Source organism: Dietzia sp. ANT_WB102, assembly GCF_008369165.1.
In the GTDB taxonomy this organism is placed as follows: domain Bacteria; phylum Actinomycetota; class Actinomycetes; order Mycobacteriales; family Mycobacteriaceae; genus Dietzia.
In genome coordinates this window covers 1140078-1196733 of sequence record NZ_VOBA01000001.1, presented here as the reverse complement: position 1 = coordinate 1196733, position 56656 = coordinate 1140078, and the positions used below count along the sequence as shown (strand labels likewise).

General features: G+C 68.4%; 53 protein-coding genes (2 of these 53 only partly in view). 17 read left to right on the top strand and 36 right to left on the bottom strand.

The window, feature by feature from the left end:
- The 4 genes from egtB to fgd all read right to left on the bottom strand — a co-directional run.
- A protein-coding gene (egtB, locus tag FQ137_RS05450) for an ergothioneine biosynthesis protein EgtB (protein WP_149291495.1) crosses the window boundary here: on the bottom strand, positions 1-569 show its start. The gene continues 724 nt to the left of window position 1, outside the view; the window shows 569 of its 1293 coding nt (coding positions 1-569); the start codon lies at positions 567-569; its stop codon lies beyond the left edge, outside the window.
- Between the two features lie 120 nt (positions 570-689).
- Positions 690-1298 (bottom strand): methylated-DNA--[protein]-cysteine S-methyltransferase, encoded by a 609-nt coding sequence (locus FQ137_RS05445; protein ID WP_149291494.1) that lies wholly within the window; start codon positions 1296-1298, stop codon positions 690-692.
- A complete protein-coding gene (locus tag FQ137_RS05440) occupies positions 1295-1933 on the bottom strand; it encodes a suppressor of fused domain protein (RefSeq protein ID WP_149291493.1) in 639 nt (212 codons plus the stop codon). Before FQ137_RS05440 ends, FQ137_RS05445 begins: the two co-directional genes overlap by 4 nt.
- Positions 1930-2949, bottom strand: coding sequence for a glucose-6-phosphate dehydrogenase (coenzyme-F420) (fgd, locus tag FQ137_RS05435; RefSeq protein ID WP_149291492.1), 1020 nt, complete (start codon positions 2947-2949; stop codon positions 1930-1932). The genes FQ137_RS05440 and fgd overlap by 4 nt, the downstream gene beginning before the upstream one ends.
- 392 nt (positions 2950-3341) lie before the next feature.
- On the opposite strand from fgd, the gene FQ137_RS05430 reads away from it, so the two are divergent.
- The 5 genes from FQ137_RS05430 to FQ137_RS05410 all read left to right on the top strand — a co-directional run bounded on the left by FQ137_RS05430 (position 3342) and on the right by FQ137_RS05410 (position 8714).
- A complete protein-coding gene (locus FQ137_RS05430; protein ID WP_149291491.1) occupies positions 3342-4031 on the top strand; it encodes a SipW-dependent-type signal peptide-containing protein in 690 nt (229 codons plus the stop codon).
- A gap of 80 nt (positions 4032-4111) precedes the next feature.
- Entirely contained in the window at positions 4112-4795 is a 684-nt protein-coding gene (locus FQ137_RS05425) for a SipW-dependent-type signal peptide-containing protein (RefSeq protein WP_149291490.1), read from the top strand.
- A 778-nt stretch (positions 4796-5573) separates the two neighbouring features.
- A complete protein-coding gene (locus FQ137_RS05420) occupies positions 5574-6125 on the top strand; it encodes a signal peptidase I (RefSeq protein WP_149291489.1) in 552 nt (183 codons plus the stop codon).
- Between the two features lie 1498 nt (positions 6126-7623).
- Entirely contained in the window at positions 7624-7899 is a 276-nt protein-coding gene (locus FQ137_RS05415) for a hypothetical protein (protein WP_149291488.1), read from the top strand.
- 185 nt (positions 7900-8084) lie between these two features.
- On the top strand, positions 8085-8714 hold the full coding sequence (locus tag FQ137_RS05410) for a hypothetical protein (RefSeq protein WP_149291487.1): 630 nt from the start codon (positions 8085-8087) through the stop codon (positions 8712-8714).
- A 24-nt stretch (positions 8715-8738) separates the two neighbouring features.
- On the opposite strand, the gene FQ137_RS05405 is transcribed toward FQ137_RS05410, so the two are convergent.
- From FQ137_RS05405 to FQ137_RS05395, 3 genes are read right to left on the bottom strand one after another with little or no spacing between them, the layout of a single operon-like run.
- Positions 8739-9890 (bottom strand): hypothetical protein, encoded by a 1152-nt coding sequence (locus FQ137_RS05405; protein WP_149291486.1) that lies wholly within the window; start codon positions 9888-9890, stop codon positions 8739-8741.
- A gap of 4 nt (positions 9891-9894) precedes the next feature.
- On the bottom strand, positions 9895-11145 hold the full coding sequence (locus tag FQ137_RS05400) for an O-succinylhomoserine sulfhydrylase (RefSeq protein ID WP_255584107.1): 1251 nt from the start codon (positions 11143-11145) through the stop codon (positions 9895-9897).
- On the bottom strand, positions 11142-11558 hold the full coding sequence (locus FQ137_RS05395) for a rhodanese-like domain-containing protein (RefSeq protein ID WP_149291485.1): 417 nt from the start codon (positions 11556-11558) through the stop codon (positions 11142-11144). The genes FQ137_RS05400 and FQ137_RS05395 overlap by 4 nt, the downstream gene beginning before the upstream one ends.
- A 79-nt stretch (positions 11559-11637) precedes the next feature.
- Between FQ137_RS05395 and FQ137_RS05390 the strand changes: the two genes are divergently transcribed.
- On the top strand, positions 11638-13110 hold the full coding sequence (locus FQ137_RS05390; protein ID WP_149291484.1) for an FAD-dependent oxidoreductase: 1473 nt from the start codon (positions 11638-11640) through the stop codon (positions 13108-13110).
- Between the two features lie 77 nt (positions 13111-13187).
- Here the strand turns inward: FQ137_RS05390 and FQ137_RS05385 are convergent, their stop codons facing one another.
- The 5 genes from FQ137_RS05385 to FQ137_RS05365 form a co-directional block, all read right to left on the bottom strand.
- Positions 13188-14600 (bottom strand): alpha/beta hydrolase, encoded by a 1413-nt coding sequence (locus tag FQ137_RS05385; RefSeq protein ID WP_255583655.1) that lies wholly within the window; start codon positions 14598-14600, stop codon positions 13188-13190.
- Entirely contained in the window at positions 14578-14979 is a 402-nt protein-coding gene (locus tag FQ137_RS05380; protein ID WP_149291482.1) for a hypothetical protein, read from the bottom strand. The genes FQ137_RS05385 and FQ137_RS05380 overlap by 23 nt, the downstream gene beginning before the upstream one ends.
- Before the next feature lie 125 nt (positions 14980-15104).
- On the bottom strand, positions 15105-15665 hold the full coding sequence (locus tag FQ137_RS05375; protein ID WP_149291481.1) for a DUF1648 domain-containing protein: 561 nt from the start codon (positions 15663-15665) through the stop codon (positions 15105-15107).
- A gap of 3 nt (positions 15666-15668) precedes the next feature.
- Positions 15669-16910, bottom strand: a complete 1242-nt coding sequence (gene purT, locus FQ137_RS05370; RefSeq protein WP_149291480.1) for a formate-dependent phosphoribosylglycinamide formyltransferase — start codon at positions 16908-16910, stop codon at positions 15669-15671.
- Positions 16911-17023: 113 nt separating this feature from the next.
- Positions 17024-17851 (bottom strand): hypothetical protein, encoded by an 828-nt coding sequence (locus FQ137_RS05365; protein ID WP_149291479.1) that lies wholly within the window; start codon positions 17849-17851, stop codon positions 17024-17026.
- A 258-nt stretch (positions 17852-18109) separates the two neighbouring features.
- Between FQ137_RS05365 and FQ137_RS05360 the strand changes: the two genes are divergently transcribed.
- Positions 18110-19207 (top strand): CaiB/BaiF CoA-transferase family protein, encoded by a 1098-nt coding sequence (locus FQ137_RS05360; RefSeq protein ID WP_149291478.1) that lies wholly within the window; start codon positions 18110-18112, stop codon positions 19205-19207.
- Between the two features lie 2 nt (positions 19208-19209).
- Positions 19210-19638 carry a GntR family transcriptional regulator gene (locus FQ137_RS05355; RefSeq protein WP_149291477.1) on the top strand — a complete coding sequence of 143 codons (429 nt, stop codon included), beginning with the start codon at positions 19210-19212 and terminating at the stop codon, positions 19636-19638.
- 133 nt (positions 19639-19771) lie between these two features.
- Here FQ137_RS05355 and FQ137_RS05350 read toward each other — a convergent pair whose 3' ends face one another.
- The 5 genes from FQ137_RS05350 to FQ137_RS05330 all read right to left on the bottom strand — a co-directional run bounded on the left by FQ137_RS05350 (position 19772) and on the right by FQ137_RS05330 (position 24432).
- Positions 19772-20371 (bottom strand): hypothetical protein, encoded by a 600-nt coding sequence (locus FQ137_RS05350; RefSeq protein WP_149291476.1) that lies wholly within the window; start codon positions 20369-20371, stop codon positions 19772-19774.
- 161 nt (positions 20372-20532) lie between these two features.
- Positions 20533-21819 carry an adenylosuccinate synthase gene (locus FQ137_RS05345; protein ID WP_149291475.1) on the bottom strand — a complete coding sequence of 429 codons (1287 nt, stop codon included), beginning with the start codon at positions 21817-21819 and terminating at the stop codon, positions 20533-20535.
- 107 nt (positions 21820-21926) lie between these two features.
- Complete coding sequence (locus FQ137_RS05340) at positions 21927-22787, bottom strand: biotin-dependent carboxyltransferase family protein (protein WP_370452319.1); 861 nt, start codon at positions 22785-22787, stop codon at positions 21927-21929.
- Between the two features lie 35 nt (positions 22788-22822).
- Positions 22823-23548: an allophanate hydrolase subunit 1 gene (locus tag FQ137_RS05335; RefSeq protein ID WP_149291473.1), complete on the bottom strand. Its 726-nt coding sequence runs from the start codon at positions 23546-23548 to the stop codon at positions 22823-22825.
- On the bottom strand, positions 23545-24432 hold the full coding sequence (locus FQ137_RS05330; RefSeq protein WP_149291472.1) for a LamB/YcsF family protein: 888 nt from the start codon (positions 24430-24432) through the stop codon (positions 23545-23547). Before FQ137_RS05330 ends, FQ137_RS05335 begins: the two co-directional genes overlap by 4 nt.
- Positions 24433-24488: 56 nt before the next feature.
- Here FQ137_RS05330 and FQ137_RS05325 point away from each other — a divergent pair, with 56 nt between their 5' ends.
- Positions 24489-25145, top strand: a complete 657-nt coding sequence (locus FQ137_RS05325; protein WP_149291471.1) for a hypothetical protein — start codon at positions 24489-24491, stop codon at positions 25143-25145.
- Here FQ137_RS05325 and FQ137_RS05320 read toward each other — a convergent pair.
- Positions 25090-26379, bottom strand: coding sequence for an aromatic acid exporter family protein (locus tag FQ137_RS05320; protein WP_149291470.1), 1290 nt, complete (start codon positions 26377-26379; stop codon positions 25090-25092). The two genes, FQ137_RS05325 and FQ137_RS05320, sit on opposite strands and share 56 nt — an antisense overlap.
- The gene (locus FQ137_RS05315) at positions 26336-26752 is read right to left on the bottom strand and encodes a DUF3151 domain-containing protein (protein ID WP_149291469.1); all 417 of its coding nucleotides are present in this window, start codon (positions 26750-26752) and stop codon (positions 26336-26338) included. Before FQ137_RS05315 ends, FQ137_RS05320 begins: the two co-directional genes overlap by 44 nt.
- 244 nt (positions 26753-26996) lie before the next feature.
- Between FQ137_RS05315 and FQ137_RS05310 the strand changes: the two genes are divergently transcribed.
- From FQ137_RS05310 to FQ137_RS05300, 3 genes are all read left to right on the top strand, one after another.
- Positions 26997-28418 carry an NAD(P)-binding domain-containing protein gene (locus FQ137_RS05310; RefSeq protein ID WP_149291468.1) on the top strand — a complete coding sequence of 474 codons (1422 nt, stop codon included), beginning with the start codon at positions 26997-26999 and terminating at the stop codon, positions 28416-28418.
- A gap of 63 nt (positions 28419-28481) precedes the next feature.
- The gene (locus FQ137_RS05305; protein WP_149291467.1) at positions 28482-30221 is read left to right on the top strand and encodes an alkaline phosphatase; all 1740 of its coding nucleotides are present in this window, start codon (positions 28482-28484) and stop codon (positions 30219-30221) included.
- Between the two features lie 117 nt (positions 30222-30338).
- A complete protein-coding gene (locus tag FQ137_RS05300) occupies positions 30339-30947 on the top strand; it encodes a hypothetical protein (RefSeq protein WP_255583653.1) in 609 nt (202 codons plus the stop codon).
- Positions 30948-31104: 157 nt separating this feature from the next.
- On the opposite strand, the gene fbaA is transcribed toward FQ137_RS05300, so the two are convergent.
- Both fbaA and FQ137_RS05290 read right to left on the bottom strand, forming a co-directional pair.
- The gene (gene fbaA / locus FQ137_RS05295; protein WP_149291466.1) at positions 31105-32148 is read right to left on the bottom strand and encodes a class II fructose-bisphosphate aldolase; all 1044 of its coding nucleotides are present in this window, start codon (positions 32146-32148) and stop codon (positions 31105-31107) included.
- 128 nt (positions 32149-32276) lie between these two features.
- Positions 32277-33245: an MsnO8 family LLM class oxidoreductase gene (locus FQ137_RS05290; RefSeq protein WP_188064957.1), complete on the bottom strand. Its 969-nt coding sequence runs from the start codon at positions 33243-33245 to the stop codon at positions 32277-32279.
- Between the two features lie 162 nt (positions 33246-33407).
- On the opposite strand from FQ137_RS05290, the gene FQ137_RS05285 reads away from it, so the two are divergent.
- The gene (locus FQ137_RS05285; protein WP_255584106.1) at positions 33408-34043 is read left to right on the top strand and encodes a DedA family protein; all 636 of its coding nucleotides are present in this window, start codon (positions 33408-33410) and stop codon (positions 34041-34043) included.
- 8 nt (positions 34044-34051) lie between these two features.
- Here FQ137_RS05285 and FQ137_RS05280 read toward each other — a convergent pair whose 3' ends face one another.
- The 7 genes from FQ137_RS05280 to FQ137_RS05250 all read right to left on the bottom strand — a co-directional run bounded on the left by FQ137_RS05280 (position 34052) and on the right by FQ137_RS05250 (position 39551).
- Positions 34052-34750 (bottom strand): RNA methyltransferase, encoded by a 699-nt coding sequence (locus tag FQ137_RS05280; protein WP_149291463.1) that lies wholly within the window; start codon positions 34748-34750, stop codon positions 34052-34054.
- The gene (locus FQ137_RS05275) at positions 34747-35562 is read right to left on the bottom strand and encodes an SDR family oxidoreductase (protein ID WP_149291462.1); all 816 of its coding nucleotides are present in this window, start codon (positions 35560-35562) and stop codon (positions 34747-34749) included. The genes FQ137_RS05280 and FQ137_RS05275 overlap by 4 nt, the downstream gene beginning before the upstream one ends.
- Entirely contained in the window at positions 35559-36317 is a 759-nt protein-coding gene (locus tag FQ137_RS05270; RefSeq protein ID WP_149291461.1) for a lysoplasmalogenase family protein, read from the bottom strand. The genes FQ137_RS05275 and FQ137_RS05270 overlap by 4 nt, the downstream gene beginning before the upstream one ends.
- A 5-nt stretch (positions 36318-36322) precedes the next feature.
- Positions 36323-36880, bottom strand: coding sequence for an orotate phosphoribosyltransferase (gene pyrE / locus FQ137_RS05265; RefSeq protein ID WP_149291460.1), 558 nt, complete (start codon positions 36878-36880; stop codon positions 36323-36325).
- 196 nt (positions 36881-37076) lie between these two features.
- The gene (locus FQ137_RS15330; protein ID WP_188064779.1) at positions 37077-37961 is read right to left on the bottom strand and encodes a hypothetical protein; all 885 of its coding nucleotides are present in this window, start codon (positions 37959-37961) and stop codon (positions 37077-37079) included.
- A gap of 31 nt (positions 37962-37992) precedes the next feature.
- Positions 37993-38736: a hypothetical protein gene (locus FQ137_RS05255; protein ID WP_149291458.1), complete on the bottom strand. Its 744-nt coding sequence runs from the start codon at positions 38734-38736 to the stop codon at positions 37993-37995.
- Between the two features lie 89 nt (positions 38737-38825).
- Positions 38826-39551: a hypothetical protein gene (locus FQ137_RS05250; RefSeq protein WP_149291457.1), complete on the bottom strand. Its 726-nt coding sequence runs from the start codon at positions 39549-39551 to the stop codon at positions 38826-38828.
- 458 nt (positions 39552-40009) lie between these two features.
- Here FQ137_RS05250 and FQ137_RS05245 point away from each other — a divergent pair, with 458 nt between their 5' ends.
- Entirely contained in the window at positions 40010-41203 is a 1194-nt protein-coding gene (locus FQ137_RS05245; protein ID WP_149291456.1) for a hypothetical protein, read from the top strand.
- A gap of 68 nt (positions 41204-41271) precedes the next feature.
- Here FQ137_RS05245 and FQ137_RS05240 read toward each other — a convergent pair whose 3' ends face one another.
- The 4 genes from FQ137_RS05240 to clpB form a co-directional block, all read right to left on the bottom strand.
- Positions 41272-43434 (bottom strand): hypothetical protein, encoded by a 2163-nt coding sequence (locus FQ137_RS05240; RefSeq protein WP_149291455.1) that lies wholly within the window; start codon positions 43432-43434, stop codon positions 41272-41274.
- A 102-nt stretch (positions 43435-43536) separates the two neighbouring features.
- Entirely contained in the window at positions 43537-44415 is an 879-nt protein-coding gene (locus FQ137_RS05235) for a sulfurtransferase (RefSeq protein ID WP_149291454.1), read from the bottom strand.
- Positions 44416-44546: 131 nt separating this feature from the next.
- Positions 44547-45485: a hypothetical protein gene (locus FQ137_RS05230; RefSeq protein ID WP_149291453.1), complete on the bottom strand. Its 939-nt coding sequence runs from the start codon at positions 45483-45485 to the stop codon at positions 44547-44549.
- A 719-nt stretch (positions 45486-46204) separates the two neighbouring features.
- A complete protein-coding gene (gene clpB / locus FQ137_RS05225; RefSeq protein ID WP_149291452.1) occupies positions 46205-48757 on the bottom strand; it encodes an ATP-dependent chaperone ClpB in 2553 nt (850 codons plus the stop codon).
- A 501-nt stretch (positions 48758-49258) separates the two neighbouring features.
- Here clpB and FQ137_RS05220 point away from each other — a divergent pair.
- A complete protein-coding gene (locus tag FQ137_RS05220; RefSeq protein ID WP_149291451.1) occupies positions 49259-50050 on the top strand; it encodes an ROK family protein in 792 nt (263 codons plus the stop codon).
- A 112-nt stretch (positions 50051-50162) separates the two neighbouring features.
- On the opposite strand, the gene FQ137_RS05215 is transcribed toward FQ137_RS05220, so the two are convergent.
- On the bottom strand, positions 50163-51215 hold the full coding sequence (locus tag FQ137_RS05215) for a DUF368 domain-containing protein (protein WP_149291450.1): 1053 nt from the start codon (positions 51213-51215) through the stop codon (positions 50163-50165).
- 131 nt (positions 51216-51346) lie between these two features.
- On the opposite strand from FQ137_RS05215, the gene FQ137_RS05210 reads away from it, so the two are divergent.
- Positions 51347-52030 carry a hypothetical protein gene (locus FQ137_RS05210; protein ID WP_149291449.1) on the top strand — a complete coding sequence of 228 codons (684 nt, stop codon included), beginning with the start codon at positions 51347-51349 and terminating at the stop codon, positions 52028-52030.
- Between the two features lie 90 nt (positions 52031-52120).
- Complete coding sequence (locus FQ137_RS05205; RefSeq protein WP_149291448.1) at positions 52121-53425, top strand: FAD-binding oxidoreductase; 1305 nt, start codon at positions 52121-52123, stop codon at positions 53423-53425.
- 212 nt (positions 53426-53637) lie between these two features.
- Here FQ137_RS05205 and FQ137_RS05200 read toward each other — a convergent pair whose 3' ends face one another.
- The 3 genes from FQ137_RS05200 to FQ137_RS05190 all read right to left on the bottom strand — a co-directional run.
- Positions 53638-54744, bottom strand: a complete 1107-nt coding sequence (locus FQ137_RS05200) for a hypothetical protein (protein ID WP_149291447.1) — start codon at positions 54742-54744, stop codon at positions 53638-53640.
- Positions 54741-55598, bottom strand: a complete 858-nt coding sequence (locus FQ137_RS05195) for a nitrilase-related carbon-nitrogen hydrolase (protein ID WP_149291446.1) — start codon at positions 55596-55598, stop codon at positions 54741-54743. Before FQ137_RS05195 ends, FQ137_RS05200 begins: the two co-directional genes overlap by 4 nt.
- 63 nt (positions 55599-55661) lie before the next feature.
- On the bottom strand, positions 55662-56656 hold the 3' portion of the coding sequence (locus FQ137_RS05190) for an AMP-binding protein (RefSeq protein ID WP_255584105.1). The gene runs 1612 nt beyond the window's last position; 995 of the gene's 2607 nt are visible here — the last part of the coding sequence; the start codon falls outside the window, past its right edge; its stop codon occupies positions 55662-55664.

Below are 56656 nucleotides of genomic sequence, written 5' to 3'. Positions count from 1 at the left end.
TCGACGACGGCGAGCCAGCCGGTCTCCCCCGGCACCGCCACGGCCGGGTCCGCGGACCTGTGGACGTACACCGGATCGGTGGGGTTATGCGAGAAGAGATGTTTGATGTCCGCGAGCAGCAGCTCCTGATGCTGCTGCTCGTGGTGGCAGCCCAGCTCCATCAGTTCCAGCCCGCGCTCGTCGACTCGCCCCGCCTCGAGCGCGTCGACCACGGACTCGTCCACGCGGGCGCGGAAGTCCCCGATCTCGGCCACCGACGGGCGAGTGATGAGCCCACGCTCTGGCCGGGGTTGCCGCGGGCCGACCGCCTCGTAGTACGAGTTGAACAGGAACCGGAATACCGGGTCGGGCGGGGTGTACCCCGGCAGCCGACCCAGGACGAACTCTTCGAAGAACCACGTCGTGTGCGCGCGATGCCATGCGGCGGGGCTGGCGGCGGTCATCGACTGCGGGATCTGGTCCTCGGGACTGAGCCGGGATGCGAGCAGGTCAGTGAGCCCGCGGACTCGCAGGAACTTCTCGACCACGCTCTCGGCGCGCGCGGTGGTGGAGACGGTTCCAGCTGTCATGGGTTCCCCCGTGGGTTGCGGTCGACGGCAGGTCGTGGGCGACGGCGGGCCTCTCGGCTGCCGAACGTTGTTCGCCACAGTAGCCACAGTGTGGCTCTCCGCCCACCGCAGGAAATTTCCCTACGCGAATGGAGCGGCCGGGCTCCCGATGCGAGCGGCTTCGAGGTTGCGGCGCTCATGATGGAGCAGTCGCAGTCGGTATTCGGGGCAGTTGCCCATGCCGCCGTCAGCGCGGATCACGCGGTGGACGGGGATGACGAACGGCACTGGGACGAGCGAGCAGAGTCTGCCCACTCGGCGGGCGTTGCGCGGCCGACCGGCGTCCATGCTGATCTGCCCGTACGTAGACGTCTCGCCGTAGGGGATGTGCTGGATCTCGCGATATACCTCGCGGGAGAATTCGTCGTGGACTCCCGCAGCGGCCCAGTCGAGCGGCACGTCGAACTCACGGGCTGTCCCTGCCAGGTAGTCCTCCAGCTGTTCCGCCAGGCGGACGAGATGCGCCTTCGCTCCGGCCGCCACGTCGTCGACGCCCACACCACGCCCAGCATCGTCGGGTTCGGCCGGGTCGAGCTCTGCGAGGTGGAGGTCGGCAGCGTGGAGATCTGCGGCATCGACCTGCTGGAGCCGTGCGATGCCCTCGTGTGTGGCCTCGACGATCATCAGCCCGGCCGCGGTCTCGAGCAATCGCGCCACGCCGCCGGGCGATCGCGGCGCGGGCGCGCTCACACGACGCTCGGGCGGTCCGGGTTGGTGACGTCGGCGTCGGCGCTGTCGAGCTTCTCGAACAGGGCATCGGGGCCCTCCCGGACGAGGAAGGACATCTCGGCGGTGGTGATGGGTACGGCCTGCAAACGTGTGAGCAGGGGTCCGGTGCCATCCTCGCCGCCGGACTCGTCGACGACCTCCAGGTCTGGCCACAGGAACGGTGGGGTCAGGACGAGGTGCTCACAGGTGCGCCCGGAGTCGACCAATCCCACCGCGTTGGGGATCACGGCACCGGGGGCCACGTGGATGGAGCCGGTCGCGACGGCGAGTGCGCACGCGTCGAGAACGTCTGCCATGGCCCGGTGGCCGGTGCGGCCGACGATCACGAATTCACTGCGGATCTGCCGCCCCTCGGGCGTGGTGACGTTGGTGGGGAGTCCCCGGGCACCCACGGTGGCGTAGGTCGAGAATCCGGCGGCGGGCACGTCGTCGACGATCACAATGTCGCAGTGCCACTCGGTGGTGTTGCCCTCTTCGTCGGCTTCGGTCTCGTGCGGATAGCGCAGGACGCGGACCGACTCCTTGTCGGCGAGAATGCCCTCGAGGCCGGCGAGGTCGGATTGGGCGGGGCCCGGTGGGGTGGTGGTGTCACTCATGCAAGTGCTCGCAGACGGGGTTCGAGGTCGGTCTTGAACAGGTCGAGGAAACGCTTTTGATCGTGGCCGGGTGCATGAAAGACCAGGTGGTTAAGGCCCGCGTCGACGTACTGCTTGACCTGCTCCACGGCCTCATCGGGGTCAGAGGCCACAATCCAGCGCTTGGCGACCTGCTCGATGGGCAACTCGTCGGCCAGACGCTCCATCTCGCGCGGGGAGTCCACGGAGTGCTTCTGCTCGGGGGTGAGCGAGAGCGGGGCCCAGAAGCGGCAATTCTCCAGCGCCTTGTCCGGGTCGGGGTCGTAGCTGATCTTGATCTCGATCATCCTGTCGATGGTCGTGGAGTCGCGCTCGTTGATGCCGGCACCCTCCTCGACTGCTGGGAGTAGCTTGTCGGTGTAGAGCTCCATGCCCTTGCCGGAGGTGCAGATGAATCCGTCGCCGACGCGGCCGGCGTACTTGGCCACAACCGGGCCACCGGCGGCGATGTAGACGGGGACGCCGCCGTCCGGAACGTCATAGAGGAATGCGTCCCTGGTGCTGTAGTAGTCGCCCTCAAAGTTGGTCGTCTCGCCCGTCCACAGCTCTCGCATCAGGCGGACGGACTCACGCAGACGAGCGAATCGCTCCTTGAACGCTGGCCACTCACCCTGGAAGCCGGTGGCGATCTCGTTGAGCGCCTCACCAGTGCCCACACCCAGGAAGACCCGCCCCGGGTACAGGCACGCCATGGTGGCAAACGCCTGGGCCAGTACCGCCGGGTTGTAGCGGAACGTCGGCGTGAGTACCGAGGTGCCCAACTGGAGGCGCTCGGTGCGCTCGCCCACTGCCGTCAACCACGCGAGAGAGAACGGGGCGTGGCCGCCATCGTGGCGCCATGGCTGGAAGTGGTCAGACACCGTGGCCGAATCCATCCCCGCCTGCTCCGCCAAGACCGCGTACTCGACCAAGTCGCGCGGGCCGAACTGCTCGGCTGATGCCTTGTATCCGAGCTTGAGGGAAGGGGTGTCTGGCATGGGGGTCTCCTAGAGGGGCATGTGAGCTAAATCATCGGCACGTACGCCAAGTGTTGTCCCGAGTATGCCAGCGGACCGATGCGCGCTGTCCCGGATATACACGTCGCGTAGCCCCGCTGCTCTGACCTCTAATAACGGTGGGTCGCGAATAACAGACTCCTTATACTGGACGGCGGAAAAAATGTTGCCGCATCTAGCACTACGGGCGGAAACAGTCGCTAGCCCCCGAAACTCGCAGGCTGGCCGCCCTTTGCAAATTACTAAGAATCTGTAACACTTATGTGAGTTCGGTAGATGAACTTGGTGTCGGCACGCGATCAACGGCGATCGGGATCTGGCATGACTTGTACCCCTCGGGCCGCTTCGGTGGCCCCCACCGGAAGGATCCACACATGACAGCCAATGACCCCATCGTCACCGACGTCCAACGGCAGCAGGACCGCAAGCGCAAGCGCAAGGCGATCCTCGCTGGCGGCGTCGTCCTCGGCCTCGGCGCTGCGATCACCCTGGCTGCCTGGTCGGATGACGTTTTCGCGAACGGTATCTTCAACACAGGTTCATTCGAGCTTCAGGGCAACCTGACGACCACCGCTGTCGAATCCGCCGAGGATGTACCTCAGTACGAGAACTACGACGACACGCCCGGCGGCACCCTCCGGTTCGACCAGGTACTGACGGCCGTCACCCTCCAGCCCGGTGAGGAGGTTTTCGCGCCGATCACGCTTCGCCTTTCACCGGAAACAACTGTGGACGGCACGTTTGTCCTATCCGGAGTCACTTTCGGAACCACTGCAGACCCAGATCTGGCTGACAAGCTCGACTACCGGGTTATTACGAACTCCACCGCTGCGCAGTGCGACGCGCAAACGCCTGCAGGATCCGACTGGTACACCGGCACCGTCGCCGACGATGCGCCTGGAGTCTCCAACTCGGGTGCATCTGCGCGTCCGCTGACCGCGGCCGCGGCTACGCAAGACCAGTTGTGCCTCGGCATCACCTTGAACGACAACTCGGAAGACGTTCAGGGTGCGACCGACACTCAGGTGATTTGGCAGTTCACCGCCACGGCCAATACCCCCTGATCGCGGCCAACTCGGCTTAACGAACACAGGTGGGCGGGGCCGTACGGCCCCGTCCACCCCTCCATATCCGGAAGTTGACTATGACCGACTCGATGAATCCCTCCGAGCTAGCGGATCGCAACCGCAAACGCAAAGCGCTACTTGCTGGCGGGGTTGTTCTCGGCCTCGGTGCTGTCGCCACCCTGGCGGCGTTCACCGATGACGTCTTCGCCACGGGCACTTTCAGTTCAGCGAAGTTCTCGATACAGGGGTCACAAGCTGCGGCATACCCGGCAGCCTCGGACGCCTCATTCAAGGATTATCCAGACCCGACCGGAGCGCCGGGCACCGGGCACGCTGCGTTGACCTTCGCATCCTCGATGGCCCCCGGCGACACCGTTTACGCCCCGTTTACGATTCGGACCGGGCCAGAATCCGGTGCAGGAACCGTAACCCTGGCGGGGGCATACTTCTCGACCGCCGGCACATTGGATCCGTATCTGACCTACACGGTCCTCAACGGAGGTACTACCTGCGCTGCTGGCGCGAGCACCACTAACGGAACCTCGTGGGCGACTGGCACACCGGGCGGGACTCAATCCAGCCCCACTGCTCCAACTGGGGCTCCCGCACGAGACCTTCTCGCCGATTCGGGAGACACTCAGAAGTTCTGCATCGCGGTTACGCTAGCGAATTCCCAGGCCGCGAAGGACGCCATCAATAACGCAAATCCGCTGACCTCGACTTCGATCACGTGGGATTTCCGAGGAACCGCAACAACGTAAAAGTGCGCACGGCCGCACGCCCCCAGACTCGATGCCGTGGCGCATTCGATATGCCACATAAGCACTTTTAAGATAGTTCAATGACCAGGTTGTGAGTCAGAGTGAAGAAGCCGACTAGGCGAGGCAAAATTGCGGCAATCGCAGCAGCAGTCGTTCTCGGAGCCGTCGCTGTGCAGACCACGCCCGGTGAAACCATTGCAGGCTTTGTCGATGACACATTCGCGACTGGAACCTTTTTTTCTTCCAAGTGGAACGTCCAGGGAAACGCGACCGCTGACATTGAGCCCGGGGCCGCTGGGTGGTCCGATCACCCAACTTCCGCAAACGCGGCCATCTTTCGACCCACATTGGGCACTATCATCCCTGGTGGAGAAATCCGATCGTATTCGCGTTTCGGACTCCGTATGGCACCAGGCGCCACGCTCGGGGCAAACGTCACGATCCCCGTCGGAGTGGAGGTCTCGAGCGGTAACCAGGCCAACCTGATCAGCATGCGCCTTATCCGTACAACATCCCCAACCTGCGATTCGAGCACCTTCTCGGACGTAAACGCTGTTTTTTTAATAGGGACCGCAAGCACTTACGGAAAGATGCTTGACCAACCCGGCACTGCTCTTCGGAAACTCACCCTGAACCCTAATGCGACGACATCGAACCCCGGCATCCCCGTCTATCTGTGCTATGAATTTAGTCTTCCCAACGCCACACCGCCGGCAGGGTTAACTAACGGTGCAGTAGTCACTGTCCAGTGGACATTCACAGCGGAGTCTGTGTAGCTATGACGATCGACGTGAGCGCTCCTGCGAATGAGGAACCCCAGCCAGTTGATGGGTTCATCCGCACTAAGTTCCTGTCACGGGTCACAGACGCCCTGTTGTCGGCGCTCGCGCTACTCGGCGTTGTCTGCATCATCGCGACGATTGCCGCCTTCGCTCTTAACATCAGCCTAATCATGTTCAAGACCGGTTCCATGTCGCCAACGATTCCGACTGGATCCCTCGCCATCGTCAGGCAGATCCCTGCCTCTGACATTCGCGTCGGCGATGTCACAACAGTTTCCCGCGGCGAGGGTCAACTACCGGTGACCCACCGCGTGGTGTCCGTTACCCCCGTAAACGGAGACACTTACTCCATTGCAATGAAAGGCGACGCCAACGACTCACCTGACGCTCAGCCTTACGAAGTGGCCGAGGTCAAAAAGGTGCTCTGGCACGCCCCCGGCCTCGCCTACGTGGTTGCGAAAGTAAGCCAACCGATCTATATGGCGGGAATAACGATTGCGGCCTCCCTCCTCGTCGTTTGGGCCTTTTGGCCCCGAAAGCAGCAGTGATATGAGCACCTCTCGCACGTCCAGCAGCCTCCGACACGTCGCAGCCTCCGCGGGTGCGCTGACGATCGCCGGGATGCTCGCACTGTCCGGCCTGGTTGGCGGGGGTGTAGAAGAGACGGAGGCAGCGTGGAATGACACCGAGGTGGCTCAAGCTTCGGTCAAAACTGCTTGGATGCAGGGCTATACCAGAGTCACCAACCCGGGCTGGAAGATGCGAAATGTCCGAGACACGAACCTACCTAGTTCTATCGGCCTGAGGGGCCCCGCCGAAAGGACTAGGAATTTTGGGCTCACCTACCCGAAACTGCCTGGCTACGCCCAGGCAACCGGCGCTGAGGATGCACGCAACAGCTTCGGCGCGAACGCCTCTGCCGATATCGTCCCGCCTAGAGAGTCCGGCGAGGACCTGTGGATGGGCAAATATACAACAGCTTCGAATGACACTGAGATAACCAGAGCGGGACATTGCATGGCATATCCATCACCGGCTAGCATCCCCGGGTCTGCCAGCACCTGCTTTGCCGCCTCGAACCCAAGTCCCCGGATGGCATCGCACCAGAATAATGAAGGATTTACTTTCTCTATAACGGCGTCGAACCTCGGAACTAAAGCTGCGCGCGTTAACGCTTCCGGATTCTCCTCAAAAGCACAGTGTTACGAAGATGGAAACTCCACCGCCTCAATCACTGAAAACAACAGAGTATTGCAATTAGCCCGCCAGGTTATTCCGAACACCAACAACGCAAGTTTTACGGACGCCCAAGACATCACGAATCTCATTCCCGCTACGGACACACCTGGCGAAAGATACGATGGCGTTACCAACACTTGGGGTCGATACAACGTTGAAGGCCTTGGAGAAGGAAATGCGTCATTCGTTCTAGCAGTCAATGTGAGAAAAGATACATTTACCGCACCTTACTACGCTCTGGCCGAAATGGATCTCGTCGTGCAGGTCTACAGCGCGGGAGGTGGCTTATCTAGCCGTGGTGCCTTTATCGACCAAATAAACCTCCCTCTAACCAGGTCCGAATGCGGATTTAGCAACGGCACGAAACCGTTACGGTCAATGGCTGGAACGTGGCGAGGTGATGCAAACCAGTTAGGGTGGCCAGGTCGTTCGTTAGGAAACCTTGCACCAACCGCTTCGCAGAGGTACCAGACCTTTACTTTTTCCGACTTGGGAACCCCGGCTACTTTCGGCCGGTCGATGATGCGGGGAATACTCGAAACCGAAGCCACCGCCAGCGACCTGCCTCCCACAACAACCGTGACCTCTCCGCTCGAGAACTCCACTGCGTCGGAGACCACCACGTCGGCTCCGCCGAACCCCGATGACGAGGGGACCTCGACCAGCCCCGGCACGCGTACGACTCGGACCAGCACAAGCACTTCGGCACCCTCAACCAAGACCAGCACAAAAACTCCAACGTCGGTGCCTGCCCCCTCGACTCCGTCGGCCACGCCGCCGGCGCCAACAACAACGGTGGGGCCCGTAATGGTCATCCCCAGCGAGCCCGCGAAACTCCCCGTATCTGCCCGGACCGAAGAGGCCGGGACCGTGAAGGTTGACGAGGGGGACGCTGTAGTCGTCGTCCGCGGCGATACCGCGCCCAACGATGCGCGTCAGGGCGCCGCGGCGCTGGAGATCTGGCTGAGCGGCGGCGACCCCGGCGACACCTGGGCCACCTTCACCGCCACCGACCCCGACACCGACGGCTGGCGCTGGGCAGCCATCAACCGGAAGACCGGCACGGTCGTCTACATCCGCTGACCGCACCCGCCAGCCCACAAGACACGCCGCCCGGCGAGTGAGAATGCTCACTCGCCGGGCGCAATGTAACAAGAGACGAACGAACCGCAATACTCTAGGTAGATCGGTTGCACTCGCGGTACCGCACCGCGAACCAGGGCCCCTCCCCTGACCAGCATCCGGCACAGCACGTCTCGGAGGCGATTATGCGGATCCGGCACGCGGCCAGCGCACTGGTCGCTCTCGCTGCCACCTCCGCATGCGCACTCGGCGCCTCGATGATCATTCACGACCACGACGAACAAGCCCGCGAATCCGAACTCCGCGCCTCCGCTTGGTCCGTCCAGGCCTCCACCGACTTCGGTACCACCTGGACCGCCCCCGTCTCCTCCTACGGCGGGCACTTCCCCGTCCGCGTGGACACCTCCGGACTGCGTAACCGCTCCGCCTACCAACCCCTCACCCTGCGCACGAGCGTCGACTCCCAGGACGACGCGCACGTCACCATCGGTAAAGGCGTCCTGGTGGAGGGCAACCCCGACGCTGCAGCAGCTGTCCGCATCCGGGCCATAGCCACCGGCGGCGGGGCGTGTGCAGAGCCGACCTTCGCCTCCGGCTCCCCCGGCATCTTCACCGGCGACCCCACCCGACCTGTTCCCGTAGACGCTCAGACCGCACCCAGGCCACTCGTCCTGCCGGGAGCCACCCGCACCACGCCAGGCGCGCCCGTGACCGTGTGCCTGGAGTTGAGCATGGACTCGCTGTCACCGGCTCCGGATTCGATGCTCACACTGGCGTGGCCGCTCGACATCAGTCGCAGCGGCGCCGACACGTAAAAGCCAGGCAGGTCTTCACGTCGATCACGGCCGGAAGCCGGCGACCTGGCTATACACCTTCGAATACTCGGCCACCACCGCCGACGGATCGGCGCCTTCGACGCGCGGAGGAACCGCGAGAGGCGTATCGAGGGAAGCCCGCACTGCCGTGGCGACCGCGGCGGGATCGCGGGGATCGTAGACCTCCCCCGAATGTTCGGCCGGATCGCAGCGATCGAACCACTGATCCCACAGACACCCCACGGCCGGAAACACCGGCGCCACCCCCAGATCACGACACAACTCGAGCCACGTGGAATGGGTAGCGAACCGATACGGCAGAACGCAGACATCCAGAGCGGCGACCTCGGCGAGCAACGAGCCCAAGTCAAGTGATTCGTAACGCACCAGACGCACGGAGGTCCAGTCCCCCTCGGCCGCGAACTCGGCCACCAGGTGATTGCTACCGCTCACCCCGTCGTCGCCACACGCATCCCGCCACGCCTGCGCCTCCACCAGGATCCGCAGCTCCGCCCCCGGCCGGCCCGACGCCACCGAGGCGAGCTGATCGAGCAGCTCCGGGCCCTCGATGTTCTCCCCCATCCGCTCCAACAACACACCCACCACGGCGGAATCGGTGCTGCGCAGGTGTTTGGAACCACGCACCGCGGCGGAGATCTCCTCCTCGCTGAGCAAGCGGGGATGCGGAATGACCAGTGGCTCCACACCCCACCGCACCCACAGTTCGTGGGCCGCCACCTCGGTCAACGTGATCACCGCCGCGGCCGCCTCCACCAACGTGCCGGTGTGGTCGCGATGCGGCAACTCGTCCTCGTCGGTCGGATACACAATGTCGTGGACGGTCAAGACCATCGGCACGTCGGCCCCCGCCAGGTGTCTCACCACCATGTCCACACTGTCAGGCTCGAGGTAGTCGTAACCGAAGTGCACGTGCGCCAGATCGACGCTGCTCAGCGAGTCGCCCTCGCGGTCAATCTCGCCGGAGGCAACGGCGGCGGGGTCGAATTCGACGGCGCTCGACGCCTCGGTCGGCGTCTGACTGTTCACCACTCCGGGCCGCACCGGCACCAGCTCTACGCGCGAGGAGACGTCCAGTCCGGTGATTCGGCGAACGGCGGGGTGGGCGGCCGGAAGGACCGCCACTCGCGTACGGGCATGTTCACCCCGTCCATCCATAGGATCAATCTAGACCGCGGCGCAAGTCCTCGATCAGATCTCCAGCGAACTCCAGCCCCACAGAAAGGCGGATGACGTTGTCGCCGATGCCCACAGCGGCGCGGGCCTCGGGCTCCATGGACGCATGGGTCGTCGTCGCGGGATGGGTCACCAGTGTCTTGGCGTCACCCAGGTTGTTGGAGATATCGATGATCTCCAGCGCGTTGAGCAGCGAGAAGCACTCTTTTTTGCCGCGGCCGCCTTCGGCGTCGTCAAACTTCAGTCCGAACGTCACCACAGACCCGCCGCCCGCCATCTGCGTCCGTGCCAGCTCGTACTGGGGGTGAGACTCGAGCATCGGGTAGGTCACCCAGTCCACGGCCGGGTGCGACTCCAGAAATCGTGCCACCTCCAGCGCGTTGGCCGACATCCGCTCGACGCGCATGCTCATGGTCTCCAAGCCTTTGAGCAGCACCCAGGCGTTGAACGCGCTCATCCCGAAGCCGGCGTGGCGCATAAGGTTCTGCACCGGACCGGAGATGTATTCCTCGGTGCCCAGCACGGCGCCGCCCAACACCCGGCCCTGCCCGTCGATGTGCTTGGTCGCGGAGTAGACCACGACGTCCGCGCCCAGCTCGAGCGGCTTCTGGTGCAGGACGGTGGCGAACACGTTGTCCACCACGACCTGCGCGCCTGCCGCATGGGCCAGATCGCACACGGAGCGGACGTCCACCAGCTCCTGCATCGGGTTGGAGGGGGTCTCGAAGAACACGGCGTCGGTGGGCTCGCTGAGCGCCTCGCGCCACTGATCCAGGTCGGTGCCGTCGACGAACACCGTCTCCACGCCCCACCGTGGGAGGATCTCCGCGCAGATCACGTAACAGGAGCCGAACAGCGCCCGCGAGGCCACGAGCCGCGAGCCGTTTCCGCACAGTGCGGCCAGCGCGACGAACACCGCGGACATGCCGGAGCTGGTGGCGAAGCACGCATCCGCGCCCTCGATCTGCCGCAGCCGCTCCTGGAACATCGCGACGGTCGGGTTTCCGTAGCGCGAGTACACGAAGCGCTGGACGCTCCCGTTGAACGACGCCTCGGCCGCCTCCGCCGACTCGTAGACGTAACCGGAGTTGAGGAACATCGGCTCCGCGGTCTCCTCGAAGCCGGTGCGCATCTGCCCGGCCCGGACCCCCAGGGTGTCCGGGTGGAGTCCGTCGGGGAGCTCGTTGTTCTTCATCCGCTGCTTTTCCTCGTCGTCGTCGTCAAAAAACTCGGTCAGGACTGCCGCCAGGCCAGGCCCGCGACCTTCCACCCGTTGATGCTGCCGCGGTGGCCGTCGTCGTCGGGGTCACCCTCGAACCCCTCGGCCACGTTGTAGGCGGACCCGAAACCGGCAGCGGTGGCGGCCTGCGCGGCGGCAGCCGACCTGCCCCCGCTGCGGCACAGGAACAGCACCGGCGCCTCGGGGGCGACACCTGCCTCGCCGAGTTGCTCGAGGAAACGGGGGTTGGGCTCGCCGGACGACATCATCCACTCGATGCCCAGCGTGCGCTTGCCCAGCTCCGACAGATCTGCGCCGCCGACCCACTGCCATTCGGCACTGGTGCGCACGTCCACTAGTACGGCGTCGGGGTCGGAGGCGAGCAGATCCCAGGCCTGGCGTGGCGGGAGGTCCCCGGCGTAGTCGTTCATGGATGTCGATTATGCTCCCCCGACCGCTGATCGGCGGGGTCGAGGTCCCCGGGTCGCCTTTATGTGCGACGATCGCGACATGACGCCTGTCACAGATTCTCCGTTCCGTGTGGCCGTAGTGGGCTCCGGCCCGGCGGGTGTATACGCCAGCGAAGCGCTGTTGGACTGGAGCGACAATCGCGATCCCTCCGCGCGCGGGATCGTGGTGGATCTGTTCGACCAGTTGCCCGTGCCGTACGGTCTCCTACGCCACGGCGTGGCCCCAGACCACCCCCGGATCAAGGGCATCGCCCGCACCCTGGAGGGGATCGCCTCCGATCCGCGAATCCGGTTCCTGGGCAACGTCGAGTTCGGCCGCGACCTCACCCTGGACGACGTGCGGCGCCACTACCACGCCGTGGTCTTCTCGACCGGCGCGCTCACGGACCGCCGGCTCGGCATCCCGGGCGAGGACCTGGAAGGTTCCTACGGCGCCGCCGAATTCGTCACCTGGTACGACGGTCACCCGGACTCGCACCCCGAGTGGGCGCTGACCGCCGAGCGCGCGGCCGTGGTCGGCGTGGGCAATGTCGCGCTGGATGTGGCGCGCATGCTGGTGCGCAGCTCCGAGCAACTCGAACCCACAGACATCCCCGAGCATGTCCGCACCGGGTTTGGTTCCAACACGACCCGTGTGGTGTCGGTGATCGGTCGCCGCGGCCCCGTCCACGCCAAATTCACGCCCCTGGAGTTGCGGGAAATGGGCAAGGTGGAGGGTGCCACCGTGGTGGTAGACCCCGATGACTTGGAGTATGACGACGAGGCGCGCACTCTCCGCGACAGCGATCGCCGGGTCGGACAGGTGTGCGCGCAACTCGAGAAGTGGGCCGGGGCACAGCGTGAGGCTGGTCTGGGTACGGCGGATGAGGCCGAGGCCGCGGCTCTCGCCGACGGGAAGCGGGTCGTCAGGTTCCGCTTCCACCGGTCGCCTGTCGAGATCCTGGGTGCTGACGGCCGGGTGTCCGGGCTGCGGCTGGAGATCACTGAACCGGTTCCCGGACCAGAGGGCGAGGGCGGGCGGGTGCGCAGTACCGGCCGCACCGAGGATCTGCCGGTGGAGGCCGTCTACCGGGCGGTCGGTTACCGTTCCGCAGCCCTGGAGGGCGTCCCCTTCGACCATGCCTCGTCGACCATTCCCAACGACTCCGGCCGCGTCCTGGACTCGCCGGGTGGGCAACACCTGCCGGGATTGTTCACCGCGGGTTGGGTCAAGCGTGGCCCGTCCGGCGTGATCGGCACCAACCGGTCCTGCGCCGTGGAGACGATCGGCCGGTTGACCGCCGAACTCGAGTCCGGCTCGCTTCCCGAGCCCGCGGAACCAGACCCGCAGACCGTGCGCGACCTGCTCGCCGACCGGGTTGCGGACCTGGTCGACGGCGACACCTGGCTGAAGATCGACGCCCACGAGCGCAGCCTCGGTGAGGCGGCGGGCCGCGAGCGCACCAAACTGCCGGGCCGGACGGAGATGCTCGACATCGCCCGCTCCACGCGCACCTCCCGGACCTCGTCCTGAGCCGTCTTCCCGGCCCGGGGTGCGCGGCCCACACGGGCGGGATAGCCGGTCTCTCGGGGGTCAGTCAGCCTCGGGGGTCAGTAAGCCTCGGCGATGAGCCTGCCGATCTCGGTCAATGACACCGTGCCCGGGTCGAAGTAGCGGGAGTGCGCGCTGCTCACGGCCTTCGGTCCCGAGCCCGGTTCGGTGACGTCGACCGCGATCCCGCCGAACTCCCCGGTTCCCGGCCGCCCGCCCAGCACTCCGGTCATCGACCACCACGGCACCGGGTCCCATCGCGAGACGACGCCGGCCACATCCTGCTCCCCCGCCGGGCGCGCGACGCCGCCGTCGTCCACCCACTGCTCGGCGAGCGAATCGACACCCGCGCCGGGGCTGCCGACGTGGATCATCAGATCGGCCGCCACCCCGCGCGGCTCTGCGGCGGCAGCCCCGAGGACCACCGAGCCGTAGCTGTACCCGACGACAGCATGTGGGGAGTCGTCGCCGTCCATGCGCTCGACCTCGTCCAGCCCCGCCGCGAAGGTGCGCAGGTCCGCGGCGTGCTTCCACGCAGGGCCCGCGGAGGATCCGGCCGCAGCGAGGTCGGCCGGCGCCTCGTAGCCCTGCCACGACACCGCGACGCACGACTCGACTTCCGCGCACATCGCCTCCGCCCGTTCGCTGGTACGTCCGAGCACCTCGAGCGAGGATCCCGTGCCCGGAATAAACGTGACCACCCGGTCTGCGCTGTCCGGGTCGGCGCTCGCGACCACCGCGCGACCGTCCAGATGCAGGTCGAGCAGATGCCGCCGCGGATCGGCCTCGAGATGCGCCGCGAGCGCCGCTAGGGCTGGCGCCGGACCTGCAAGTTCGTCCCCGCCGGCGCGGCCCCCCACCGCGTCAATCAGGCGACGCAGCCGGGTCCGATTGATCGAGTCCCGCGTGGCCGAGGACAGGCCTGCCACCGACCCCAGCTCCGGATGGTCGCGGGCGAGCCGAGCACGGTCCGCAGGGCCGAGCGAATGCCACAGCCCGGCGACCGCCCGTGGGTCGTCGTCGGTCGATCCGGACAGGTCGAGGCACGGCCGGGTCGCGGGATCCGCCTGCCCGGCGAGGTAGTCGGCGGCCTCCTTCAGGCGCAACGCGAGGCCCCGGTCCGACTCCTCCACCGCCCTCGAGTCGCCGGAGCCGGGCGTCGCGAGCTCGTCATCGCTCCAGTTGATCACCGACCGTGCCAACCGGGATCCCTCGGCCCGCAGCACGTCAGCCAGGTACAGGCAGTTCCCCGAGAGCACCCTCGCTTCGGTGGCGACGTCGCCCGCATGGTCGCGCGCCCGGGCACCGGAGTGACCTGACCACCCGCCGTCGGGTCCCGCGCGCCCGAGCCTGCGCGCGACCGAGTCCAGGTCCTCGGCGGCTTCGGCGATCCGGCGGCCCACCGACGCCGCCCGTGACTCGGCGAGGTCGATCGCCACGACCAACGCCTCAGCCTGCCGCGCCGGCGACACGACCGGCCACCTCCTCGTCTGCATCCACCAGGAGACCCGCCGCCCGGTCCATCGCGTCCGCGGTCCGTACGCACTCGGCGTCGAGGTCCCGCGCGCGCCGGGCGAGCAAGGCGGCACACTCGGCGAGTGCTGGACCGGCGAGCAGCACGGCCGGCCCCCCTGCCCCCATTCCAGTGGCGGCCGCGGACGCCTCCTCCAGCGCCGCGACCAAGCTCGCGGCGCTCTCGGCCGTGTCTGCGCCCGCCTCACGCACTCGCCGCGCCTCGGCGGTCACCGCAGCCTGCTCGAACGCCACAAGCACAGCCCCCACCGGGCCCGCCTCACCCGAGTCGGTACGCCTCGTGGCCTCCCCGTCAGCTCGCCCGTCCTGCCCCGCCATCGACCCCGCTCCCCTCCGGCCCGGACGCCCGGGCCGCTCGAGAGATCACGCTAGGGTCGCAGCGCCACGCGGACGGGCCGGAATCGAAGGTCTGTGGATGAGGTCGACGACCATCCACAGGCCGATCACTGGAGGTCGACTTGCTCCTCATAGCGGCCGCCGTACATCCTCGCCAGGACCACACCGGTTCCCACGAACACCACAATCAGTGGACCGGCGATCCACACACCCGGCAGGTGTCCGTCGGGGGTCAGCGCGGCCCCGGTGATCCCCACCTGGACGCCGATGAGCGTTACTAGAATCACGGCCGCGATCAGCCAGAGATCCTCACGTATCAGCCGCTCGAATCTGCGCAACCGCGCCGCGGTGGCCGTCCACCACTGCTTGTTTGGGGAATTGATCAGCCCCGGCCAGCGCAGGACGAGCAAGGACACCAGCGGCAGCGGCAAGGCGAACAGCGGCCCGAGAGCGGAGAACGCGAGCGCGCCCACCTTGCTCGACCAGCCGTCCGGTTCACCGCCCGGGCCGAAATGCGTGGGGACCCGGTCGGGCAGGACCGCGACCTGCCAGGCCAGCACCCCCAGCCAGATGATCGACAATCCGGCGACCAGCACCCGGATCCACGGCGCTGTCGGTTCCCTCGGCAGATCACGGGCGTCATCAGCTGCGGACCTCGTCGTCGTCACGTGTCAGCCCGCTCGCACCACCCGCACCCGCGAGGCCGCTTCGCGCGCCCGCTCACGGGCGAGGTCCACGTCCTCGGCGGTCGCAACGGCCACGCCCATGCGGCGGTACTCGCTGGCGGAGGGCTTGCCGAACAGTCGGATGTCCGCCTCGGGCACGGCGAGCGCGCTGGCCACTCCCTCGAAGCCGACCCCTTCGCCGTCTGCGCCTCCGTAGATCACCGCGGACGCGCCCGGGCTGGACATGGTCGTGACGATGGGCAGACCGAGCACCGCGCGGGCGTGCATCTCGAACTCACTGAGCACCTGACTGCCCATCGTCACCAGACCGGTGTCGTGGGGGCGGGGGCTGACCTCCGAGAAGTAGACGTCGACGCCCTTGACGAACAGTTCCACGCCAAACACGCCGACGCCGCCGAGCGCACCCGTGACCCGTGCGGCGACCGAGCGCGCCGAGTCGTAGGCGTCCTGCGTCATGACCTGCGGCTGCCAGGACTCGACGTAGTCGCCGCGCTCTTGGCGGTGGCCGATGGGCTCGCAGAAGTCCGTGCGGATCTCACCGGTGGCGGGATCGACGCTGCGGACCGTCAACAGGGTGATCTCGTACTCGAAGTCGACGAACGACTCCACGATCACGCGCGCCCCCTGAACGCGGGCGCCGGACTGCGCGTATTCCCACGCCGCCTGCAAGTCATCGGGGCCGTTCAGAGAGGACTGGCCCTTGCCTGACGACGACATGGTGGGCTTGACCAGGCACGGGAACCCGACCATCGTGCACGCCTCGCGCAGCTCCTCCAGCGAGGAAGCGAAAGCATACCTGCTGGTGGGAAGCCCCAGCTCCTCGGCGGCGAGTCGGCGGATGCCCTCACGGTCCATGGTCAGCTGCACAGCGCGGGCAGTCGGGACGACCCGGGCCAAACCGTCCTTCTCGATTTCCGCGAGTGCGGCCGTGGCGATGGCCTCGATCTCCGGGAGGATCACCTGCGGCTTCTCCAGCTCCACGACCCGACGTACCTCGTCACCGTCTGTCATGTCGATCGTGTGGCTGCGGTGCGCCACCTGATGGGCGGGGGCGCCGTCATAGCGGTCGACCGCGATGACCTCGATGCCGAGCCGCTGCAGCGCGATCGTGACCTCCTTGCCCAGCTCCCCTGAGCCCAGCAGCATGACGCGGGTGGCGTCGGGCGTGCCGGGGGTGCCGAAGCGGTCCACGGCTGGAGGGGCCAGAGGATCATGCGCGCTGGTCATGGCCCACAGGCTAGTAGATGGCAGCAAACGACCCCGGACGGTCCACCCATCCGTTGTCAGGTGGGGGCCATCCGGGGCCGTGTCAGGGCAGGAACGTGCGTGGAGCTAGCCGATCACTCAGCGGGCGTCTCGACCGGCGGCTCCTCCGTGTCAGCGTCACCACCGGCGCCGTCAGAGCCGAGCGATCCGAGCACGGTAGCGCCCGTCGCGACGCTGCCGCCGGAGATCGAACCGGCGCCCACGATGTCGACGGACCCGCCCGGGATCTTGCCGTTGATCTGATCCGCGACGACCTGCGGGTCGATTCCGAAATTCGTCTCCATATCGCTGAGCGCCCCGGTCTCCGGATCGACGCGGAAGCAGATCACCACGGAGAGCGCCGGAGTCTCGGGGCTGTCGGCGGTCCAGACGATCTCTTCGCCCGGCTCGACCAAGACACTCTCACCCGGCTGGCCAAACACGAGGGGAAAGACGTTCTGCACAACGTTGTTCTCGACCTCGACGTCATCCGGCACAGACACCGGGTTACCCTCTGAGTCCGCGAGGAGGTGGGACAGGCCTCCGCCAGCCTCGATCTCGGTGATCAGCGCAAGCCCTGCCGCGAGATCCGCCGGGTCATAGTTGGTGTCGAGGTCTTTTTCAATGATCGTGGAGTAGGGGGCCGTAAAGCCCAGGCACCGCTGATCACCCTCCGACCCGTTGAGATAGGTGACCGTCGGGCCCCCCTCTGCATTGGGCGACACGGTGACCGGGCCATTGAGAGCCTGGGCTGCGGTCTCGAGATCAGCCACTGTCTGACCCAGGTTGAGCGAGCTACTGCTGAGCGAGCCCGAGGACTCCTCGCCTTCCTGCGCGGAAGCAACGCCAGCTCCGGCGAGGGTGGTTCCGGCGGCGAGTGCCACCGCGGAGGCGCAGGCGACGAATCGCTTGAGTGAAGTCATTTGTGCTCCTTACACGAGGGGTTGACGCTGCTCATCCGCAACGACCGCGTGGACCTCTCAGCCAACGCTCACCCCGATAGTGACACTCGTCACGCGGAATGGGCGCCCCTCCGAACATCAGACGCGCTAACATAAGGACTTTCTCACGCAATTCAACACCCCAGGCCACACCCACCCCCTGCGCAACATTCCCCTCGCACGGACGACCGGGGAGTCGTGGCGATACCGTGTGTGGAAAGCCACACGAAAGGGCACAACATGACCACTTCCTCCTCCGGCCCCCTCGCCGGCATCCGCGTCGTCGAACTCAACGGCATCGGACCGGGCCCCCACGCCTGCATGATGCTGGCCGACCTTGGCGCCGACGTCGTGACCGTCATGCGACCCGGCGAGTTGGCCAAGTCGGTCGACGGATGGGCGCATGTCACCCGTCGCGGCCGGACGGTTGTGGAGGCCAACCTCAAGAGCGAAGAGGGGCTGGCCCAGGTGCGCGGACTCATCAACAAGGCCGACGTGCTGGTCGAGGGCTTCCGACCCGGGGTCACCGAGCGAATGGGCCTGGGCCCCGACGAATGCCTCGAGCGCAACCCGAAGCTGGTCTACGCCCGCATGACCGGCTGGGGCCAGCACGGCCCCCTCGCGCAGACCGCCGGCCACGACCTCAACTACATCTCCCTGACCGGCCATCTCAACGCCACCGCCCGCAAGGGTGAGCGCCCCGTGCCGCCGCTCAACCTCGTCGGCGACTTCGGCGGCGGGTCGATGTTCCTCATCCAGGGCATCCTCGCCGCGATCATCGAGCGGTCCACCTCTGGCAAGGGGCAGGTCATCGATGCCGCCATGACCGATGGCGCCTCCGTGCTGGGCCAGTTCCAGTGGGCGATGCGTGCCCGCGGCCAGTGGTCGGACGTCGCCGGGACCAACATGCTCGACACGGGCTACCCGTTCTACGACGTCTACACCTGCTCGGACGGCAAGTTCATGGCCGTGGGCTGCCTCGAGCCGCAGTTCTACGCCGAGTTCGCCCGACTGCTGGGCATCGACGGCGAGGGAATGCCCGGCCAGTTCGACTTCGATCGATGGGACGAGCTGCGGAAGATCATCGCCGGGAAGTTCGCGGAGAAGACCCGCGACGAGTGGGCCGAGGTCTTCTACGGCACCGACGCGTGCACCACCCCGGTCCTGACCTACACCGAGGCCCTCGATCACCCCCACAACCAGGCTCGGGAGACGTTCGTCGAGGTCAACGGAGATATGGGTCCCTCGCCGGCGCCACGCTTCTCGCGCACCCCCGCCGCCCCGGTTCCCGCGGCGCCTCCGACTGAGGTCACCACGATCGACCAGGTCTGGGCCTGATCATGAGCGGATCGGGGGTCGGGTCACGAGTTGATGGAATAGTTCTGGCTCTGGACCCCGACTCGACCGATCCGCCGTTTCGCCAACTCAAGTCGCAGATCGTCGAGGCCGTGAGCCGAGGCCAACTCACCACCGGCACCCGACTACCTGCGGTACGGAAGCTGGCTGACGAGGTCGGAATCTCGTCCGCGACCGCGGCCAAGGTCTACCGTGAACTCGAGGAGGCCGGTGTCCTCGAGGGCCGCGGGCGCTCGGGGACGTTCGTTGCCGCCTCCGACGTGCACGCCGCAGCCCTTGTTCGGTCTGCGGCGGAATTCGCGGAGCGGGCGGCGGGCGCCGGCTTCGATGTTGATGAGGCTGTCTCGGCCGTCCGCAGTGCTTTCGACCAGCTCAGCCATGCCTTCCATCCGCGGTCTATCGACTCCCCGTGATCGGGCCCTCGACGCCCTTGCCGGCGACGGGCCCCACGCACACCGCCGCCCCGGCACTGGTCACAGATGCCGGGGCGGCGGGTTCTGTACCCGCCCCTCACGGGGGAGAACGCGAGGGGCAGACTTCGGCCCGTTAGCTTCCGAGCGAGCCCGTGGTCTTAGCGACAGAGCCGGAGCTACCGATTCCGGCCAGCGCGCTGTCCAGTGAGCCGAGCCCGGCCGGAACTCCGGCGCCCGGCGAGACCTCCACCTCGAAGTATTCGTTATTGCCGTAGCACACAACCACAGCGGCAGGAACGAACGATCCATCAGTCAGCGTGAAGTCGGGGCCCCCCGGGTACCCGGTGGTCAGATCGACAGTTTTTCCGTTTTCGACAACGCCGCCATAACCGCCGACCTTGCCCTGCTCGGCCGCTTTGGTCATGGCCTCATCAAGCCCCTCGGGGATGTTTCCGGGGTTGTTGGGGTCCATTGACCGGATACTGTTGTACAGCTCGCTGATCAGCGAACCCGGCGCCGCGATACCACTACAGAAGAGGTCCTGCCCCGACTTGTTGGTGTACGAGATCTTGGTGTTCTTGCCCTTGCCGCTGACACTGACGCTGCTGGCACTGTCAAGCACAGGCTTGGTCGCGGCCTCCTCGGCGCCGGCGATCCCGGCGCCGGCGAGGGCGGTGGATCCGGCGAGCGCGGTGGCCGCGAACGCGACTCCAAGGCGGGTGAGGGAACGCATGTAATGCTCCGATCGACGGGGAATGGCGGCCGGACGGCCGCTCGGTGTCGATTTCACCGCATGTGTCCCGGCACCGGTATCGAGCGAACGTACGACATGTGTCACACGTTCACACGAACTCGGTTCCCACCCGCCACAATGGCCTCGGCAGTCACCACCGTCTACCCCAGGATGTCGCGCCGGACCACGTTCTGGTCGCGGCCGGGGCCCACGCCGATGTAGGACATGTGGCAGCCGGCGAGCTCCTCGAGCCGAAGCACATAGTCGCGGGCCGCCTGCGGCAGGTCGCTGAACTCGCGCGCCCCGGTGATGTCCTCGTCCCAGCCGGGCATGGTCTCGTAGATCGGCGTGGCGTGGTGGAAGTCGGTCTGCGTCATGGGCATCTCGTCGTGCCGGACGCCGTCCACGTCGTAGGCCACGCAGATCGGGATTTCGCCGATGCCGGTGAGCACGTCAAGTTTGGTGAGGAAGTAGTCGGTGAAGCCGTTGACGCGCGCGGCGTAGCGGGCGATCACGGCGTCGTACCAACCGCAGCGTCGGGTGCGGCCGGTGTTGACGCCCACCTCGCCGCCGGTGACCTGCAGGTACTCGCCCCACTTGTCGAACAGTTCGGTGGGGAACGGCCCGGCTCCGACGCGAGTGGTGTAAGCCTTGACGATCCCCAGCGAGTGGGTGATCCGGGTGGGGCCGACGCCCGCCCCCACGCAGGCGCCGCCGGCGGTGGGGTTGGACGAGGTGACGAATGGGTAGGTGCCGTGGTCCACGTCGAGCATGGTGGCCTGCCCGCCCTCCATGAGGACGGACTCGCCGCGGTCCAACGCCTGATTGAGCATCAGCGCGGAATCGCACACCAGGGGCCGCAGCCGGTCGGCGTAGGAGAGGAAGTACTCGACCATCTCCTCCACCTCAACCGCGCGACGGTTGTAGATCTTCACGAGGATCTGGTTCTTGAGGTGCAGCGATCCCTCGATCTTCTGACGCAGGATCGATTCGTCGAAGATGTCCTGTACGCGGATGCCCACCCGCGAGACCTTGTCGGCGTAGGTCGGGCCGATTCCGCGGCCGGTGGTGCCGATGGCCTTTTTGCCGAGGAAGCGCTCGGTGACCTTGTCGAGCGCCTGATGGTACGGCGCCACGAGGTGGGCGTCGGCGGAGATCCGCAGGCGCGAGGTGTCGGCGCCGCGGGCCTCGAGACCGTCAATCTCGGCGAAGAGCGCCTCGAGGTTGACCACCACGCCGTTGCCGATCACCGGCACGGCCGTGGGCGAGAGGATTCCAGCGGGAAGGAGCTTGAGCTCGTACTTCTCGCCGCCCACCACTACGGTGTGGCCCGCGTTGTTACCGCCGTTGGGCTTGACCACGTACTCGACGCGGCCGCCCAGGATGTCGGTGGCCTTACCCTTGCCCTCGTCGCCCCACTGGGCGCCGATCAGAACGATCGCTGGCATGGTTCGCTTTCACCTCGTAAAGAGTCGTCTACACGGTGAGGGACGGTTTCACTCCCGTGATTCCGCGCACACCAGCGCACAAGGTTAGTCGCCTGTGCGCTCTCACCCTAGTCGCCGACCCCCCGCAGCCTGCGCAGTCTCACGGGCGTTCCTGGCAGGATCTGCGAGATCTGGTCCGCCGAACGGGCGGTGAGCACGCCGATGACCGGGTAGCCGCCGGTGACGGGATGGTCGGGGCCGAACACGACGGGTGACCCGTCGGAGGGGATCTGCACGGCGCCGCGCACCATGCCCTCGCTGGGGATCTCGCGGGCGTCGAGCCGCGGTACGGGGCGCGCGGGGTCGATGCGGACTCCGACGCGGTCGGCATGCCCGCTGACATGCCCGGTCGCCGCGAGTACGTCCCATGCGTCGGGCGGAAACAGGTCGTCGCGCGGTCCGGGGATGACGTCGAGGTCGACGGGCTGGCGCCCGCCGGTGCCCGCGTCTCGGCCTGCGGCAGCCTGCCACCCGTCGGCCCACGGCCCCACGACGGCGTCGCCGACACCCAGTACGTCACCAGCCATGACGGGCGGCGGGCCCAGCCCGGACAAGGTGTCGCGCGATCGACTGCCCAGCACCGCCGGCACGTCGATCCCCCCGCGCACGCCGACGTAGGTGCGCACCCCCGTGACGGGCCGACCGATCTCCAGCGTGGCCCCGGCGTCGAGCCGGAGGACCTCGCCGGTAGCGGAAGTGCGTCGGGAGCCGTCCGGGGTGACGACGACGACGAGCGCCTCCGCCCCCGTGACCGCGACAATCGCAGGGGCGTCCGTCATGACCGTCAGCCCGCCGAGCAGCACCTCGAGCACGGCGGCCGACGGATCGGTGCCGACGGCCCGCAGCGCTGTGGCCGCGGCGGCGCGGTCCGCTGCCCCGGAGGCCGTCACCCCGAGGGAGGCGTGGCCCGGGCGTCCGAGATCCTGCACGAGGGCGGACGGCCCTGCCCTCAGCACCTTCAGGCTCAACGGGAACGCCCGCCGATCTCGCGGAACCGGACGGTAACCCCGGGGGCGAGTAGAGCGGGTCGGGGCTGCCCGATGTCCCAGAGCTGGGCGTCGGTGGTGCCCAGCAGCTGCCAACCGCCTGGTGAGGCTCCGGGGTAGACGGCACAGAAGTGGTCCGCCAGGCCCACCGACCCGGCCGGGACCCTCGCCCGCGGGGAGCTCAGTCGCGGTACCGCGGGAAGGGCGGGCTCCGCCGACGGGACCCCGGCCGCGTCCTGCTCAGTCGTGTCCACCTCCCGCGTATCCACCTCCCGGGCGTCGACGAGGTAGAAGAAGCCCGGCGCGAAGCCTCCGAACGCGGCCCGCCACGTGATCGAGGTGTGGGTACGGACGAGCGTCTCGGTGGACATCCCCGCGTGGTCGGCGACCGCGGCCAGGTCCGGACCGTCATAGCGGACGTCGATCGTCACCGCGTGCCCGGCGTGCCCCGAGTCCACCGCATCCCCAGTGCGTCCCGACTCGGTGTGGGCTGCGGCGAGAAGAGCCTCGAGCCGCCGCCGCAGCCCAGGCAACGCGGCGGCATCGCGCACGGTCACCAGCACGGTGCGGGTCGCCGCCACCACATCGACAGCATCCGGTCGCCACTGCTCGATCCTCCCGGCCAGCGAGACCGCCTCGGACAGTTCGGCACAGTCGACCAGTAGCGCGGTCTCTCCGCAGCGGCGGATCCTCGTCGTCGTCATCCCGCGCCCGGCTCCCCCGCTGAACCGTCCACCGCCGCGCCGCGGCCCCGCGCGCCCCGCGGCGCGGCGAAGGACGCCACCTCCACCCCGGCCGACTCGAGCGAGACGCGCACGCGGCGGGCCAGGTCGACAGCGCCGGGGGTGTCGCCGTGGATGCACACCGACGCGGCGGTCACCACGATCTGCGCCCCCTCGGCGGTGGCGATGGACCGGCCTGTCGCCATCGCCACCACCCGGTCGGCGACCTCGTCGGCATCGGTGATCACGGCGCCCGGCTCCCTGCGGGGCACCAGCGTGCCGTCGGGCCGGTACCCGCGGTCGGCGAACGCCTCCGTCACCGTGGGAACGCCCGCCGCCGCAGCATGGGAGAGCACCACCGCGCCGGGCAGTCCGAGAATGGGTAGCGGCTCCTCCCGGGCGAGTTCTGCGTACCGCAGCACGGCGTCCACCACTCCTGCGGCCTGCGCCGAGTCACGGACGATACGGTTGTAGAGCGCCCCGTGGGGCTTGAGGTAGCGGACCCGCGTCCCGTGCCGACGCGCCGCCATGTCGAGCTCGACCAGCTGGAACTCCACCAGCCGGGCAACCTCCTCGCGGTCCAGGTCGTGCTCGATCCGCCCGAAGTTCGCGCCGTCCCGATAAGAGGGGTGAGCGCCGAGGGCGACCCCCCGCTCGGCCGCGGCAACGGCCGTGGCGTTCATGGTGGGCCGGTTGCCGGCGTGGAAGCCGCACGCGACGTTGGCTGAGGTCACCACCTCCAGCAGGGCGGCATCATCGGGATCGGGGCCGGCATTCGGCGCCAGCGACGCCGACCACCGCGGCGTCCCACGGCGAGCCTCACCGAGGTCGCAGTTGAGATCGATCCTGCCCGACTGTCCAGCCACCCTTCCATCCTGCCCCAGGTTCACGCCTGCCAGCAGGGACGGTCATGATGGAGGCCATGATCGTCATCCGCTCCGGCTCGGCGCCGGTCCCGACGGTTCTCGGCGAGCGCCCACGCATCCAGGTCAGCGAGGTGCCGACCAAGGACGAGATCAACCGGGCGCTGGCGGAGGTGGGCCCGGGACGTCGCCTGGTCCTCTGCGGCACCGACGCCGCACTGGCCGCGCTCGTCACCCGCCTGCTCCGATCCGAGAACCTGGACGCTGAGGTCGCCTACGTCGCCGATGAGCCGACCCCCGCCACTCGCGCGTACGGGCTACCGACCGGATCGGACGCGGCCAAGCTTGGCCTCCGGGGCAAGGCCCGCGAGGTGCCGCTCGTGCGGGACGAGACCGGGACGGCGTTGGTCGGCGAGGCCCTCGTGCGCGCACCCGATGGCGCCCGACTGGTGGGCGAGGCCTACGCCGACGACACCGTGGTCTTCTCCGGGGAGACCGATGCCTTCACCGTCCGGCCCACGCCCGAACTGCCCGGGGTCCGGGCCACCGCCGCCCGCCCCCGCAAACTCCGGCGCCGACCGTGGGTGGCGGCCCGCGCGGTGCAACTGGGCACCGAGGCCGGGGTGCTCACCCGAGACGGCATCACCGGCCGGCGGGCCATCAAGAGGACTTCTTTCTACCGTCATACCGAGCCATGGAGGCTCGTGTCGCCCTGAGCGGCGGCATCATCGGAGTGGGCCGATCCGGCGAGTCCGGCCACTCCTCCAACAATTCTGGAGCCACTGCAGGAGTGCGCACCGTCGGCGGCAGTGCAGCCAGGGCTGAGATCTTGCTCAGACCCGCCACCTGCAGCAGGTCCACCAGAATCGATCGGATCTGGGCGAGCATCACCGTCTCGGTCAGACCCGAGCCGGCCACGAGTTCACGCTTCGCCCGCGCCGAGACCGCGCGTAGCTCGCGGTGCACCTCAGCCGCCGAGGGAGCGTCGGAGTCCGCGATCATCCGGCGCGCCAGCACTTCGATCGAGTGGCCCAACGTGCCGATGAGCGAGCTCAGCGCGGGCGGTACGTCCACCTGGTCGTCCACCGCCACGATCGCGCGCCGCGCCAACACCCGGATGTTCCGGATGCCGTTGTCGAGCGGGTTGAGCACGCGTGAGAGCTCGACTTCCTCTGGTCGCCGGCGACTATAGAAGGGCGAGATGCGTACCAGCTCGCGGGCCCCGGCGAGCTGCTCTTCAATCGCATCGATCGCAGGCTGGGTGTCGCGTGCGTCCTGCAAAGCGGCGCGGATCACCTGTGAGTCCCGCTGCTCCAGTCCGTGCGACACCTCCGCCAGCACCGACGACGCCACCCCCAGCAGCGACGCCGCCTCGCGCCGGGCGCGGCGCAGCGGATGCACGGGTATGAGTGCCATCGCGGCGATCGCCACCACACCGCCGACTGCGGCGTCGACCATGCGGTCGTACCCCTCGGCGCTACCCGGTGGGAGCAGGGTCGCCACGAGTATCGCCGAGGACGCGGCCTGCGACCCCACGAGCGGGCCGCGGTCGAGGAACACGGCGACCGACATGGCGATCACCACGACCACCATGATCTGCCACGAGCCCGAGCCGATCTGACCGATGAGCAGGTCCCCGAGCCCGACACCCACGACCACGCCGAACACCAACTCGACTCCGCGGCGCAGTCGAGGTCCCATCCCGGTACCCAACGCGATCGCCGCGGCAACGGGGGCGAAGAACGGACGCGCGTGCTCAAGGAGGTCATTGGCGATGAACCATGCGATCCCGGCCGCCAGCCCGCACTGCAGGATCGGCAGGAACGCGTACGCCAGTCGCCGGGTCCGCGCTCTCAGCGGAACCGGTAGCGCCGCGTAGACGCCCAGTGCACGGGCGTCTAGGCGGTCACGCCAGGCCGAGAGACGCGGCGGCGTGCGGGTCTGACTCATTGACCAGGTCCAGACAGCGGATGTACTCGTCATCTTCGCCGATCGCCTGCGCGGCGCGGGCGAGCGCGGCGACCGCCCGTAGGAAGCCCCGGTTGGGCTCGTGGTCGTAGGGCACGGGGCCGAAGCCCTTCCAGCCGTGACGACGAAGCTGGTCCAGGCCGCGGTGGTAGCCGGTGCGGGCGAACGCATATGCGCTCACCGCGTCGTCGGCATCGAGTGCGCGCTCGGCCAACTCAGCCCACGCGATCGAGGCGGTCGGGTGCGAGGCCGCCACCGTGCGGGGATCCTCCCCTGCGGCGAGGGCGTCTTCCGCCTCCGGGTCACCGGTCAGACGCGTGGGCGGGGGGCCGAGAAGATCTCCGAACTGGGTCATGGCCCCATTGTCCACGAATTCACCTCAACGCCTCCCCCGGCCCCGTTTGCTATGGTGGAGGGCATGCGGCGCCCCTGAGGGGGCGCCGTGCGCTTGTCGCGGGCAGTCATGAAACGCCCCTTCAGAGCGATCGTGGTCCCGGTGTCGAGGCCCCGTAACGCGTGGTCACATCATCGCGTCGGCCGAGCTTCCACCGGTGCCGTTTGGAGTAGCTACAGGCCGCACGTCGGCCGGAAGGAAATCTGTGTCAAGACAGCGTATTGCGATCATCGGAGCCGGACCGAGCGGGATGGCGGCCCTCCGGGCGTTCGAATCGGCCCAGCGTTCCGGGGCGAAGATCCCCGAGATCGTGGCCTACGAGAAGCAGGACGACTGGGGCGGCCAGTGGAACTACGACTGGCGCTCCGGCATGGACAAGTACGGCGAGCCGGTCCACTCCTCCATGTACCGCAACCTGTGGTCAAACGGCCCCAAGGAGGCCCTCGAGTTTGCCGAGTACACGTTCGACGAGCACTTCGGCAGGCCCATCTCCTCGTATCCGCCGCGTGAGGTCCTGTGGGACTACATCGACGGCCGTGTCCGCAACTACAGTGTCAAGAACAAGGTCCAGTTCTCCACCGCCGTCCGCTGGGTGGACTACGACCGCGAACTGGACACCTTCACCGTCACCGTGGAGAACCTCAAGTCCGGCAAGACCACCTCGTCGGAGTTCGACCGGATCATCGTGTCCACCGGCCACTTCTCCTACCCGAACATCCCGGACTTCAAGGGGATCGAGACGTTCACCGGTTCGGTCCGCCACGCCCACGACTTCCGCGGGGCCGAGGATCTGGCGGACAAGAGTGTGCTGCTGATCGGCGCCTCCTACTCCGCCGAGGACATCGGCGTGCAGGCCTTCAAGATGGGGGCCCGCTCGGTGACGCTTTCCTACCGCACCGCTCCCATGGGTTATGACTGGCCGGACGGGATGGAAGAGTTGCCGCTCGTCCAGCGGTTCGACGGCCGCACCGTCCACTTCACCGACGGCCAGACCCGCGAGTTCGACGCCGTGATCCTGTGCACCGGATACCTGCACAAGTACCCGTTCCTGCCCGCGGATCTGGCGCTGCAGTCGCCCAACAACATCTACCCGGCGGGCCTGTACCGCGGCGTGGTGTGGCAGAAGAACCCGAAGGTCTACTACCTGGGCGCGCAGGACCAGTGGTTCACCTTCAACATGTTCGACGCCCAGGCTTGGTATGTCCGCGATCTCATCATGGGCCGGGCCAAGTTGCCGTCCGCCGAGCAACGCGTGGCGCACATGCGGACCTGGCGTGCCCGATTCCAGGAGCTGGACGGGGACGCCGACGACGTGCGTTTCCAGGCCGACTACATCAGGGACCTCATCGAGGCCACGGACTACCCGATGTTCGACCTCGACGAGGTCGTACGGATTTTCCTGGACTGGAAGGAAGACAAGCAGAAGAACATCCTGACCTACCGGGACAAGCCGCACCGATCCGTCATGACAGGAACGATGGCCGCCACCCACCACACCCCGTGGTTGCAGGAGCTGGACGACACGCTCGAGCGGTATCTCTCGACGCCGGCCAAGACGGAGATCGAGGAGCTCGTGGAGGGCGTCGACACCGCAGTGGGGCAGGACTCCCCGGTCGCCGGAGAATGAACACTCGGTGACGTCTCCGCGAATCCCCTGCCGAGGCATCCCCGGAGAAGCCATTCTGGACGCGTGACCGCGTCTTATGCCTCCTCATCCGCGTCCCCCGGGCCCGCCCGTGCCGGCGCTGCCCGACCCCCCGTCGGCATCGGCCGGCGCTCCCTCCTCAAAGCCGGAGCGCTCGCCGGTGCCGCGGTGGGGGCCAGCTCCTTGGCGGGTCACTCCGCCGTTGCTGGGGCCGGCGCCGTCGCGGGCACGGCTGGCGGCGGGGCTGGCACCGTCTTCCGGCACGGTGTGGCCTCGGGCGACCCGATGCCGGACCGTGTCATCCTGTGGACCCGGGTCACGCCCACCCCGGAAGCGGCCCCCGGCTCCGGGGTCGGCGACCCCGTCGTCGTCGCCTGGGAGGTCGCCACCGACCCAGGCTTCACCACCATCGTCCGCACCGGTTCCCTCGTCACGGACGCCGGCCGCGACCACACCGTCAAGTTCGACTGCACCGGCCTGGCCCCCGACCGGTGGTACCACTACCGTTTCCGCGCGCTCGGCGAGGTCTCCCGCTCCGGTCGGACCCGCACCGCGCCCGCAGACGGCGCCATGCCGGCCACGGGCCGCTGGCGCATTGGCGTCGTATCGTGCTCCAACTGGGAGGCTGGCTACTTCTCCGGCTACCGCCACCTTGAGGCGCGCGGAGACCTGGACGCGATCATCGAGTTGGGCGACTACATCTACGAATATGGCCGGGGCGAGTACACCGCCGCCGCCGGGGCGGTCCGCCCGCACGACCCGCCACACGAGATCGTGACGCTGGCCGACTACCGGATCCGGTTGGCGCAGTACCACACCGACGTTGATCTGCAGTCCCTGCACGCTCACGTGCCCTGGATCTGCACGTGGGACGACCACGAGGTGGCCAACGACTCGTGGGAAAACGGGGCCGAGAACCACCAGCCGCACGAGGGCCCGTACTCCGATCGCAAGGCCGCCTCCTCGCAGGCGTACTTCGAGTGGATGCCGGTCCGGCCGGAGTCCCTGCGCGACGGCGGACACCTGTACCGGCGCCTGCGCTGGGGGGCGTTGGCTGAGATCAGCATGCTCGACCTGCGTTCCTACCGCTCCGAGGGACCGGGCCGTCTCGACGGCCACGCGATCGATCACACAAACACGATGACAGGCGCAGAGCAGTTCGACTGGCTGTCCCGCGGACTGAACTCGTCAACGGCCCGCTGGAACGTCATCGGCAACTCGGTGATGGTCTCGCCCGTACTCATACCGCCGCTGGACCCACGCACGACAGGCGCGCTGACCGAGCTCCTGGGCGTGCCGCGCGACGGCATCACGTACAACTCCGACCAGTGGGACGGTTACGCCGGTGAGCGCCGCCGCCTCCTCGAGGTCATCCGCGCCACCGGCAACCGCAACCATGTCTTCCTCACCGGCGACATCCACACGGCGTGGGCCAACGAGGTGCCGTTCGAGCCGGCTGACTACCCGGGGGCCGGCACCGGCGCGGTCGAGTTCGTCACCCCGTCCATCACGAGCAACAACATCAACGACATGGTGGGACTCCCCGAAGGCAACGCGCTCTCGCAGAGCGCCCAGGGCGCGCTGACCGGAGTGAACCGGCACATCCGGTGGACCGACCTCGATCGCCACGGCTTCACCATTGTCGAGTTCACCGCCGACTACGCGCACGCCGACTACTGGGCCCTGGTTGCACGCGAAGACCCGAACAGTGGCGCGTACCCGATGGCCAGTTGGCGCACGCGGCACGGCACAAACCAGCTGGAGCCCGCCGGCCTGCTGCCCTGATCCGACGGGCGGCTCCTGCGGCGACGCCCCTGCGCACTCGCAATCACAGGCCGGTCCGCTACGGTGGCGGGTCGACGCGGCCCGTCCGGGGCCGGCGACGCGCACCGGGGGTAGTAGATGTCGACGACGAGCCAGCAGCCGACCGCCGGGGAGCCGAATCCCGCGGGACAGCCGGGCGGGGGCCCGGAGGGTGGGGCACGTCCGGGCAGTGGCCCGCGCCACGGTCGAGACCGGCTCGGCGGTCGTGGCGGTCGTGGCGGTGTGCTGACGGCGGCCGTGGTCGTGGTGCTCCTCGTGATCGCCGCGATCGCGTGGATCTTCCTCGCGGGCCCACTGTCGTCGTCCGCGAGGGCCGAGCGGCATGTCGAGCAGACGTTGAAGCAGATGAGTTCCGCAGAGTCGTTCGCCGAGTTCAACGGTCATATGTGCGCCGAGAACCGGGTCCCGCAGGAGCTCGTGGACACCATCACTTCGTCGAGCGAGGCGACGGGCGCTGACGTCGACTCGATGTTCCGCGAGTCGATCGCGGGATCGTTCCCCCAGGATCTGCGGGTCCTCAGGGTGGAGATCTCCGACGACGGGTCCGAGGCCACCGCGACGCTCGAGTCAGGGTCCGATGGCTCGGGCCCGGAGCAGGTGCGGATGCGCAATGAGGACGGCGCGTGGAAGATGTGCCAGCCGGGCGTGGGCATGGGGTCGGTCCCGCAGGACCAGCAGCCGGGCTGAGCCACCCCACCGCCGGTCTTCTGTGTCGGGGGTCGATCGCACCACAAGCATGCGGCAGCGGCGTCCCTCCACATGGTGGGACGCCGCTGTTCAGGGGGCCTAGCTACCCCGGGCTGGAGCCGGGGTTAAACCGTGGTCATGTCAAGCAGTGGTCTTGTCAGGCGGAGGCGCCCTTGGACTTGCCGGCCGACTTCAGGTCGTTGCACGCCTCGACGACGCGCTCGGACATGGACTGCTCGGCCTTCTTGAGGTACGAGCGCGGGTCGTAGACCTTCTTGTTTCCCACGTCGCCGTCGACCTTGAGCACGCCGTCGTAGTTGGAGAACATGTGGTTGGCGATCGGCCGGGAGAACGCGTACTGCGTATCAGTATCGACGTTCATCTTGATGACGCCGTAGGACAGCGCCTCCTCGATCTCGCTCTTGGCTGAGCCCGAGCCGCCGTGGAAGACGAAGTCGAACGGCAGGTCGCCCTCGTTCAGGCCGAGCTTGGAGATGGCGACTTCCTGGCCCATCTTGAGCACCTCGGGCTTGAGCTTGACGTTGCCCGGCTTGTAGACGCCGTGGACGTTGCCGAAGGTCGCAGCCAGCAGGTACCGCTGACCGGTATTGCCCGCACCCAGGGCGTCGACGGTGGCCTCGAAGTCCTCGCGTGTGGTGTAGAGCTTCTCGTTGATCTCGTTCTCCACGCCGTCCTCCTCACCGCCGACGACGCCGATCTCGATCTCGAGGATCTGCTTGGCGTTGGCTGTCTTCTCGAGGAGCTCCTTGGCGATCTCGAGGTTGCGGTCGAGCGGAGTGGCCGAGCCATCCCACATGTGCGACTGGAACAGCGGGTTCTCACCGCGGTCCACGCGCTCCTGCGAGATCTCGATGAGCGGGCGGACGAAGGAGTCGAGCTTGTCCTCGGGGCAGTGGTCGGTGTGCAGCGCGACGAGGATGTCGTACTTCGCCGCCACGACATGCGCGAACTCGGCGAGCGCCACCGCGCCGGTGACCATGTCCTTGACGTTCAGGCCGGAGCCGAACTCGGAGCCACCGGTGGAGAACTGGATGATGCCGTCGGACCCGGCATCGGCGAAGCCCTTGATGGCCGCGTTGATGGTCTCCGAGGACGTGCAGTTGATCGCCGGGTAGGCGAAGCCCTCGTTGCGGGCCCGGTCGAGCATGTCCTTGTACTGTTCGGGAGTTGCGATGGGCATGTGGTCTCCTCCAGGGTTCTCGGTTGTGCGACGTGCGTCGTCGAGGCGCCGCACCGCTGTGGCAGTGGGCGCACACCCTCCAGCCTAGGCCAGCGTGACCAAGCGCACCCGCGAGCCAGCGCTACTCGCTACCAGCGGAGCAGTTCAGCGAGTGCCGTATCGGCCCGGGCGAGCTCATCGCGGTCATAGGTCGAGGTGGACGCCATGAGCTCGTCGGCCTTCGTGCGTTCCACGAGTGCCGCGAGCTCCCCCGCCACCTTCTCGCGGTCCCCGTGGACGGCCCCGGCCATCCACTCCTCCATCCGTCGCAGCTGCTGCGGCCGGAACTTTCTGTCCAGGACGTCCTCCGGGGACCGCAGCGGCCCGAACGCGCCGGTCTCCCTGGACTCGACCATCGCCCACGCCTCAGGCAGCAGCAGGTTCCTCGCGGCCTCGGTGGAGTCGGCGACCATCACCTCCAGGCTCACCACCACGTAGGGCTCCGGTATCGCACCACTCGGCCGGAACGTCTCGCGGTAGTGGTTCAGCGGCGACGGGTCGGCGAGAAGGCGCGGTCCCCCGACGACGACGGGTAGGCCGGCACGCGCCGCGACCTCCAGGCCGCGGCCGGTGGCGAGCACGAACACCGGGGGCGGATTCTCGACGACGGGCAGCGCTGTGACGGGACCGCGTCCGTAAAGGAAGTCCTGCACGGCGGCGATGTCGCGGAAGAATGCGTCGGTCTCGTAGTCCGTGACGCCGAGCGCCTCACGGACCGGCGCGGTGAACCCGAGCGAGCGCCCTACCCCGAGGTCGATCCTGCCCGGGAACATGGCCTCGAGCATGGCGAACTGCTCGGCGACGATGAGCGGCCTGTGATTGGGGAGCATCACCCCGCCGGATCCGAGGCGGATCCGTTCGGTTCGGGCGGCGGCGGCGGCGATCAAAAGGGGCGGACTCCCGCTCGCGATGCCGGGGACGGCGTGGTGTTCTGCCGTCCAGTAGCGGTGGAAACCCAACGCGTCTGCCCGTTCCGCGCGCGCCAGCGTGCCCTCAAGCGCGGCGGCGTGGGACTCCCCGTGGCGGGTCCGCGACCTGTCCAGGACACTGAGTCGCAGATCATCCGGAAGGTCGTTGGGGGCCACGACCCCACCGTAGCGTCGTGAGTAACGGGGGTCTGCGCGCTGCCGGATCTGGGCCCACAGGTTTATGCTTCTCCGGTGAACACGCACCTGTTGGCCGAACAGGCCCAGCATGTCCTCTCGCTCGGCCCGGGCTTCATGGATCCGGAATTCTGGTTGTCCGGCGACGGACCGTTCGGCAAGGCCATCCTCCCGGCCCTGCTCTCGGTGGTCTTCATCGAGTCCGGGCTACTCTTCCCGTTCCTGCCCGGCGACTCGCTCCTGTTCACGGCGGGCCTGCTCACGCAGCAGGACCACCCGTTCGCGCCGCTGTGGGTGGTGATGGTGACCGCACCGATCGCGGCGTTCCTCGGTGACCAGGTGGGGTACTTCATCGGCAACCGGTGGGGTCATCATCTACGGGAGCGGCCTGACGGTCGGATCTTCAAGCAGGCCTACATCCACGAGGCGCACGAGTTCTTCGACAAATGGGGCCCGGCGACGATCATCCTGTGCCGGTTCGTGCCCATCGTGCGGACGTACGCACCGCTGGTCGCAGGCATGGCCGGGATGCGCTACCGGGTCTTTGTCTCGTTCAACGTGGTGGGCGCCGTGCTGTGGGCCGCGGGTGTGACGGCACTGGGTGCGTGGCTCGGCCAGTTCACGTTCATCAAGGACCACATCGACCTGATCCTCATCGGGATCGTGTTGGTCTCGGTGCTGCCGATGTTGATCACGGCCGGACCCAAAATCCTGGCGCGTATCCGGAAGGGGCCTGCCGCCCCGGCCGTCTAGTCACCGGGTCAGGCCGGGGCGGCGTGTTCGCGGATCCAGGCGTGCATGGCGATACCCGCCGCCACCCCCGCGTTGATCGACCGGGTCGAGCCGAACTGGGCGATCGACACCGTCTTCGCGGCTCGCAGACGCGCGTCGTCGCTCACCCCGGGGCCCTCCTGTCCGAAGAGCAGCACGCAGTCGCGGGGCAGGCTCGCGGTCTCGAGGGGTTCGGCGCCGGGAAGGTTGTCGACGGCGACGACCGGCAGCCCCTCCGCGCGGGCCCACTCCATGAGCTCGCCGACGTCGCTGTGGTGGCGCAGGTGCTGGTAGCGATCGGTGACCATGGCTCCGCGTCGGTTCCAGCGGCGCCGGCCCACGATGTGCACCTCGGCTGCCAGGAAGGCATTGGCGGTTCGCACCACTGTGCCGATGTTGGCATCGTGTCCGAAGTTCTCGATAGCCACATGGAACGGGTGGCGGCGGGTGTCAAGGTCTGCGACGATCGCCTCGCGACGCCAGTAGCGGTAGCGGTCCACCACGTTGCGGCGATCGCCAGAGTCGAGGAGTTCGGGGTCCCACTGGTCGCCGGTGGGGCGCGGCGCACCGGGATGCTCGAGTTCCCACGGGCCGACGCCGACCTGCCCGTCGCCCCACTCGGTTGGGCCGGCCGCCGAATCGGCTGCGGCGGCTGGGCCCCCGGCAAGGTTCCCGCGCTCTGCGCTCACGAGGTCAGGCGCTTATTGGACAAGCGCACCAGCCGGCTCGGCGCGACCTGCGAGGAGAGGTACATGGCGGTGGCCTGCTTTCCGACCGGGCGATGCACTTCCCGGCCCAGCATTGCGCGGATGCGGCCGAGGACGCCGCCAGACGTGCGCCGCGTCTGCTCAGCCAGGTCGAGCACCTCGTCGGCCACCTCGCCCTCGGTGAGGTTCACACCCATGTTGCGCATCCCGGCAGTGTTCACGCTCTCGAGCATCTCGGTGCTCACGTACAGCGGCCACACTGAGCACACGCGAATGCCGAGCGGTCCCCACTCCAGGTCCAGCGCCTCGGTGATCCCGCGGACGGCGAACTTTGTGGCCGAGTACGTCGCCATCTCGGCCTGGCCATAGATCGCAGACGACGAGCAGAGGTTCACCACGGTCGGCGCGGACGCCTTCTCCAAGAACGGGAACGCGGCCCGGCAGCCATACAGCACGCCCTTGACGTTGACGTCCACCAACGCCGAGTCCTTCGCGTAGCTGGCGTCCATGAAGGGTGTGCCGTAGAGCAGGCCGGCATTGTTGACGAGCACGTCGAGGATGCCGCCGGTACGGACCGTGAAATCGGTGAGTGCGGATTCCCACGCGGCCGGCTCGGTGACGTCGAGCGAGCCGGTGACCACTCGGTCGTCACCCGCCGCCCAGGCACAGGGCTCGAGGTCGTACGCGCCCACCAGGTACCCGGCGTCGGCGAACCGCCGAGCAGTGGCCTCCCCGATCCCGCGACCCGCGCCGGTGATCAGGACAGTGGGTGCGTCCGGGCCGGCGGCGGTCACGGCCTGCTCCCCGCGGTCCGCGCGGCGGCGGCGGTGCCGGTGAGCAGAAGTAGGGCTGCGGTGGCGTAGGTGTCGATCACTCCGACGTCCACCACCTTGGCGACGGCTGATCCGCCCGTGGCCTTGCGCCGGGCCAGGATGAGCGCGTCGCTGAGCAGGAACACCGGGCCGGCAACCGCCAGCACCGACGCCGCCGGGCCGTGCGAGCGGTCGACAGAGGTGGCGAGCGCAGACAGCGTGGCCAGCAGTCCACCGTAGGCCGCCAGCGGCGCGTTCTCCCTGCCCTCGGACAGCAGTGCGGCGCCCGCACCTGCCGCGATCACCCCGTGCACGACCGACTGCACCGGCTTGAACCTCAGCCCCGACCGCAGCATGAGGCCGCCGAGCGCGAGATGGCCCACCCCGAACGCCGCGGCGCCGGCGACCAGTCGGGACTTCGACCGGCTCGCGTGTCCGCCGCCGAGCATGAGGATCACATCGCCCGTCGTGTACGCCGCCGCGGTCGCTGAGAGCAGCGCCGTATCCGCGGCCGAGAGCCGCCCGTCCCGCAGCGCGAGAGTCAGCGCCGCCGGCACGATGAGCGGCTTACACAGCTTCTCCAGCGCGCCGACGCCGGTGGCCTTGGCGATCTCCGTCCCACCGACGGCAGCGAGGAACGCGGGCCCCTCCGGGCGGGCGGTGTCCATCAGTGCCTCGACTCGTGCCCGGAGTGACCGCCCGAGGGTGGTGGCGAAGGTCTTCGTCGTCGTGCTCATATCGCTCACTTCAGTCCCAGGTCGGTCAGGCCGAGCAACGCGCGGTATTCCACGCCCTCGGCCCGGATCACGTCGTCGGCGCCGGTCGCGCGGTCCACCACGGTGGCCACGCCTACGACCTCGGCTCCCGCGTCGCGCAGGGCCGCCACGGCGGTGAGCGGCGAATTGCCGGTGGTGGTGGTGTCCTCGACGACCAGGACGCGGCGGCCCACGATGTCGGGGCCCTCGATCCGGCGCTGCATGCCGTGCTTCTTGGCCTCCTTGCGGACCACGAACGCGTCGATCGGCCGACCGGGGGCGTGCATGATCGCCGTGGCCACCGGATCCGCGCCCAACGTCAGCCCGCCGACGGCGTCGAAGTCCCAGTCCACGGTGAGCTCACGCAGCAGCCGACCGATCAGCGGGGACGCCTCGTGGTGGAGGGTCGCGCGACGAAGGTCCACGTAGTAGTCCGCCTCGCGGCCGGACGAGAGGGTGACGCGGCCATGGACGACGGCGAGCTCCGCAACCAACTCGGCGAGCCTGCGGCGCGCATCGGGATCGACATCGGGGGCGGCGGGCATCGGACTCCTCTGGTCGGTGCGGTCGTGGTGAGCGCGGCGCTGAGACGTGGGGTGACGAACTGCACGGATACGGTCGACGCGGCGTCATCGTCGGTGTCGACTCTAGACGGCCCCCAGACAGACGTGGACGGGTCGGCCGCCGTATGCGGCCGACCCGTCCTCTACTGCTCAGTTGTTGCTACCAGTGGGGTGGGCGTCAGCCCTCGCCGACCTCGCCGCCGTTGTCACCGTCGCCGTCGCCGGTGTCGTCACCGCCGGTATCGCCATCGCTGCCATCGTCGCCGCCCGCCCCGTTATCGTCGGCCGGACCGCTGCTGCCGAGCGACCCGGACCCGAGTGACCCGGTGTCCCCGCCGCCGACATTGGCCGGCGGCCAGCCCTCCTCGAAGGCCGACCACGCGTACAGCTGGCCCGTGCCCTGCGCAGCCGCAGAGTTCGTACCCTGCGCGCACATCGTGAAGTAGCCGACCTTGTCCTCACCTCGAGGGTTTGTGGCCGGCTGGCCGAGCGTGATCGTCCGCGACACAGTAGCGCCGTTCGTCAACTGGAAGGCTCCGGTTGTGCCGTACAACCCGTCGATCTTGGCCTTCGTGTTCGCTTTAGTGATCTGTGAACGGAGTTGGACAGACTCACTCGCGAGGTCACCGAGACTGCCCTGCGGGAGCAATTGACCGAGCGGCCAGAAGTTCATGGTGACCGACCCATTTTGGATGCTGAGCTCTTCAGCCTTGACGTTCTGGAAGCGCGCGTAGTACTCGGCGGACATCTCAGCGACAGGGGCTGTCGAGATTGTTCCACCAGGCCGGGCGCCCGACGCGGTATCCGCGTTCGGCGCCTCGCAATAGACGGTGAAGCCGAGATTGTTGGTCATCGTCACATCGGCGGTCCCGGCGACCCGGTCGACGCTGACGACGTCAACGTCCATTCCCGGGTTATTGACGACGACAGTGCGACCGTCCCCGTTGTCACCGGGGACGACGGTGACGACGTTCTGGGCGTTCGCGATCCCGGCCCCGCCCATGACGAGGAGGGCACTCGCGGTCGCCGCTGTGAAGCCCTTGAGGGCACTGGAGGTGGACATGAGACTCCTTGAAGTATCGGTCTTGAGGGGGTTACGAGCCGAGGGAGCCCGCGCTGAGGCTGCCCGAGTTTTCGGGCACGGGGACCGGATTCGGGTCCTCGATATCCTCCAGACCGGTGAAGAGGTACCAGTCGTTGGTCTCCGTGTTTCGGCACATGAAGATGGCAGCCGCACGCCACTCGCCACGCTCACCAGTAGCGGTGGACGGGACACCCAGGGTGGCGGTGTAGTCCACAGTCGTGTTGGCGTTCACGGTGAACTGAAGTGCGCCGCCCACCCGTGGGTCACCTGTGCGACCGGCGACCCGAGCCTCGTTGTGCGCCTGGCGCGTGGCCGTCTCCGCCGAGCCGACTGCGCTCCCGGCGGGGAAGGCATCCAGAGCCGACCCGAATGAGATGAGGTCGCCGCCACCGTTGGTGTCAGCGGGACCGGTGAACACCCGCGACCGGTAGTACTCTTCGACTTCCGCCGCCACTGCCGCGGTGCTCACCTGGCCGTACCCCAGCGTCGTATTCACGCCACCGATATTGAATTGGGGGACCTCGCAACGGAAGTTCGCATCGGTCGTGTTCTCGATAGTCCCGGTGATCTGCGTGGGTGCCTCACCCTTCTCTGCGACCGTGACGATGAGTGATGGGTCGTCGACCTTGACGACGTAGCCGCCCGGGTTGCCGCCGGGCACCTGAGCTAGCGCCGGGGCCGCGCCGGCCACAAGCCCGAGGGCGGCAGCCGCGGCAACTGCCCCACGTACTGCTGTAGAGGTGGTTGAGATCATGCTTCAGTGCTCCTGTCGTGCCGATCCACGTGTCGGGACCGGGTTTCTGTCGAATTGATCTGCGTGCAGTTCAACTGCCGCCGTGGGCGTCAGCTGCCCAGGCCCGCGCTGCCGAGGCTGCCCGTGGAGTCATTCGTTCCGTAGTTCGGCTTTGCCCCACCCTCGTAGGCATGGAACGCGTAGCGCTGGCCATCAACAGTGCAGGTCATGAACACGCCGGTCTGGAAGTCAGCCCGCTCCCCCGAGGACGGGTGATCAAGCCGCACGGTCTGTTCAAACGCCTGGTTAGCCTGGATGGAGATGGTCGTCCCCACCACGCCGTAGTGGCCGGCGAGACGCGCCTGCTCAAGGGCTGCGTCGTTCTGGTTGAGAGCGTCCCACTCCGGGTTGAGGAATTCGGCAGCACTGCCGGCCTGGACCTGCGCGGAGCCGAGGCTGATCTGCTGCGCACCGCCCGCCTGGGTCGGGAGGTTGAGGGTGAGATCCGCGAGTTCGGACAGCGGGTACTGAGTGAAGTAGTCGATCGACCGGGCGACGACCTCGGCGGTGGTGACCGTGGCCGCCGGGCCGCCGCCGATGCCGGTGCAATTGAGGTTCGACGCGGTGTTGTTTTGGACGACAATCCGAACGGTGCCCGCTTCGAGATCGACCGGCTCGACATCGAGCTGGACCTTAGTGCTGTCGACCGGGTACACGGTGGTGCGCGGGTTGTTGCCCGGAATCTGGGCATTGACGGTCGGCGCTGCAACAGCGACGAACGCCGCGGCTATTCCGAGCGCCGCAATTCTGGCGGAAGGGTGCCACGTGCGTGCCATGGATCGTTCTCCTTAGGGTTGGCTTAAATCCGGAAGAAGTGGAATTCCGGGCCGCCAGCAGGAGGCCGGTCTTCCACCCAGATCGATAGTCCCCACGACTGTGGCACAGCACACATGGATGGCCTGCCCTTTACTGTCTCATTCCCATAACTTTATAAACCTCTGTAAACAAAAACACCTCCCTTCCCGTTGGCAACTCGTACGGCTCCGCTAGACGAAAAACCCACTCACCAGTCAATAGATCTCGCCGATGCGCCCGACGCCAGAATCGCCCCAAAATGACACCGCGTCCATTTCGGTGTAACAAATCCGTGATGCGCCTGAGTAATCTGTGTCACACTTCGAACGCTACGTGCAACGGAGGCCGCCAGGCCGCCAGCCTCCCGCCCGGGCTCGACCTCACATAATCGTCTGTTTATGGGGCGGCTCCGGCGGATCCCTCGAGAAAAGGACGTCCAATGTTGTTGAAACGCGCTGCGGCGATCGTGGCCAGTGCCGCGATGCCACTGGCCGCCACTGTCGCTCTCGCCCCCACCGCGATCGCGCAGGAAACCCCGACAGGCCCGTCGCCGGTTGCCGTCTCCTACACCTGCACTCCTGACGCCGCGCAGAACATCGGCGCGCAGGGGGCCTGGGTCAACGAGGTCGAGGTCTCCTACCCCGAGACCGTCGCGCCCGGAGAGTTCTTCTCCGTGTCGATCCACCCGGGAGAGATGAAGCCCAACCAGACGAGGACGGGCCGGGTCACCTACGACATCACGGTCCCCGAAAACGCGGACTACCTGTCGTATGAGATCTCGGGCCAGGCGGCCGGTTTCAACTCCGGAACGGCTCAACTGACCGCCCTGGATCCCACCACCGTCCGGTTGTGGGGAGGTACATCGCCCCAGAACGGCACATCGACGAACTCGGGCTTGGCCAAGACGAGCAGTGCTGTGTTCCGGCTGCCCGAGGTCACCTTCACGATGCGTGCCCCGAGCACGTCGGACACGGAGATCACCTTCGATCTCGGGCAGTTCCTTTACACCCGTGGGACCAGCAACACGGGCACCGCCGTCACGTGCACGCCGACCAACCCGGATGGGCTGGACACCCTCACCTCCACCACCGTCAGCGACGAGCCCTGGGTCCCGTTCGAGTGGGAGACCGATCTGACTGTGAAGGCGCAGGTGGGAACCCTCGGGGAGACGACGGCGCCCGTGAGCGTGGTGACCTCGTTCGAGCGGCCCGCGAAGGACCTGCCGGAAGGGACCAAGATCCGGATCCTCCGCGACGGCGAGGAGATCGATGAAATCGAGGTTCCGGAGACCGGCAACTCTGTGACGATCGAGGACGAGGTGACGCGTGCACCGACAAACAAGGTGTACCGCTACACGGCCGAGATCGTCGAGACCACAGACGAGGTCGGGGATAGCTGGTCCGGCAGGACGGCAGCCGCGGCGCCAATCATCGTCACCGGCACCGGCTCCGGCGAGGCGCCCGACGGTAGTGGCTCGCTGGACTCCGGCTCAGTGGGGATCGGTTCCCTGGTCGATCCGATCGATTCTGCGATTGCTGGCTCGCTCACCTCGAGCCTGTCCGGATCCGCTGGTTACGACCTCGCGCCGCTCTCCAGCCCGACCGTCACGGGACTACTGAGCTCCGCCAGCTGAGTCACCTCGCATCACGCAGAAGGGCCCGACCGCGCAGTCAGCGCGGTCGGGCCCTTCTGCGTGAGCAGTCAGTCCCGGATATCAGGGGGGAGCTGGAGGCGGGCGGTCTGCTCCACGTCCGGGTCGACGCCGGGACGCTCGCGGCCAGCGACCGCTCCCCCGGCCCCGGTGTTGTCGGCGCCGGAGGCATCCCCTGGCTCACCGTCAGGTTCGACGTCGGACTGCTCATCGACCTGGCCATCGGTCTGCTCATCGGGATCCGCGCGTCGCCGATGACGCCGACCACTCGACGGCGTCGCGCCCACCTTGGCTGCGAGGTCCGCAACCGTGAGTCGGCCTGTGTCGCCCTCCGAACCTTCCTCTGCAGTCTCGGAGCCGTGACGGCCGCCCGGGGTCCGCTCGAGGTCCGAGCCGCCGTCGATGCGGGCGGCGTCAAAGCGCGCCACCTCGTCACGTATCTCGTCCTCGTCGTCCTCTGAGCCGAGCGGTTTGATGCCGGCGCCGCCGGTCGTCGCGCCGGCGGCGAGCGGCGGGACAGAGGCGTCCTCGGGATAGGCCTGCCCGATACCGCGTGTCGGTCGCGACAGTGGGGGCCTCGGCGCCAGGTGGTCGGCCGCGACATCACCGCGAGCCGGGACCGGGCCCGACGGTTCCATGATCTGCGCGAAAGGATCGGGTTCCTCGACGATGGGCTCCCCGACATCCTCCGTGGCATCCGTGTCCTCGGCGGTGGGCTCGGCGGCCGTGCCCGAGACATCGCCGCGATCGGCCACGACGGGAGCGTCGGTCAGATCGCGAACGCCCTTGCGCTCGGGCACCAGACGGAGGTGCCCAGCCCGCCGGGGTTCGAGCGCCGACGGTGTGGTGTCCTCGCCGGAGGGCTCGTCCGAGAGCTCGTCGGTGGCCCCGACGATGACGTTGTCGGCTGTGGGAGCGGCGCCCTCGTCGTCGACGACGGCAAAGTCCTCCGGATCGGGCAGCCCTGCAGTGGACGGGTCGCCGTGAGTCCCGGTGCCGACCTCGCCATCCATCCCGACGGTGGGGTCGGCCTCGGGTCCCGCCGCGGCACCTGGCGCACCCGGGTCGATCTCCACGGGCAGCGCGCGAGCCCGTCCCCCGATCGGCGGGAACGGGGCCAGCACATCGGCCGCACCGTGCAGCGCCACCACGACGTCGTCCCAGCTGGAGGGGTCGTCGACGCCGTCGATCGTCGCCGCGACCCACTCGCCTTCGGCCCAGATGCGGCGCACCCCGGCAGGCACGTCACCCACGGCGTCGACCAGTCGGCCGCGATCGATGAGGTCGAGGCGACCGTAGTCGGAGGTCCGGGCCTCCAGCGCGCCGATCTCGCCGGCGTCGTGGAAACCGGGTTCGGCGTCGATGTCCGGGCGGCTCAGGTCGAGTACCACGTCGGAGGCCGTGTCGCGGCGCAGCGCGATCACCGTGCGCCCGCCGGTGACGCCCATGATTGCCCGTCGGCCGCGGAACACGCCGTGGGAGACCGTGCCCAGGGCGCTGAGCCCGCCCGCAAAATCGCCGTGCATGAACTCCGGCGCCGGCGTGGGGGTGGGCGCGAACTCTCGGTCCTCCAGCCAGCGCACGACAGGCGAACCCGCCAGCGGGTCCACGGGGGTCTCCTCGACCGGCTCGGGCGCGGCACCACGCCGCCGCCGTGCGGGGAGTAGGGCCCGTACCCGGTCGAGAAGTCGCGGCGAGGACTCTACCGTCGACCCCGTCGGCTCCGTCGGGTCGAGCGGAGCGGGCTCGTCCTGGTCGAGCGGAGCGGGCTCGGGGTGATCGGCCACGGCGCGCAGGTCTGCGTCGCCGTCAGCGTCGGCGTCTGCAGCGGGGGCAGGATCGGTCGCGGCGTCCGGCTCCGGCTCGTCGCTCTCCTTCGGCTCCTCGATCCCCGCGGCCGCCGGGGTGTCGATGTGCGGGTCCGCGGGCAACTGGAACGGCGCGAGACGGGGTTCCGACCCACCGCTGGCGGCTCCGGCCCCCTGCTCGGCCTCGTCCGCCGGAGCGGCGGAGAGGGGGTCTTCGTCGTCGTCGCTCGGCAGTTCTCCGACCGGCGGGGCGCCGACGGCCCCCGATCGTCTCCCCTGGGCGGCGCCGTCATGCCGGGCATCGCGACGGCGCACGCCGCCACCGCGCTGCTTTGCGTCGAGGCGCAGCAGGACGATCGCCGCGACGAGCAGCACGAGAGCCACGAGGAAACTGATCCAGACCATGCCCTCGAGGGTAGTCAGCGCCAGCGGTCTGGCCGGTCAGGCGCCACGGCGCGTGGGTGCGAGACGGGCCGGCAGGGCGGGCGTCCGCAGCCCGGGGTGCAGCTAGCGGGGCTGATCGCCGAGCGCGACCGGCCGCTTCCGGTCCGCAGACCACTGCGACCACGAACCCGGGAACAACCGGCCGGCCTCCATGCCTGCGACCTCCATCGCCGCCAGCGTATGACAGGCATGGATGCCCGAACCGCAGTAGACGACCGCGTCCGCACCATCGGTCACGCCCACGTCGGCGAACATCCGGCGGATCTGGTCGGACGGCAGGAAGTGGCCGGTCTCGTCGAGGAAGTTCCCGGTGGGCATGTTCACAGCGCCCGGAATGTGGCCGGCGCGCGAGTCCATTGGCTCCGTGCTGCCCTCGTAGCGCTCCGGCGTGCGGGCGTCGATGAGCACGCCCCGCTCGGGCCACGTCGCGGCGTCGTCGATGCCGACAGTGTGCATGTGGTCCAGGTCGAAGGTGAAGTCTCCGCGCGTGACCGGGTTACCGGGCCCCACCGCCAGGTCCTCCCCCTCCGCGATCCACGCCTTGAGGCCACCGTCGAGCAGGTAGACGTCCTTCTTGCCCGCCCAGCGCATGAGCCACCAGGCGCGTGCGGCGGAGGTGTTACCGCAGTCGTCGTAGATCACCACGCGGCTGTCGTCGTCGATACCGACCCGGCGCAGTGCGCTCTGGAAATCATCGGGCGACGGGAGTGGGTGGCGCCCCTCGCGGACGTTGCGCTGGCCCGCGAGGTCGCCGGGCAGGTCCATGTACTGCGCGCCGGGGATGTGACCGGACCAGTAGTGCTCCCGCCCACGGGTGTCACCGAGCTGCCACCGCACGTCCAGGATGACGGGGGTCGGCAGGGTGGCGACGTCCTCGATCAGCTCGCGGGCCGTGACGAGGAGGGGACGGACCTGGGTGTCAGTGGCGGGGTCTCTGGTCACATGCCCAGGATAGTCCTTACGACGGCGAAGGGTCCCTTCCACTTTGTCCCGCGGTGACCGGCTTCACGCGGACGCCGAAGCCCTGGTGACTGCGCACACCGCTGCCGGCCAGCCGACGCCCGCGCGGCGGTTCAGGCGGCTGCGGGCCCGCCCTCGCGCGGCGGGAACACCTCCAGCGGCCCCGGGGTCAGCTGCCACACGATGTCGGCGGCTTCCTGCGCGACGTCGGCGAGGCGCTGGAGCCGGCGCTGAACGGTCGCGCGGCCATGCTCGCGAAGGAGCTCCGCCGCCTCGTCGACCAGTCTGGCCACATAGGTGCCGTACGCCATCCGGTCCACGAGAGTGCGCGGCATCGCGTCGGCGATAACCGACCCGCACTGCATTGCAGTGGCGGAGAGCATCTGCAGCGGCACCAGTTCGAGCGGCGTCTCCGGGCGCGGATCAGGGATTACTCCGACGCCCTCACCCATGTCCATCAGCTCCCCCGCGTACTCCGGGCGCGGGATGAGGTCCCGCTGGAGGAGGTATTCCAGGACGAGGGCCGCCGGCGGCTCCTCGCCCGGGAACACCGCGTCGGCGTCCGAGGCATCCCCCGGGGCAGACGCTAGGCCCGCCTTCGCGGCCACTGCCCGCCTCAGTGCACCGGCAGTGCGGGCAGCCCAGCCGAGTTGCTGGCGGGCCTGCTCGAGCAGGATCCATGCGGTGGTCGGGTCCCCCTCCTCCAGTCGCTGGCGCAGGGAGAGTTCAACCAGGGTGCTCATGGTGAGGAGCTGATCGACCATCCGCCCCAGCAAGCGGGCCCGATCGGAGGCGTCCTGGCCGCGACCGGACCCGTCCGATGCGATGTCCGTGAGCCAGACGGACAGGCCCAGGGTCAGCTGCTCAACCGACCCCTGGGCGTAGTCCAGGCCCCGGTCCTGGTCCTCGAAGAGCAGAGCCTTCGTGAATACAGCCGGGATTCCTCCGTGAACGTCTCCGTCGGTCGGTCCACCCACGGCCGCGGTGCCCCGGGTGGGAATCGGGTCACCGTGGTCGGGGTTCTGGGGTTCGGGGTTCTGGGGTTCGGTCATGCCTGGCCGCCTTTCGGGGATCGCGGTCGCTAAGTCCGGCGGTGAGGAGGTCCCGGGAGGGAACGATGTTCGAACTCCTGCGCGTGGTCACTGAGACTCCTCGGGTAGGTCCGGGTCGCGAGTCGGGTGCTCGCACCACTCAAGACCACCACGGGAGTTTCCGCAGGTCAAGTGTCCTATTTACGGGTTTTGGACCGACGATTTACATGGGCAATCGCCGCGGTTCGATGCGCTCTTTTGGCCTATTTTTCGTCCGGTAAACCCAGTTTTTTGTTCGAATTTCAATCGCCGTTCGCGTCACCCTGAGACCCGAAAACCCACAACTCTTCTACCTGCACCGATGGCCGCGTTGGCCCCCCCGGGAAGACCCACGCCGCGACACCCACTGGGGTCTCCAACCCCACCCGCGCGCCGGACCGCGGGCCGTTGAGGGGGCTAGCCCCGGGGTCGGATACCGTCCTCGGACTGCCCCCGCGAGCACCGCGACACCCCGAAAATAGTCTGTGTGATTTACGTCACATCCAGCCTCGCAGTGCGGTTTCCTCCCGTCTGTGTGACAGGTTCGCGCCCTCGTTGAGTTGACAGGCTCCGTGAAACCACGCCTTTCACGGCCCAAACAGGCCGATAGTCAGCAGACACGACGAGACGGGCCCGACCACCATCCCCGGGTGGTCGGGCCCGTCAGACGCCGAGCGCGTCAGCGGCGCGTCAGCCGTGCATCAGTTGAGACTGAGCGACTCCCCGTCCTCTGCCAGCGAGACCCGCACGGTGTCGCCGTCTCGAATGTCGCCACCGAGCAAGGCACGGGCGAGCTTGTCGCCGATCGCCTGCTGCACCAGCCTGCGCAGCGGGCGGGCGCCGTAGGCCGGGTCGTAGCCGCGGCGGGCGAGCCAGCCCTTGGCCGCGTCGTCGACCTCCAGCACCAGACGCCGACCCTTGAGTCGGCGGGCGAGCTCATCGATCTGGATGTCGACGATCGACTCGAGCTGCTCCTCGCTGAGCGGATCGAACATCACGACGTCGTCGAGACGGTTGATGAATTCCGGCTTGAAGGCGCGCTTGACCGCGTCCATCATCTGCTCGCGGCTCCCGCCCGCGCCCAGGTTGGACGTGAGCACGAGGATTGTGTTGCGGAAGTCGACCGTGCGCCCCTGCCCGTCGGTGAGGCGACCGTCGTCGAGCACCTGCAGGAGGATGTCGAAGACGTCCGGGTGCGCCTTCTCGACCTCGTCGAGCAGGACGATCGTGTACGGCCGGCGTCGCACCGCCTCGGTCAGCTGTCCACCGGACTCGTAGCCGACGTACCCCGGAGGGGCACCGACGAGCCGCGAGACGCTGTGCTTCTCGGAGTACTCGCTCATGTCGATGCGGACCATCGCCCGCTCGTCGTCGAACAGGAACTCCGCCAGCGCCTTGGCCAGCTCGGTCTTACCGACGCCCGTCGGTCCGAGGAACAGGAACGACCCGGTGGGACGGTTGGGGTCGGCAACCCCGGCTCGGGCCCGACGCACGGCATCGGACACGGCCTGGACGGCCTCGCGCTGGCCGACGACCCGGTGACCGATCTCGTCCTCCATGCGCAGCAGCTTCTCGGTCTCACCCTCGAGCATCTTGCCCACGGGGATACCGGTCCACACGGAGACGACCTCGGCGACGTCCTCGGGCCCGACCTCCTCCTTCAGCATCGCGCCGGCTGCAGCCTCCGACTCCTCGGCGTCGGCGAGCTGCTTTTCCAGCTCCGGCAGACGGCCGTAGCGGATCTCGGCCACCCGGGCGTAGTCGCCGTCGCGCTCGGCCTTCTCGGACTCGGTGCGCAGGGCGTCGAGTTCCTCCTTGATCTTCTGCACGCCTTCGATGGCGGTCTTCTCGTTCTGCCAGCGGGCGGTGAGCTCGGAGAGCTTCTCCTTGGCGTCCGCCAGCTCAGCCTGCAGGGCCACGAGGCGGTCCTTGGACGCCGCGTCGGTCTCCTTGCCCAGCGCCACCTCCTCGATCTCGAGTCGGCGCACGATTCGCTCGGCCGCGTCGATCTCCTCGGGCCGCGAGTCGATCTCCATCTTGAGCCGGCTGGCAGCCTCGTCGACCAGATCGATCGCCTTGTCCGGCAGGAACCGCTGCGTGATGTAGCGGTCCGAGAGCGTCGCGGCGGAGACCAGGGCGGAATCGGTGATGCGCACACCGTGGTGCACCTCGTACCGTTCCTTGAGTCCCCGCAGGATGCCGACGGTGTCTTCGACGCTCGGTTCGCCCACGTACACCTGCTGGAAGCGACGTTCCAGGGCGGCGTCCTTCTCGATGTACTTGCGGTACTCATCGAGGGTGGTGGCGCCGACCAACCTCAGCTCTCCGCGGGCGAGCATCGGCTTGATCATGTTGCCTGCGTCCATCGAGCCCTCGCCGGTCGCGCCGGCCCCCACGATCGTGTGGATCTCGTCGATGAACGTGATGATCTGCCCCTCGGCGGCGGTGATCTCGTCGAGCACGGCCTTCAGTCGCTCCTCGAACTCGCCGCGGTACTTCGCGCCGGCGACCATCGAGCCCAGGTCCAGCGAGAGCAGAGACTTGCCCTTGAGGGACTCGGGGACGTCTCCTGCGACGATGCGGCGGGCCAGCCCCTCGACGATGGCGGTTTTGCCGACGCCGGGCTCACCGATGAGGACAGGGTTGTTCTTGGTGCGTCGGGAGAGGACCTGGACGACGCGGCGGATCTCGGAGTCACGCCCGATGACCGGGTCGATCTTCCCCTCACGGGCGCGGGCGGTGAGATCCGTGGCGTACTTCTCGAGCGCCTGGTACTGGTCCTCGGGGTTCTCGGTCGTCACCCGCGTGTTCCCGCGGACGGCAGTGAAGGCCTGCTTGAGGGCGGCTTCAGTCGCGCCGAGCTCAGTGAGGAGCTTGGCCGCGTCGCCACCCGTGTGGCCGGCGGCGATACCGACGAGGACGTGCTCGGTGGAGACGTAATCGTCGCCCATCTCCGCCGCGAGGGTCTGGGAGTGATTGATGACGGCGAGGGCATCACGGTTCAGATTGGGAGCGGCGAGTCCCGAGCCGGACGCCTTGGGATACCCGCCGACGAGCTCCGTGGCCTGGGTCAGCACCAACTGTGGGTCCACGCCGCAGGCCTGGAGGAGCGGCTTGGCGATTCCGTCCTGCTGCTCGAGAAGTGCAACGAGCAGGTGCCCCGGACGCACATCCGGGTTGCCTGCCGCGGAGGCGGCCTGGACTGCGGCCGACAGAGCTGCCTGGGTCTTGGTCGTGGGGTTGAACTGACTCATCGACCGGTCCTTTCTTCGACGTATGGTTGAGCGTACTGGAATCAATAACCGGCACTGTGCGCAACGGACATCCCGTACAACCGCCGCAACCTTGAGTCTATTCCGCTCAGGTCGACATCCTTGGCGCGGACGTCGCTTTACCTGAGTACGCTCTTGTTCTCCGGCGATCCCGTCCCCACTCGCCGCCCCTCAAACCCACAGGCAGGCCTCATGCCCGACGTGCCCTTCCCTTCCTCGGTTCCGTCGGCTGCGGAAAGCAGCAGGTAGAGCCATGGGCTACGACAGCCCTCTGGCCCGCGCGACGAGGCTGCCCGTCTACTTTCTGGCGGTGACCATTCCGGTGGAGATCGCCCGCGACATGGTCCCCGACGCCCGCACCGGATGATCCCGCGCCGACTCGTGCCGCGCGTACCCCATGCCGTCGCAAGCAGCACCCAGCCCGCCGCGCGGTCGCTACGAAGTAGTGGTGACAATGGTGACGGGAGAACCGGAGGGTAACCGATGAGGAACGGCGTCGTGGTCGATATCGGCGGCAGTGGTACGCGCATCGGCGCCGTCGTCGACGGCCACGTGATTGGGGTCCACGCGGTCGAGGTGGCCACGGCCGAGGACCTCGCCACTGCGGTCCTTACCGTCGATGACTCGCCAGCCGGCGTGGGCGTATCCCTCAGCGGCCACGTCGACGCCGACCGAGGCCGGGTGGTGTCCTCGCGGGCCGCCGCCTGGGCGGAGGGTGAGCTGCGCACCGAGCTCGTGTCGCTGGTCGACGCTCCCGTTTCCGTCATCGGCGACGGCGACGCCCACGCGCTCGCGTTGACGCGATTGCCGGAAGTCGAGTTCGGCGGGATCGCCATCTCACTCGGCTCTTCCCTGGCGTTCGGTGCACTTAATCGCCACGGAGCTCTCATTCACCCGTGCGGCCGCACCGGGTGGGATCTCGGGCATTGGCGCATCGTCGGGGACGGCGCCAACACCGAGGCCTGGTGGGGCCTGGGCGGTCACGGACTGTACGACCTCGAGCGTGAGCACGGGGACGGCGCCGCCGAGATCTACGCCTACCGGCTCGGTTCGTTCCTCGTGGATGCCGTGCAGCTCTTCCGCCCGCGGACAGTACTGCTCACCGGGGGGATCGTCGTGGGCCTGGGTGAGGCTCTCCACGTCCCGGTCGCCGAGCAGCTGCAGTCACTGCCGATTTCCGTGGCCACGCCGCGGGTGGTCTTTTCGCCATCGCGGGATACCGCCCTGTTCGGTGCGGCGGTGGCCGCTGGACTGGCGTTGCCGGAGCTGCGCTGAGCCGGAGCCCCCGGCCGGGTCCGGCCGAGGCGAGCATCCGTTAGACCAGCACCGGACGGGTCTGGCCGATCCGGCGGGCACAGTCCAGCATGGTCGACGGGATGGAGGCCGGTTACCGGAGGCTGGAGGCGGAGGTGTTGACCGGACTGTGACCGGCGGTCGCGGTCCGGGCCGCCACGACCCGCTCGACCACCAACACGATCAGCACCACGACGACGCCGGCCGCGACGGCGACCAGGACCGCGGGCCAGTCCGAACCGGGGGCCAGGACGTCGGCCTCGTCGGTCTGCCAAGGCCACAGCGCGCGCAGCGACCCCAACATGAGCCCCGCCATCGCCATCAGGGTGGGCTTGCGGAAGTTCTCGAGCAGCCGGTCGAGGACCTTGACGAACAGGGAGATGCCCACGAGCGCCCCCAGCGCGAAGACCCCCAGGTAGGCGACGTTTCGCTCGTCCACGGCACCGAGGGTCGGGGCGTATAGCCCCATCGCCAGCAACAGGTACGACCCGGAGACGCCGGGCAGCACCAAGGCGCAGATCGCCACCGCCGCCGCAACGAACACCAGCAGATACGACGGGTCGTCGATCGATCCGCTCGGCAGGCCGGACAGCACGAACGCCAACACCGCCGCGACGACGAAGATCAGCCCCGCCGCCCAGCCGCGCCCGCCCGGGGTGGACCGCGCCATCCCCAGCGGCACGGCGATGCTGGCCGCGACCATTCCGAGGAACAGCCCACGGGAGATCTCGGGGCTACCCTCGACAAACCCCTTGAGCACCCCGGCCAGCGTGAAGACCATGACGAGCATCCCCAGCGCGAGCGGTAGCAGCAGCCACCAGTCGACGTGCCGGAACGCCGCACGGGTACGGGCCCGCCGCTCCGGCCCGAGGGCAGCCGAGCGAACGCCGTCGACGACGTGCGCTCCGGAGTCCAGTAGTCGCGGGTACACGCCCGTCACCAGCGCCACCGTGCCGCCCGAGACCCCGGGGACGAGCTCCGCCATCCCGATGAGTCCGCCGCGGACTACGTTGCCGAGCAGTCCGAGCGGTCCCGGGCGGGTCGGCGCCGGGATCCGGGGGTCGAGATCGACGTCGGCGACCGGGTCGTGGCCCGGGTCGACAGGGCCGGGGTGAGCGTGCTCGGTCCTCGACGAATCGGTAGTCATCGTTCCAGCTTCCCCGAAGCGGACCGCTCGGACCAAGCTACGCACCCGTCGCCCGGCGGGGATGACTACTCTCGGGGGTCAGCGGCGCGTCATCCGGCGACGTGCCCCGGGCTGGCGTGGGAGGTCGGGACATGCCGATGCACTACCCGCCCCTGGCCGACGGCACCTACCGCTACGGCGACCCGCCACAGCCATTGCCCTCCCCGGTTCCCGGACCGGACCCGCACGCCCCGGACCTGAACGCGGACCCCGGTGCGGCCCCGGATGGCCGTCCCGGCGACGCCCCACTTCCGGCCGGCGCACCGGGAGAACGCCGCCCTCGAGGCACGGTCGCGGCTGCGGCGATCATCGGCGTGGCGGCCCTCGTCGTCGTGGTCTCGGGCGTGATCGTCCTCGGTTCCGGGTCCGACACTGGCCGCGGTGCCGACCCCGGCCGCGACCTCTTCCCCCAGGCTCTCCCACCGTCGGAGCGCACCCCCGGTTCCGGCTCGTTCACCGTCGACGGGACGTTCACCGTCGTGGCCACCCCCGCCGAGCCGGTCTCCGGCGACCGCATCGGCTGCGACCTGCCCATCACCCTGTCGGACATCGGCGAGGGGACCACCATCACACTCATTGAGGGCGGCACGTCGCCGATCAGCTCGGACATGCTCGCCTACTCCGGCGGCGACCTCTCCTCCTGCACGTTCACGTTCGAGTTCGCCGATGTCCCCGCCGGCGGCTCGTTCTACATGGTGGAACTCCCCGGGCGCGGCCGGCTGACCTACACCGAGGACGAACTACGTGCGGGGGTCGACATCACCCTCGGGCGCTGAGCCGCACCACGCGGATAGGGTGGGTGACAGCGGGATCCCACCGCGAGGACAGGTCTGTTTCCAGGACGACGAGACGGGAGGCGTGCGACGGTGATCAACGGCCCCGGGGCGGAACCAGCCGACGAGTCGTTCCGTGCCTCCGAGGTGGAGCGCCTCGTCTCGGATATCGACCTGGACCCGTTCCTCGGGCCGCGAAGGGACCCGTTGGCGGACCCGCTCGAACAGCCGGTCGACGTCGCCCCGGAGGCGCCCCCGCTCCTGGTGCTGCGAGACCTACTGTCCGACGAGCGGTTCCCGGAACTGTTCGCCCGGGCCCTTCGCGCGGCCGACCCCGACTTCCGTGAACTCTTCCCCCGCGACGCCACACCGGTGCTGCGGGACTTCGTCCGCGCGATGCGGTGGGCGTTCGAGACCACCGAGTACGCGCACGGCGACCGGGCGAAGGTCGAGAATGTCGTCGAATTCGCCCGCGACCTGGGGGCCGATCACCGCAAACTCGAACTGACACCCGGACATCACCAACGCTTCGGGGAGGCGCTGGCCCACACCCTGCGCCACCTCGCCGGGCGGGGCTGGGACGATCGGCTGGAGACCGCCCTCGGCACCGCCTACCAGGTGCTCTCGACCGCACTGCAGCAGGGCGCGGCCGTCGAGAACGGGCCCGCGCGCGTCGGCGCGACCGTCGTGGAGGTCCTGCGACCCACGCGCGACGTGGCGGTGGTGCGGCTCATCAGCGACGTGATGATCGACTACCACCCGGGGCAGTACCTCAGCGCGCTCACGCCCTACTCGCCGGGCGTGTGGCGGAGGCTGAGCCCGTCCATCCCATCGAACCCGGCCGGGCAGATTGAGTTCCATGTCCGCGACGTGCCCGGCGGCGCGCTCAGCGGGTCGCTCGTCCGTGGCGTCGGGGTGGGCGACCGATGGGTGCTCGCCCGCCCGCTCGGGCTACTCGAGGTGGACCGGACCGAGCCGTTCCGCGATGTGCTCATGATCGGGGGCGGAACCGGGATCGCGCCGCTGCGGTGCCTGCTGCTGGACATGATGCGCCACGGCGACAACCCGCGCGTGCACCTGTTCTACGGGGCCCGTTTCCCCGGCGACCTCTACGATCTGCCGACGCTGGTCGACCTCGCCGCGAGCGCCCCGTGGTTGACCATCCAGCCCGTCGCCGAGGAGGACGAGGACCCCTGGTGGGCCGGGCCCCGGCAGGAGCTGCCCCGGACGCTGCACCGTCAGCAGACCGGAACCCTCGTCGAGGCGGTCACGCAGTGGGGATCGTGGGCGGACCGGCAGGTCATCGTCTCCGGGTCTCCCGGCATGGTGCGTGCGACGGTCCGTGGGCTGGTCGCGGTCGGCACTCCCCGGGCGAACATCAGCTTCGACCGCCCCTGACGTCGCCGCCCCTGACATCACCTGCCCGGTCGGCGCCCTGGAGGCACCCGGCCGCCGCTTACGCTGCCCCTTCGGCTTGCGATGGCGGTATGTACGCCTTGTTCCGCGGTGCGCTGGCGCTATGGACCGCAGAGGACGCGCAGGTCACGGCCGCAGAGCATCGGCGCGGACTCTCGCTGTCGGAATGCCCAGCTGACGCACGCGGAGACTCGTCACCCCGTCCCGCCTGCCCCACCTGTCCCGTCCGCCCCTGCGGCCTCGGCGCCGGTGCCGGCGGCGGCCGCGGTATCGGCGTTCTCTCGGTCACCGTTCTCGCCGTCCCCGTCCGCCGCGCCGCGGCCGTCGTCGCTTGCCTGGGGTTCGCCGCTCGGCGGGGTGGCGGCAGCTGAGCTGGTCGTGGTTGCTGTCGTGGTGGTCGGGCTCGTCGAGGTGGTTTGCGACGTGGTCGTGCTGCTGGCCACCTCGCAGGGCTGGAACACGCGGCGGAACCGGTCAGGCACGCCCAGTTGCTCGAGCTGTTCGCGGCACACGTCCGAGGTGGGTTCGGCAAGGAACACCCAGGTGTCGTCTCGCCACGAGAGCAGCTCGATCTCACCACTGTCACGGGTGACCAGCAGGAACCGCTCGTCGCATTCACGTACCGTCCTGCCGTCGCCAAGCTGGTCGGCCACGAATCCCGGGCTGCAGCGTTCCGCAGCGCTCGGCGGGCCAGTCGTCGTGGGGGTGGTCGACCGCGTAGTGCGGCTGGTCTGCGTGGTGGTGGTCTGCGTCGATGTCGTCGGGGCCGCGACGGGCTCGTCGCTCCCGCCGCCCACGGAGGCAAGCCACACCACCAGCCCCGCGACCAGCGCCACGGCGAGCAGGATGGCAGCGATCATCCACGGCGTCGAGCCGCCGCCCCGGCCGCCGTCATCCCAGCCGCCGTCATCCCAGGAACCATTTTCGGGCGGCGGGACGTCGCCAGGTGGCGGGACGTCCCCCGCGGGAAAGCCGGAAGTGGGTAATCCAGCGGTCGCCGCGGGGTCGGCAGTGCTCTGCCCGGCCCCGGTGCTCGCCGCGTACTGCGACCATGCCGTGCTCTCCTCCCCCGCCCCGACCGGCGGAAGATTCTCCGTCGGCGGATCGGCAGGCGGGAGCTGCTCCGTCGGCGGATCGGCGGGCGGGAGCTGCTCCGTCGGCGGATCGGCGGGCGGGAGCTGCTCCGTCGGCGGATCGGCGCCCGGCTCGACGGCCGGATTCGGCTCGGTGACCGCCTCGTCACTCGGGTGCTCCGGGTCAGCGGGCCCGTCGCCCCTGCGTGGATCGCCCGGCCCCGTCACCGCGGGATCCCCCCGGTGGACTCTTCCGTGACCCGTCCGTTGGCGAGTACCGGGATCACCTTCCGGATGTCGGTGACCTCGTCGTCGTCGACATCCACCACCAGCAGTTCCGACCCGGCGCCGGCCTCGGCGCGCACGGTCCCGTCCGGGCCGACGAACAGCGAGTGCCCCACGCCGGTGGGCGCGCCGGGCTTGACCTCGACGCCGGCCACCGTGGGATCGGCCTGGCCCACCGCGAGCAGGAACGTGGTCGAATCCAGCGCACGGGCCCGGGCGAGCAGCCGCCACTGATCGACCTTGCCGGGCCCGGCCCCCCACGACGCGCTGCACAGGATGAGGCGCGCGCCGGCCGCAGCGAGGGCGGTGTACTGGCCCGGGAAGCGGATGTCGTAACAGACGCTCACGCCGACCCCCACGCCGTCGACGGCCACCACACGCGTCGCATCGCCCGGCTCGACGGTGTCGGACTCGGCGAATCCGAACGCGTCGAACAGGTGGATCTTGTCGTAGCCCAGGTGGAGTTCGCGCTCGGGCCCGCCCGCGGCGTCGCTCCCTGCAGGGCCGGTGACCAGGAGCGTGTTGCGGACGCGGCCGCCCTGCCCGGGCGTGAACATGCCGACGACGACGAGGACACCGTGCTCGCGTGCACTGGCGGCCACCGAGGTCGCCCACGGGCCATCGAGGGGTTCGGCGATCTCGTCCAGTCGGCCCGAGCCGAACGCGCGCATGGTGGCCTCGGGGAACACCACGACGCGGGCCCCCCGGGCTGCGGCCTCGGCGACCGATTCGCGGACCAACCGCAGGTTGTCGCTCGGATCGCGTCCGGTCAGGATCTGGGCGGCGGCGATGCGCACGGCGGTCCCCCTCGTCTCGTCTGTCGGTCTCGTCTGTCGGTCTCGTGTGTCGGTGACCCGACGCTACCCGTGCCGGGTCGGGGCGCCCCGGAGCCGACGCCCGGGGCCGACAGCCCGCGCGCCCCGCCACAACGCCAGCGCGCGGGTCCCCCGTTCCCACAGACACCAGGCCATCATCCCGACAGCCAACGAGACCGCCATCGACAGCCACGGGTGGCCGGCGTCCCGGATCGGCGGGTAGACGAGGAAGTGGGTGAGGTAGATGAAGAGCGAGGCGGCGGCGAGCGGTGTGAGCAGACGGACGAGCAGGCGCGGAAGTCGCACCGCGGGCATCCAGATCAGCACCAGCAGACCCACCGTGATCACGGCTTCGCGCCCCGGGTCACCGAACCAGCCGGGAACACACGCCACCGCGACCACCGAACACGCGAGGCGCGTCAGCATCCGGTCACTGCGGGCGATCGCCCATCCCAAACCGAACAACCACGCGACGGCGGCGGCGGAGTACCACACTTGCGGCCCGCCCCCGAGATCGATGACCCGGAACCGCACGGTGAGCCCCGCGGCCACGATGAGGGCCGGAAGCGCGAGTGGTAGTCGCCGGTCGAGCCGGGTGACGGCCGGGATCGACATAAGCGCCGCGACCGCCACGAGCGCGTAGACAACGGCCTCGATGAACCACATCTGCCACGGATTCCACCACCGATCCGCCCACCACGAGTGCGGGCCGACGATGTTGGTCGCCAACAACGGTGAGTACCAGTGGTAGCGACTCGTGAACGGGGTGGTCACGGCCAGCCAGAGCACGGCGGGTACCGCGATCCTCCCCGCCGTGCGCAGGACTCCCCGCGCCCGCTGCCGCGCGTCGGGTGATTGGAGACGGAATCGCGCCATCGAATACCCGGTGAGTGCGATCAACACGTGGGCGCCGCCGATGATCGCGAGCGCACGGGTGTGGGTGCCGACGATGGTGAGGATGAACACCGCACGCAGGACCACCGAGATGTCGACGCGGGGCCAAGACCTCCACGGTAGCCATCGGCGACCGAGCTCGGGCG

What these genes read in the sequence shown, in the direction of transcription:
- FQ137_RS05440 (WP_149291493.1), bottom strand. Translation starts at nt 1,933, where the DNA reads ATGAGTGACACCACCACCCCACCGGGCCCCGCCCAATCCGACCTCGCC.
- fgd (WP_149291492.1), bottom strand. Translation starts at nt 2,949, where the DNA reads ATGCCAGACACCCCTTCCCTCAAGCTCGGATACAAGGCATCAGCCGAG.
- FQ137_RS05430 (WP_149291491.1), top strand. Translation starts at nt 3,342, where the DNA reads ATGACAGCCAATGACCCCATCGTCACCGACGTCCAACGGCAGCAGGAC.
- FQ137_RS05425 (WP_149291490.1), top strand. Translation starts at nt 4,112, where the DNA reads ATGACCGACTCGATGAATCCCTCCGAGCTAGCGGATCGCAACCGCAAA.
- FQ137_RS05420 (WP_149291489.1), top strand. Translation starts at nt 5,574, where the DNA reads ATGACGATCGACGTGAGCGCTCCTGCGAATGAGGAACCCCAGCCAGTT.
- FQ137_RS05415 (WP_149291488.1), top strand. Translation starts at nt 7,624, where the DNA reads ATGGTCATCCCCAGCGAGCCCGCGAAACTCCCCGTATCTGCCCGGACC.
- FQ137_RS05410 (WP_149291487.1), top strand. Translation starts at nt 8,085, where the DNA reads ATGCGGATCCGGCACGCGGCCAGCGCACTGGTCGCTCTCGCTGCCACC.
- FQ137_RS05405 (WP_149291486.1), bottom strand. Translation starts at nt 9,890, where the DNA reads ATGGATGGACGGGGTGAACATGCCCGTACGCGAGTGGCGGTCCTTCCG.
- FQ137_RS05395 (WP_149291485.1), bottom strand. Translation starts at nt 11,558, where the DNA reads ATGAACGACTACGCCGGGGACCTCCCGCCACGCCAGGCCTGGGATCTG.
- FQ137_RS05390 (WP_149291484.1), top strand. Translation starts at nt 11,638, where the DNA reads ATGACGCCTGTCACAGATTCTCCGTTCCGTGTGGCCGTAGTGGGCTCC.
- FQ137_RS05380 (WP_149291482.1), bottom strand. Translation starts at nt 14,979, where the DNA reads ATGGCGGGGCAGGACGGGCGAGCTGACGGGGAGGCCACGAGGCGTACC.
- purT (WP_149291480.1), bottom strand. Translation starts at nt 16,910, where the DNA reads ATGACCAGCGCGCATGATCCTCTGGCCCCTCCAGCCGTGGACCGCTTC.
- FQ137_RS05365 (WP_149291479.1), bottom strand. Translation starts at nt 17,851, where the DNA reads ATGACTTCACTCAAGCGATTCGTCGCCTGCGCCTCCGCGGTGGCACTC.
- FQ137_RS05360 (WP_149291478.1), top strand. Translation starts at nt 18,110, where the DNA reads ATGACCACTTCCTCCTCCGGCCCCCTCGCCGGCATCCGCGTCGTCGAA.
- FQ137_RS05355 (WP_149291477.1), top strand. Translation starts at nt 19,210, where the DNA reads ATGAGCGGATCGGGGGTCGGGTCACGAGTTGATGGAATAGTTCTGGCT.
- FQ137_RS05350 (WP_149291476.1), bottom strand. Translation starts at nt 20,371, where the DNA reads ATGCGTTCCCTCACCCGCCTTGGAGTCGCGTTCGCGGCCACCGCGCTC.
- FQ137_RS05345 (WP_149291475.1), bottom strand. Translation starts at nt 21,819, where the DNA reads ATGCCAGCGATCGTTCTGATCGGCGCCCAGTGGGGCGACGAGGGCAAG.
- FQ137_RS05335 (WP_149291473.1), bottom strand. Translation starts at nt 23,548, where the DNA reads ATGACGACGACGAGGATCCGCCGCTGCGGAGAGACCGCGCTACTGGTC.
- FQ137_RS05325 (WP_149291471.1), top strand. Translation starts at nt 24,489, where the DNA reads ATGATCGTCATCCGCTCCGGCTCGGCGCCGGTCCCGACGGTTCTCGGC.
- FQ137_RS05320 (WP_149291470.1), bottom strand. Translation starts at nt 26,379, where the DNA reads ATGAGTCAGACCCGCACGCCGCCGCGTCTCTCGGCCTGGCGTGACCGC.
- FQ137_RS05315 (WP_149291469.1), bottom strand. Translation starts at nt 26,752, where the DNA reads ATGACCCAGTTCGGAGATCTTCTCGGCCCCCCGCCCACGCGTCTGACC.
- FQ137_RS05300 (WP_255583653.1), top strand. Translation starts at nt 30,339, where the DNA reads ATGTCGACGACGAGCCAGCAGCCGACCGCCGGGGAGCCGAATCCCGCG.
- fbaA (WP_149291466.1), bottom strand. Translation starts at nt 32,148, where the DNA reads ATGCCCATCGCAACTCCCGAACAGTACAAGGACATGCTCGACCGGGCC.
- FQ137_RS05285 (WP_255584106.1), top strand. Translation starts at nt 33,408, where the DNA reads ATGGATCCGGAATTCTGGTTGTCCGGCGACGGACCGTTCGGCAAGGCC.
- FQ137_RS05270 (WP_149291461.1), bottom strand. Translation starts at nt 36,317, where the DNA reads ATGAGCACGACGACGAAGACCTTCGCCACCACCCTCGGGCGGTCACTC.
- pyrE (WP_149291460.1), bottom strand. Translation starts at nt 36,880, where the DNA reads ATGCCCGCCGCCCCCGATGTCGATCCCGATGCGCGCCGCAGGCTCGCC.
- FQ137_RS15330 (WP_188064779.1), bottom strand. Translation starts at nt 37,961, where the DNA reads ATGTCCACCTCCAGTGCCCTCAAGGGCTTCACAGCGGCGACCGCGAGT.
- FQ137_RS05255 (WP_149291458.1), bottom strand. Translation starts at nt 38,736, where the DNA reads ATGATCTCAACCACCTCTACAGCAGTACGTGGGGCAGTTGCCGCGGCT.
- FQ137_RS05250 (WP_149291457.1), bottom strand. Translation starts at nt 39,551, where the DNA reads ATGGCACGCACGTGGCACCCTTCCGCCAGAATTGCGGCGCTCGGAATA.
- FQ137_RS05245 (WP_149291456.1), top strand. Translation starts at nt 40,010, where the DNA reads ATGTTGTTGAAACGCGCTGCGGCGATCGTGGCCAGTGCCGCGATGCCA.
- FQ137_RS05240 (WP_149291455.1), bottom strand. Translation starts at nt 43,434, where the DNA reads ATGGTCTGGATCAGTTTCCTCGTGGCTCTCGTGCTGCTCGTCGCGGCG.
- FQ137_RS05230 (WP_149291453.1), bottom strand. Translation starts at nt 45,485, where the DNA reads ATGACCGAACCCCAGAACCCCGAACCCCAGAACCCCGACCACGGTGAC.
- clpB (WP_149291452.1), bottom strand. Translation starts at nt 48,757, where the DNA reads ATGAGTCAGTTCAACCCCACGACCAAGACCCAGGCAGCTCTGTCGGCC.
- FQ137_RS05220 (WP_149291451.1), top strand. Translation starts at nt 49,259, where the DNA reads ATGAGGAACGGCGTCGTGGTCGATATCGGCGGCAGTGGTACGCGCATC.
- FQ137_RS05215 (WP_149291450.1), bottom strand. Translation starts at nt 51,215, where the DNA reads ATGACTACCGATTCGTCGAGGACCGAGCACGCTCACCCCGGCCCTGTC.
- FQ137_RS05210 (WP_149291449.1), top strand. Translation starts at nt 51,347, where the DNA reads ATGCCGATGCACTACCCGCCCCTGGCCGACGGCACCTACCGCTACGGC.